Here is a 57,671-nt window from a genome sequence, read left to right on the forward strand (position 1 = left end):
AACAGGTGAAGAAAGGATAAGAGCCGCTGTACTTGCCTGTGAGCCGGATGGCATAATCGACAGTACTTTCGTTATTGGCACCGGAGGCGTTTCCGAGGATAAAAGTGCCGAGACAGGACCTAACGGCGATGGATTCCATGGTGCATCGGTGTCTAAAAAAGATGTTGATAAAAATTGTCTTGATCTTTTCGGAACCAAGGCCGACTTGGGAGAGCTTCCGTCAGGACCTATGTGCGATCTTCATGATGCAGTATTGTACAAAACGGGAAACGAGTCATGTGCGCTGATCATCGATAAGGAGGTAGAAACAGAGACAGATTTTAAGAACCAGGAATGCACGGTCACTGAAGAGAATGGCAAGTATATCGGAAAGGTCAATGTGTTCTGGGGATACTGGGGAGAACTGGAGCAAAAGCCCGATTATTCAAACTATGTGGTAACATATGAACTTGAGCCGAATAGTGAATCAAAGTATGGAATGGTCATAACATCTATAAGTATTAACAAAGTTACAGGTGATAAGTACTATGGTGTGTTCATTAAAGCTTTCAAGGACGAAAAAGACTGTGGTGAAACGTTAAGTGCGCTCAAGGAAGCAGGCTTCAATAATTGTTCGGTAGTATATACTCCCGATTTTGAGGAACTGAATCCCGAACCGTATTATGTTGTGACGGCAGGTCTTTTTACAACGGAAGAAGAGGCCAACGAGGCGCTTGATAAGGCTAAGGCAAGTGGATTTACAGATGCGTATGTAAAATATGCCGGATCACACAAATATTAGACTAGTTCTATTCTATATTTGCAACTTCTGCACATCGGCACGCAAAGAGTTGCAAAGCAACTCTTTGGTTTTTATGGTATACTATCTTGGTATGAAAAAGATGGAATTGATAGCCCCTTGCCACTTTGGCCTGGAGGCGGTACTTAAAAAAGAAATAATAGATCTCGGCTATGACATAACTGAGGTCTCGGACGGCAGAATTACTTTCGCGGGAGATGCGGATGCAGTATGCCGTGCCAATATTGGTCTTAGAACTGCGGAGAGAATCCTTATTAAAGTGGGAAGTTTTCACGCAGAGTCTTTTGAAGAGCTGTACCAGGGAGTGAAGGAACTTCCTTGGGAAGAGTTTATACCCGAGCGGGGAAAGTTCTGGGTAAAAAAAGCATCAAGTGTTAAGAGCAAACTCTTTAGCCCTTCAGATATTCAATCAATTACGAAAAAAGCTATAGTTGAAAAACTAAAACTCAGCTATCACACAGACTGGTTTAAGGAGGATGCGGAGAGCTATCCGATAAGAGTTTTTCTCATGAAGGACGAAGTCACGGTTGCGCTTGATACAACAGGTGATTCCCTTCACAAAAGAGGCTACAGAAAACTTGAATCCAAAGCGCCTATCGCCGAGAACCTTGCCGCTGCGCTTATTATGCTGACACCTTGGAACGGCAGCAGGATACTTGTGGATCCTTTTTGCGGAAGCGGAACAATCCCTATCGAAGCGGCAATGATGGCGGCGAATATAGCTCCCGGAATGAACAGAAGCTTTACAGCGGAGAGCTGGACACATCTTATCACGCCTCAGAACTGGAAGGATGTCAGGGAAGAAGCGCAGGAAGAGATAATCACCGATATAGATGTCGATATTCAGGGCTATGACCTTGATCCCGAGATGGTTGAGATTGCCAGGATCAATGCAAGGAAAGCCGGCGTTGAGAACATGATCCACTTCCAGGCTAGAGATATTGCTGATTTAAGCCACAGGAAGAAGTACGGATTTATTATCACGAATCCTCCATACGGAGAGAGAATCGGTGATAAAGATATTCTTCCGCAGCTTTACAAGACAATAGGAGAAAGATTTAAGAGCCTTGACGCATGGTCGATGTATCTTATCACGGGCTATGAACAGGCTGAGAAATTTATAGGCAAAAAAGCTGATAAGAACAGAAAAATATATAACGGAATGATAAAGACCTATTTTTATCAGTTTATGGGACCCAAGCCTCCAAGAAGAAGCGAGTGAGCCATTGTCATGAAAAAAGAGGGAATGAGAAAAGCAGCGGTTTTGGCAGCAGTATTCGGCGTTGTCTCTATTACGCTTATGCTTCACAGATCCGCGACTAAACATATACTTATAACAGATGCCGCAGAAATGCCTGTTAGTAGTGTTAATTCGGGAAAATCTTTTGATCTGCTGATCCAAAAGGGAGATCCGGAAGACGGAAAGATGAAACTTATCATTCCTCTTGCGAAAAGCGTAAGCTCTGAGGATATCAAGCTTGAAGACAGGTATTCCGATCATGAACTTCTGATCTATATAGACAGTAGAGAAGAGGGCTTCTACGGCGATAATGCGATTGTTTCGGATACAGGAATTTTGGAAAGTGCGGTTTGCCACACGGAAAACAACACGGGAAGCGTGTGCCTTGATTTTAAGCTTGGCGGTTTTTATGCAAATGAGAGCGCACTTACCGATCACAGCACAATTGAGGTCGAGTTTTTTAAACCCAAAGACAGGTATGACAAGATTGTTCTGATCGATCCGGAAATGAATAAGTCGTTTGGCGGCTTTTTGCCGGGGGTAGGACTTTCTGAAAAAGAGGTCACACTTGACGTTGCGCAGAGACTTAGAAGTATCGCGGAAAAAGATGTTGAGAACAAGATCAAGTTTTTTTTCACCCATATGTCGGATACTGATATTTCGGATGAGAGTAAAGAGCTTCTTATCAGGGAATCCTGCGCGGATATGGCTGTCAAGATAGCTACGTCCGATTCTCCGGACAAAGACAATAACGGGATAGAAACATTTTATAACGGAACTTTTTTTATAAGAGATCTTAGCAATGTGAAATTTGCCGATATCGTGGAGCGTTGCTGCGCGAACAATACGGGAAACACGGCGCTTGGAATATATGAATGTGACGAGAGCGACGCTCTTATCAAGAACTCCGTAGTACCTACAGCCAAGATTTCATTGGGATATCTGACGGGAAATGAGGATGCGGAGAAGCTTGCTACGGGCTCTTACAGGCAAAAAGCCGCTGAGGGCATCTATCAGGCGATTTTAGACGGATATAAGGAGTTGGAATGAGAATAGTATTTGCGACCGGAAATAACGACAAATTAAAGGAAATACGCGAGATTTTGGATACTCTGAATATAGAGATCATCTCAATGAAAGAAGCAGGCGTTTTTGAAGACGTTGAAGAGAATGGCGAGACATTTGCCGAGAACTCGATGATCAAGGCTTCGGCAATCGCACAGATCATTAAGGAAAAGTTCCCAAAAGAGGCGGAAGAGACGATAGTACTTGCCGATGATTCGGGACTTGAGATTGATTATCTGAATGGAGAGCCGGGCGTTTATTCTGCAAGATATATGGGAAAAGAAACATCGTATACAGAGAAGAATAACAATCTTATCGAGAGGCTGAACGGCGTTCCCGATAGTGAGCGTACGGCAAGGTTCGTATGTGCCATTTCGGCAGTACTTCCCGATGGAAAAAAGCTTTCTACAGTTGGGAAGATGGAAGGAATAATCGGCTACGAGATAGCGGGAGCAAACGGTTTTGGTTACGATCCGATCTTTTATCTTCCGGAATATAAGAAGACAAGTGCGGAGATTTCAGCTGAAGAAAAAAATGCGATAAGTCATAGAGGCAAAGCACTTAGAGAGATGGCTAAACTCCTTAAAGAAGAACTTGCATAGTTGTCGTTTTGCGGCAGACCTTGATATCTGCCTTTTGTTTCAGATAATGCGTGACAATGATGCGAAACGGGAGACTGATTGATGCACAGATATTTGGTGGTGAGTGATACTCACGGAAGAGATGACAACTTTTATAATGTTCTTGATGCGGAAGGGGCAATTGATGGGATAATCCATTGCGGAGACTTTGAGGGATCCGAAGGAAAATTTGCCCTCGCGGCCGATTGTCCGGTATATTTCGTTGCGGGCAACAATGACTTCTTCTCGACACTTGGAAGAGAGCTTACTTTTACATTGGATGGACACAGAGCTTTTCTGACGCATGGACATCAGTATCTTGTAAGTATGGATCTTGAAAATCTTAGGAGTGAGGGAATCGCGAGAGGGGCTGAGCTTATTTTCTTCGGTCATACGCATAAGCCTGTTGCCAAGACTATGGGCGGAGTCTACATCTTCAATCCCGGAAGCCTTTCATATCCCAGGCAGGAAGGGCGAAGACCAAGTTATCTTATTCTGACGATTGAAAAAGATGAAATTCAATATGAAATAAAATACCTGTAACTACGGTATTTTACAACATAAAAATATTTAAAAAATAAGAAAAAATAATGTTGACAACCCTTGAAAGACTATTATATAATAAATCTCGCGTTACGGCTTAGACCTTAATGCGAACAAGACGGGGTGTGGCTCAGCTTGGCTAGAGCACCTGCTTTGGGAGCAGGGGGTCGCAGGTTCGAATCCTGTCACCCCGATCAGGGGTTAAGCTAAACATTAACTAAATATTGTATACGCGGGTGTAGTTCAATGGTAGAACACTAGCCTTCCAAGCTAGATACGTGGGTTCGATTCCCATCACCCGCTTTGAGTAGAGCACTTGGGGGCTTTGAGAGCAGAAGTTCCTTTTTGAATCAAGTATTCTACTTAACATTGAAACATGTGTCCGTAGCTCAGCTGGATAGAGCAACGGCCTTCTAAGCCGTGGGTCGGGGGTTCGAATCCCTTCGGGCACATTTTTATATGGTGGCTATAGCGTAGTTGGTTAACGCGCCAGATTGTGGTTCTGGAGACCGAGGGTTCGAGTCCCTCTAGCCACCCTGAGTAATAGCTTGATTATCATCTTGCATTACTTGATTCAGGCAAACACATAGTGAGTCTGGAACAAATTTTTGTAATTGCTACAGCGGAGTATAGCGTTAAGCTCTTACAATCTTGGGCTATCGCCAAGCGGTAAGGCACAGCACTTTGACTGCTGCATACGACGGTTCGAATCCGGCTAGCCCAGTTAGCGGTGAGATGTTTCGTCGCAAAATTACATATTGAACATGGGATATTAGCTCAGGTGGTAGAGCACTTGACTTTTAATCAAGTTGTCGGGGGTTCGAATCCCCCATGTCTCATTCATTTAACTGTTCAGTCATAATGGCTGGACAGTTTTTTGTTGGAGAAGAAAGGAAAGAAATGAGAGAAGAACATAAAGAAGAATTGGTGACCGAGGCTGAGGGACCTAAAAATAAAATTATAAAAGTATTTCTTTTGGGATTTCTGGCGATAGTTGCAGGAGTTGGGTTTGAAACAATCTACTGGGCTGTAGGAGATGCCGGATTAGGTTTTTTGGATGATTGTTTGGATTATTTATGGAAGTATAACCATGTTGATTTTTATTCATGGTTCTTTTTTATCTATTATGTAGGTATAGTGATAGCAGGAATTATTTTGATATTAAGTCGCAGGAAGAAATCAGGAGGGATGATCAATTTAGTTACAATAACTATAGCAATATTTTCTGCTATATATGTTCATTTTCTTTTTATAGCGCATGATAGTGTAGTATATTATCAATTACACAGAGAGTTCTATCCGGAGGTGGATGATTTAGGATATTTCTATTTTGCTTTGTGTTTGGGAAGTGTTTATCCTATATGGATTTTGACAATAATCATCGCTGCATTTTTAAAGAAATGTAGTTTAAAAAGTACGAGTGTTTAAGAATTTTTGATAAAAGCAGTATAAAGTAATAAAGTTTATGAATAATGAATAACGCTCCGCAATGGATGCGCAGCTCGCGGAAAAGAATATATTGTTTACGCAATCCGCTCTCGCGCTAGCATTTCGCGAGTGAAATGCTTAAATGCTCTATTTTTAGTTTCTATTTCATTCTCAAACAATGTGTAAAAAGACTATGTCAAAGGGACAGTCGATACCAGGTGTGACAGCTGAACCGTCCCAATGTCATTTATTAAAGCAAGATTTTGAACATATAATCAGAACAGCAATGAACAGATTTCCTCAATTAGCGAGCTGTTTCATGATGCTGTCATAATCCTGAGTTCCAATCAGTTGTTCATACTGGTAGGAAGCATATTTGTCGATTACTTTTTTGATTTCATCTTCGGATATATCTTTGTCTATTTCACTATAATACTTTGTGGTGGTGACATATTCACTTGATGATGCAAGTTCTTCTTCTAAAGGTGATTTGTTTTCGTCGATAAAGTGAAGATCCTTTGTCCAATAGCTTATAACAAGTTTTCTTTCATCATCTATGGCCATATATGTGTTGTAATATGTGGCACCGGCATCATCGGCATTTCCGTTGTAAATAACATTATTCTTAGGGGAATATTCGTAACCTTTATTACCCATTGCACCGAATACCCATTGATACATCAGAGGACAGGCGTGACCATCTTTAAAGCTATAAAGAGATACACAGCATTTTGTACCGGCAACAAGTTCAGGAATATCATCGTCATCTACATATATAAGGTCGTAAGTCAGTGGGTAATCTGCATAGCAGAAGGTTTTTACAATCTGAGCATAGGCGTCTTTGTAATTATCATATTTTCCGTCTTTGTTATCACCAAGAAGAGCGGCTTTCATTCCTTTGATTGTCAGATCCCCACCAATTGCCTTTGCTTCTTCTTCTCCATAGTCTGCAAAAAATTCAAAGCATTCATTATCTGTTGTTGCAGCTTCCAAAAGTAGATGTTTATCATGGTCTGTATCACCGACAATTACTGCGTCATCCATTCCGTCTGCGTTAAAATCAAAGAAACCGACAGCATCAACGTTTTCTAGATAAATACTTGGTTCAATGGAGGAGATACATTTCCCGCCTTCTACGAGGATCATTTCTGTTTGTTGAGGGTTTTCCTTGTAGGTAACAAAATGTACCGGAGAGTCATACTGAGCGAGATTTACGTCAAAGGTCTGTTCGGGAACACAGTGATCGTCCCACTGAATCTTGTTTGACTCAAAGACAAGGTCATCACCTTCTTTGGAAAATTTCACAATCCTGTCGGCATATTCGCCGTAATATGCATTGGACAAATCTGAATTGAGCTTAACACTCTTTTCGGGACTGAACTTAAGCCGAAGAATATATTTATCGCCTATTTTTTCTCCTGATATGCAATCATATCCGTTATATCTAAAATCGCTATCATAAATTTTTTTATAAAAAGAGTCAGTATCTTTGTTGTATACCCAATTAATATCTTTATTATCAGGTATGTAATCATTACCTGTATGTCTTTTGATAAAATCAGCGAGGTCGTACTTGTTTATGGCATAAAGATTTGCGTATTCGGGGAAATCACTTTGATCAGTGGATTTTAGATAAGAGTTGATTTCTTCTGGGCTACAATCTTTGGAAGCAATTTGGGCACCCAATTTTAAAATCTCGTTCCAATCAATATTTTCCGGAGCATCAAAATCATATGAAAGAAAACCATTATATTCAATCGTATTAAAAAGATCTGTGAATTCTTTAAGCTCTTCCACTGAAAGTTCAGCAGTAGATGCGTTGCTTGCGGTATCTTTGTTATTGTTTTCGGTAATCATAGAAACAGATGAACCACATCCTGAAAGTATTATTGTTACTGCTATTATTGATAATAGATGATTAAATCTCACAACATTTCCCTCTTATTTTCAAAAAATCTTTCTCAGCCAAGACCACATGGACAATTATATGTCACCGAATTCCTACGCGCAATGTAAACAGGATTTGCATAGAATAAATAAACTCAAGACGATAAAACAGCATATGTTTTGATATGTATGACATCTTAAATGAAATTACAGAAATCCGCACCAGCTGCGGATTTCGTGAGAACATGATTCAGGAGTCAACCAAGCCCTATCGACGAAGTCGATTCAAATTGGCTTGGTTGATGCATTCTTGAACATCATGTTCAAGAATGCATAGATACCACTGATCTATTTTATTTTTCCCTGAAAAACGGTATGATTATTCATAAGTTGTAAGAAATGGTATGACATCTTAAATGAAATTACAGAAATCCGCACTGGTTGCGGATTTCGTGAGAACATGATTCAGGAGTCAACCAAGCCCTATCGACGAAGTCGATTCAAATTGGCTTGGTTGATGCATTCTTGAACTTCATGTTCAAGAATGTATAGGATGGAGGAGCCGATATGTTTTTTAAGAAAAAAAGAGAAATAAAAACATATGACAAGGAGAACCGGCGTCCTGTTATCAAAGCGAGCATATGTAACGGTGAGCAGATTGCGGGCTTTCAGGATATACATACAGGTGCGTTTGAGGAAGTCATGCTCATTAGGGGAAATGACGATCTTGCAGAGTTCATGCGCATGTATGGAATCGAAGGAAAGATAGAGAAAATATACTGATAATGGCGGTATTGCCAAAAAGGATGGAAGATACGGCAAATTAGGTTTCTGATTTTCCATAATTGCAGCAAGCAGCTAATAAAAAACAAAATATGAAAGGCTACCATTATAGTCCTATGGTTTTTGCAATACATTCTGCAAAAGTCCTATGACTTTTTGCGTACAACTTGCAAAAGTCATAGGACTTTTTGTATAATTATTGCAAAAGTCATAGGAGTTTTGCAAAATGCATAGAGAAATATTAAATGATCTGGAAAAATGGAAAGATAAGTCACGTAGAAAGCCATTGATTCTTACCGGAGTAAGGCAATGTGGAAAGACTTATATTGTAAATGAGTTTGCTCGTAAGAACTTTGAGAGCTATGTATATGTCAATTTTGAGTCGGATGAGACATTGGCGGCTATTTTTGATTATGACTTTGATGTTGACAGAATCATAAAGGAATTGGAACAACATTTTAAAATACAGATAACTCCGGGAAAAACTCTTATCTTTTTCGATGAGATTCAGGAATGCACGAGAGCGATCACATCGCTAAAATATTTTTGTGAGAAAAAGAGGGAACTGCATATAGTATGTGCAGGTTCATTGCTTGGAGTTGCCTTAAAGAAGAAACAGATCTCATTTCCGGTAGGAAAAGTAAATCGTATTCAGCTTTATCCTATGAGTTTTAAAGAATTTATTATTGCAAACGGCAGAGCGGATTTAATAGATATTTTTAAAGAATGGCCGATTGATCGAGAGATTCCCAAGTTGTACACAGTTCCAATGGAAGAATTGCTTAAGGCATATTATATCGTTGGAGGTATGCCTGAAGTAGTGAATACCTGGATTGAGACACACGACTATAACGAAGTAATAGAGGTACAGAATGAAATATTAGATGATTACTCGGATGATTTTTCTAAGCATGCACCACTTACGGATGTACCTAAAATTCGTTGGATCTGGGATTCGGTTCCCGTGCAGTTGGCAAAAGAGAATAATAAATTTATTTTTTCTCATGTGAAGGAAGGAAAGCGCTCAGCAGAATTGGAGGATGCGTTACAGTGGCTGGTAGATGCAGGTTTGCTTGTTAAAGCAGAATTGGTTGAGAAGCCGGAATTACCGTTGGAAGGTGCGGCTGATAAAACATATTTTAAGGTGTATATGTCTGATATCGGTTTGTTGCGAGCCAAATCCAAAGTATCTGTGAATACGATATTGGAAGAGACAGATCTTTACGTCAGATATAAAGGTGCCTTTGCAGAAAATTATGTTTTAAATGAGCTTAAGTCGCTTGGAAAAGAGCCATTTTTCTGGCGTTCAGGAAATACGGCAGAAGTGGATTTTATTTATGAAGAAGAAAGTGAGATTGTTCCGGTAGAAGTAAAGGCGGCAGATAATACGCAAGCAAAGAGCTATAGGCAGTTTTGCAAGAAATATCAACCAAAGAAAGGATTGAAATTATCCCGGAAGAATATAGCCGAGAATTTGTGCGAATCTACTACAACTTACAATATTCCCTTGTACTTGGAATGGAATATTGATAGTTATATCAAATATAATTGATGGCGATGGCGATGGCGATGGCGATGGCGATGGCGATGGCGATGGCGATGGCGATGGCGATGGCGTAGGTGCAGGTGTAACTATAGTGAACTGCCGCTATTTTGTGTTTTGCAATTGCTATGAAGTATGATATTATGATTTGGCTAATTAGTTAATGAAGTAGATAAAGGGAATTACTCCCTGAGAATGAGGTTGTGATGCTTAATCAGTTTTCAAGGACACAGTTGTTATATGGTGCAGATTCTATGGCTAAGCTGCAGGCTTCCCGCGTTGCCGTTTTTGGAATAGGCGGAGTAGGCGGTTATGTGGTGGAAGCTCTTGTAAGGAGCGGAGTGGGCGCCATTGATCTTATAGATGATGACAAGGTGTGCCTCACAAATATAAATCGTCAGATACTTGCAACAAGGAAAACAGTCGGAAAGTACAAGGTGGACGTTGCGGAAGAGCGTATACATGAGATAAATCCCGACTGCGAAGTCAGAGGATATAAGACCTTTTTCCTTCCCGATACTCAGGATCAGTTTGATTTTACGGAATATGATTACGTTGTTGATGCAATCGATACTGTTACGGGAAAGCTTGCAATAATAGAAAAATCAAGAGATGCAGGCGTGCCCGTTATATCATCAATGGGTGCCGGAAACAAAGTAAATGCGGCAATGTTCGAAGTGGCTGACATATATGAAACGTCAATTTGTCCGCTTGCCAAAGTTATGAGACGTGAATGCAGGAAAAGAGGTATCGAATCTCTTAAGGTAGTATATTCTAAAGAAAAGCCGATAAGACCGTATGAGGATATGTCGATAAGTTGCAGACAGCACTGCATCTGCCCTCCTGGAACAGCAAGAAAATGCACGGAGAGAAGAGATATCCCCGGATCGACTGCATTTGTTCCTTCAGTAGTGGGCTTGATCATCGCAGGTGAGATAATCAATGACATCACAGGCAAATGATGCCATTTCCGGATTATTTTTAAAACCACATAAAAAGCATGACATCTTAAATGAAATTATGAACTGTAGTAGAAGAAAAAAATCTACTACAGTTTTTTTGCGTAGAGCACTTAGCGAGGTATTTTACGAGCTTAGTGCGCTTATGAAAGGTGCGAAATATGACCAGGAAAATACATGTTGGAGAAAACTCAGAGATTAGTTTATAACCTTATTTGCTTTAAATTTCATGTAATACAAGTAATAGAAGAGGAACAGAACAGTAGTGGTTATCCATGTTATGGGATAGCTTGCCTCGATGGTCTCTATCTGTGGGAAGAAAGGAAATACTCCTTTTATCCATATAATCCTGAGGACGCATATTCCGCACAAAGTAATTATCATGGGGATTATGGCTGTTCCCATTCCTCTAAGTGTTCCTGAGAAAATCTCTACTCCTAGGAAAGTAAAATAGAACGGAGCAAGGTAATGCATCATCTGGACGCCGATCATAATGGTCTCGGGGCTGTCGGGGGTAAAGAGTGCAAGCAGTTCATATGCCCATATATAGAAGATAACGCTGATAGGAATAGTGAGAGACAGCGAGATTCCAAAGGCACATTTTGTGCTTTGCTTAACTCTGTCAAGTTTTCCTGCGCCGTAGTTCTGGCCTGAGAATGTTGTAACAGCGATTCCGAGCGAATTTACAGCCATCCAGAATATTGAATCGAGTTTACCGTATGCAGCCCATGCAGCTATGTAATTAAGGCCGAAACTGTTTATTGAAGTCTGTATGAGCAGGTTTGAAAAAGTGTACATTGTTGACTGTATGGCAGCCGGGAGACCTATGCTTATAATCTTAAGCAAAAGGCGCATATCGAAGCGTATTTTACTGAGCGTCAGTTTATATGAGTCGGTTGCTTTTGTGAGCAAATAGAGAACGATACATGCGCTTATGAGCTGGCATATTATTGTTGCGATAGCAGCACCTGCAACACCCATATCTAAATAATAAACAAAGAGTATATCCAGAAAGATATTTATTAAGCAGCTTGCCATCAGAACATACAGTGGCCTCTTTGAGTCACCTACGGCTCTGAGTATTCCGGCGCCTATATTATATACAAAGTTAAATACCATTCCCATAAAGAATATGCGCAGATAAGTTACGGAAGAGTCGATGATGTCAGGGGCAGTATCCATGAGGATAACAATACGCCTTGAAAAGGTATAGCCCAAATACGTAATAATAAGCCCACCGACGATCGCAAGGGCAATTGCGGTATGAACTGCCTTAGATACTTCTTCGTGGCGTCTGGCACCGTAGAATTGCGCTATGATGACCGTTGCACCCGATGATAGTCCCATAAAGATTCCTACAAAGATATTTACGATAATCGCAGAGGAACCACCAACTGATGCAAGACCTTCGGGACCGAGCACGTTTCCTACGATCAATGTGTCCGATATATTATAAAGTTGCTGGAAAAAAGAGCCTAAGAGCAGCGTAAGAAAGTATATAAGCATACTTTTAAGAATAGGCCCGTTTATTATTGTGTTATCAATTTTTTTGTTCATGGCAGGTGTGTCCTTTGCAGAAATGATATTTATGCTGTTATTATAACAGAATTACATTTTTTTATATTCTATATATCAGATACAAAAAAATAGAAAACAAAAACAGCAACCATGCGTCTAATGAAACAAATCGCATAATTGCTGGTTTTATTATTACTGCGGATAAAGGGACTTGAACCCTTACGTCAAAGACACTAGAACCTAAATCTAGCGCGTCTGCCAATTCCGCCATATCCGCACATATGTCAAAAAAGACAACAAGATGATTATACATATCTTGTATAAGCTTTGCAAGAGGAAATGGAAATCGCAGCCCGATATGAGCTGCGATTATCTATCTGATTACATTTTATTATTTTGGATTAACCGCCATTGTTTTCGCCTTCAGGTTGCGGTTGTGGCTGTGGTTCGGGCTGCGGTTGTGGCTGAGGTTGCTGATCCCCCTGCCCGTCAGGCTGAGGTTGACCATCTTGTTGCTGGGCTTCCTGTTGCTGAGCTTCAAGCTGTCGCTGGATAGCATCTTGTCGTTCCACTTCAGCCTGCTGGAATCCACCGTTATCCATAAATTCCTGCGTGTGATGACATTGTCCGATAGGAGCCGATCCGGCGTTATCAAAGCCTGATGCAATTGAATCAAGTCTCTGAGGTCTTGATTCAATGTAGCCTGTATGATGGTAAGGGCATGTCGGTGCGGCAGGTTTATTGTCAATGTCGCATATCTCACCTACATAGTGCACATCGCAGTGCTCCATAGGAACGTTATCTGCGTCGAAGATTTCAGTCGTACCGGGACATCCCTCATTTTGTAAAAGACCGGATGATGCGCAAACAGTCTGAGTAACTATTCCTGCAGGTTGCTTGAAATGTGATTCGGGAAGATCTTCGTGGATTTTTTCCATCGCTTTTTTCCACATGGTCTTAGCAAGGTTCTTTTCAGGAGATGTGGTCAAATTTACGTTGTTGTCGAAACCTGCCCATGCGGTAGCAGTGTAGTAGTTTGTATAACCTGCAAACCAAACGTCTACGTATTTAGTGGTCGTACCTGTTTTACCGGCGATATCAAATTTACCGCCGCCGAAGTTTGTAGCTTTACCGGTACCGGGACCCTGTACAACGCCCTGCATGGCGCTTGTAAGGAGGTACGCAGATGTCTCTTTAAGAACACGTTTTGATTCGGGTTCTGTGTTATCGATAAGTATATTATTATCGTGGTCAAGAACACGCTGGAAGAAATGAGGCTTATTATATATACCGCCGTTTGCTATTGCGGCATAAGCAGCATTAAGTTCGTAGTTATATACACCTTTTGTAAGACCACCGAGAGCAGTAGGCTGCTGAATATCGGTATTTCCTTTATCGTCATTTTCAACCAGTGTTGTAAATCCGGTATCGATAAGGTAATCGTAACCAACCTTAGGTGTAATGTATGTGAATGCCTCAACGGTTATAACGTTAGCGGATTGTTCTATGGCCCATCTTACTGATTTAAGACCTTTGTATTCGGCACCCCAGTGGTTTTTAACAAGTGTGCGTTTTGCATCTGAGTAGTGGAACGGTGCATCAAGGAAGGTGCTCGCAAGCGAAAAATAACCCTGATCGATTCCGGGAGCAAAAGTTGAAAGAATCTTAAATGTTGAACCGGGCTGTCTTGGTGAACTTGTAGCTCTATTGAGTGTTCGGTTTGCAACTTTTTCGCCACGTCCTCCGATGATAGCAACTACCTGACCGGTGCTTTGGTCTTCAACGGTAAATGAAATCTGAGGCTGAGGAATATACTGGATTCTCTCGTCGTTTTCGCCTACGTAATCGCCGGCTTCTTCATCTATAACCGATTCTTTAAATTTTGCAATGGCTTCATCAGCAGCTTCTTGAGATTTAAAAATCATTTTTTCTTTGCTACCCATGAAGTTACCAAGTGCAACACTACCGTAGTTGTTGACAGATCCGTCCTTGTGATGAACTGTCAGGGCGTAATCCGGATACAGCTTTGTTCCGTCAGGATAATTATCGGGATTGCTGAAAACCTCATCACAAATATCCTGAATATGTTTATCCTGAGATGAAATAATCTTAAGTCCTCCGGCATAAACTGCATCTTCAGCGTCCTCTCTGGACATTACCTTATCGCCCATGATGCTTTCGTCGGAAAGAGAAGCTATAACATCATCGATTAGTGCATCTACAAAGTATGAATTAGGCTTTTTATTACTATTTTCCTGGGTTACGGTTGTAATACGCTCATAAACATTGTCAGACATTGCATCATCGTAAGCGTTCTGATCGATATATCCTTGAGCAAGCATTTTGTTAAGGACAATATCTCTCTTTTCTTTATTGTTTTCAGGATGTCTACGAGGGTCATATTTGCTGGGATTCTGTGTGATTCCGGCAATTACCGCACATTCAGAAAGCGTAAGATCCTGCACGTTTTTACCAAAGTAGGTCTTTGCTGCAGCCTGAACACCATAGACACTTTGCCCTAAGGCAATGGTATTCATGTAGTTTAAAAGGATGTTTTCTTTGCTTTCTTTTTTTTCAAGTTCAACGGCAAGGAACTGTTCCTGGATCTTACGTTTAACCTTCTCAAGTTTGGATTCGTTTGTCCAGGTGTCCTTAAATACCGTGTTTTTGATAAGCTGCTGTGTTATGGTACTTGCACCCTGTGACATGTCACCGGATGAGAGAGCTTTAAAACCGGCACGGATGATACCGTGGATATCGACACCGTTGTGTTCGTAGAAACGTTCATCCTCTACTGCAACAAAGGCATTGGTCATATTTGTCGGTATTTTTTCTTTGGGTACGGATACTCTGTTAGAGTCAGCGGCATCAAGTTTTGCTATTTCAGTGCCCTCTTTATCAACGACAAATGTAGAAAAACCTTTGGGAATAGCACGTAGCTCCAGCTCATCTGCCATATCATTTGCCTGATCTTTTATTCCCATGAACACACCGAATCCGGCGCTCATGCCTATGATCACAACTGCCAATATTCCTGAGATAAGAGAGTAGAAGCCGAAAAGGCCGAATTTTTTTCCCCATCTGTCGGCACCTGAGCTAAGCGCTTTAGCTTGAGACACGATACCTCTTTTTCCGTAATTCATAAATAAACCTCGCTTTTTATTCAGTCATCATGATTGTCATTATTATCATCATTGTTATCCTGATGATCGTCCTGCTGTTGATCCCCTTGATTGTTTTGCCAATCATTTTGATGGTCGTCTTGATTTTGCCAATCATTTTGATGATCGTCCTGGTTCCAATCATCTGAATGGTCATCTTGATTATAGAAACCTTGCGGTTGTCCATTATTATTAAACCAATTTTGTAATAATCCGTCAAAGAGATTTGGATCTTGCCCTTCTTGATTTGCATTTCCGCTTTGTTCCCATTCCTGTCTGAGTATATCATGAATACCGGGTTGGAACATAAATTCCAGAGTGTGATGGCATTGTTCTTGATTATTAGGATCGCCACCTCCGAAATTCAGAGGATCTTTAAAGCCTGACTGGATCTTTTCAAGTCTTCTGGGATCTCTGAGACCCGGTTGCTTAAATGGACACAGAGCAGTAGCGGGCTTATGGTCGATAAGGCACATTGCTCCTACGTCTCCGCCATGTACATCACATACCTCACTTTCGCCGGGAAGATTATCTGATGCGAAGATCTCTGTTACCGGATTACAACCGTCTATCGGTCTAAGTCCCGAATCGGCGCAAACACTCATTTTTACAATTCCATCCGGAGCTTCGAAATGCGCTTCGGGAAGATCTTCGTGAATCTTTTCCATTGTTTTTCGCCACATGGTCTGCGCAAGGTCATGTTCAGGTCCTTTAGAGGCAAGGTAGACATTGTTGTCAAATCCTGCCCATGCGGTAGCTGTATAGTAATTTGTAAAGCCTGCGAACCACACATCAACGTTTTTGGAAGTTGTTCCGGTTTTTCCGGCGATATCAGTTTTACCAAAGTTTAACTTTGTACCCGTACCTTTTGTTACAACGTCTTTCATTGCACTTGTAAGGAGATAAGCAGAGGTTTCTTTGAGAATCTGCTCTCCTTTTGGTGCGGTATTGTCAAGGAGTGTATTTCCGTCGTGGTCAACAACTTTTTGATAGAAATGTGGCTTATTATATACGCCACCATTTGCTATTGCAGCATATGCCGCGTTGAGCTCGTAGTTATATACACCTTTTTGAATACCTCCGAGACAGGTAGCCTGATTTTGGCCATCGGTTTCGGTAAGTGTTGTAAGATGAAACTTATTGGTAAGATAATCAAATCCAAGCTGTGGTGTTATGTATGTATAAGCTTCAACTGTAAGAACATTTGCGGATTTAATTATCGCGTATCTTACAGATTGAAGACCTCTGTACTGAGATCCCCAGTGGTTTTTGACAGGGCTTCCGTCAGCATAATGGAACTCGGCGTCCTTGAAAGTTGTTGCAAGAGTAAGGTCGCCGTGGTCGATTCCGGGTGCAAAAGTTGAAAGAACCTTAAATGTAGAACCGGGCTGTCTTTTAGCCTGAGTGGCTCTGTTAAGTGTTCTATTACCTGTTTTTTCTCCGCGGCCTCCGATTATGGCAACAATCTGTCCGGTTTTTTGATCGGCAACAGTAAGTGAAACTTGAGGCTGAGGACTGTAGGTATATTTAATGTCATTTTCGCCCACTTCATCGCCGGCATCTTCATCTACCACAGAGGCTTTGAATTTCTCAATAGCTTCATCCAAGGCTTCCTGGGATTTAAAGATCATTTTATCCCTGCCGCCCATGAATTTATCAAGGTCGTTAGTGCCATAGTTATTTACGGTGCCGTCTTTGTGACGAACGGTGAGAGCGAAATCCTCGGGATATAACTTTGTTCCTTCGGGATAATTCTCAGGGTTTGCGAATATCTCGTCACAGATTCCCTGTATATGCTCGTCAAGTGATGAGTAGATCTTAAGACCGCCTGAATATACTTCGGTCTCAGCATCCTGCTTGGTCTTGCAGACACCTTCTTCTACAAGAGAATTGATAACATCATCGATAAGAGCATCAACAAAGTAGCTGTTGATCTTTTTTTCACCTGTTTCTTCGTTTACTGTCTTGATGCGATCGTATACATTATCTGCTTTGGCTTCGTCATAAGCTTCCTGATCTATATATTTTTGCGCGAGCATTTTATCGAGAACGATATCTCTTTTCTCTTTATTGAACTCGGGATGCCTTCTTGGATCGTATCTGCTGGGGTTCTGCGTGATTCCTGCAATTACGGCACATTCCGAGAGATTGAGATCTTTTACTTCTTTACCAAAATATGTTTTGGAAGCAGCCTGAACGCCATAGATACTGGGCCCCAGTGCGATTGTGTTCATATAGTTTACGAGAATGGTTTCTTTGTCCTGCTCCTTTTCAAGCTGGACAGCAAGAAACTGTTCCTGAATCTTACGCTTGATCTTCTCGAGCTTGGTCTCGTTTGTCCAGGTCTCCTTAAATACAGTATTTTTAATGAGCTGCTGTGTAATTGTACTTGCACCCTGAGACATGTCACCGGATGAAAGCATCTTATAACCTGCACGAATAATACCGTGCATATCTACGCCGTTGTGCTTATAGAATCTTTCATCCTCTACGGCAACAAAGGCATTTCCCAAATCTTCGGGAATTTTATCTTTGGACACAGCTATTCTGTTTGAATCTGCAGCATCAAGTTTTTGGATTTCATTTTGGTCTGTATCATATACAAATGTAGAAAAACCCTTTGGCATTGCAAGAGTCTGTAACTGATCTTTGTATTGATAGGCCTCTTTTTTAATTCCATTATATGCACCCAACACGCCGCAGCCCCCAATTATTGCGACAGTTGACAGTACAAAAATGAGAGAATAGAGTATCCATCTGCCTAGATTTTTCCCCCATCCATACTTAATGAAGCCACGTGGCCTGTAGCGCCGCTCGTCGCTCCTTCTCTGATATTTCATATATATTTCCTCTCTTTTGTTCCTTTTATAATGTAAGTTAGTATACCACTAATTGAAGATATTATAAAGAAAGTGTGTTATCATGGCTTTATGAGTGAAATTAGAACATTTAAGGTAGTAACTAAAGAGGGAACAGGCGAGATTGTCGAGAAAAAGTCCAGATTTATCGGTAGTACTTTTGCTGTTGAATCTGTGGAAGAAGCAGAGAAGAGGATAGCGGAGGTTTCCAAGAAGTACTGGGATGCGCGGCACAACTGCTACGCCTACGTGATAGGCAAGAATAGCGAGAATACCAGATGCAGTGATAACGGGGAACCGTCAGGAACCGCTGGAAAGCCTATACTTGAGGTGATAACGGGAGCAGGACTGACCAACACACTTGTGATAGTAACAAGGTATTTCGGAGGAGTTCTCCTTGGTACGGGAGGCCTTGTAAGAGCGTACACACAGGCTGCTCAGGCCGCTATTGCAGCGTCTGAAAACGGCGAGATGGTATATGCGAGACAGCTCACATTAGAAGTCGCATATAATATGATAAATAACGTAAAATATTTTCTTGAACAAAATAATATTTCTATAAGCGATCCAAGGTATACAGAAAATGTTCAATATGACATCTGTGTAAGAGAAGGAGACAAGGATCGAATTACAGAAGGACTTATCCAAAAGTGCGAAGGAAAAATCACCATCACCGAAGGCGACGCCGGATATTACCTCATGTAATGTAAATTAAGAAATTTCAGAGAAATTTAGAGAAATCTAGGGGAATTCCGGAAAACTCAAGAAAAAATCAGGAAAAAAGAAACTTGCAATACAAAAAAACAAGACATATATAATGGATTGCGATTTTGTGCCACGGAAATGAGACCAAGTAATCGTGAATGCCATTGCATTCATGATTACTGCCCTGGTCTCATTGAAGTGTTTGGCACAATCAGAGCAATACAGTATATATGTCTTGTTTTTTTGTAACGTAACCTTCCTTATTTCTTGAAGTTTGCTCTCTTGCGGAGTGTAGGATCGAGAATTCTCTTGCGGACACGAAGGCTTGTAGGTGTAACCTCGAGGAGTTCATCGTTGTCGATGAATTCGATAGCCTGCTCAAGAGACATGATTCTCGGAGGAACAAGTCTTAATGCTTCGTCTGAAGATGAAGTTCTTGTATTTGTAAGATGCTTTGTCTTACATACATTAACTTCAACATCTTCGCTCTTTCCGCTGGTTCCGATTACCATTCCTGAGTAAACTTTGTCACCTGTCTTGATAAAGAGCTGACCTCTGTCCTGAGCATTGAAGAGACCGTAAGCTGTAGCTTCACCTGTCTCGAATGCGATTACGGAGCCGGTCTTTCTATAGTTCATATCTCCCTTATAAGGAGCATATCCGTCAAAGATAGTATTGATGATTCCGTTACCCTTTGTATCAGTCATGAACTCACCTCTGTAACCGATAAGTCCACGTGAAGGGATATTGAATTCAATACGTGTATATCCGCCGTTTCCGGCACCCATGTTTACAAGCTCACCTTTTCTTTCGCCGAGCTTCTGGATAACGCTTCCTGAGAACTCGTCGGGAACGTCGATGTAGCATTTTTCCATAGGCTCAAGTTTCTGGCCGTTTTCATCTGTATGATAGATAACCTCAGCCTTACTTACAGCAAACTCGAATCCTTCACGGCGCATTGTCTCGATAAGAACTGAGAGGTGAAGCTCGCCTCGGCCTGAAACCTTGAATGTCTCTGTTGTATCTGTATCTTCTACACGAAGAGAAACGTCTGTGTTGAGCTCTTTGTAAAGTCTGTCTCTGAGGTGACGTGAAGTAACATACTTACCTTCCTGACCTGCGAGAGGAGAGTCGTTTACAATGAAGTTCATTGAGATAGTAGGCTCTGAGATCTTCTGGAAAGGAATTGCAACCTGCTCGTCAACTGAACAGATTGTATCACCGATCTTGAGGTCTTCAATACCGGAGATGGCAACGATAGAACCGATCTTTGCCTCCTGAACTTCAACTCTTCCAAGACCGTCGTACTCATAGAGCTTGCTGATCTTGGTCTTAACGCGTCTTTCAGGCTCGTGGTGGTTTACTACGATAACTTCCTGGTTTACTTTAACAACACCGTTATCAACCTTACCTACACCGATACGTCCTACATACTCGTTGTAGTCAATAGTGCTGATAAGGACCTGTGTGCTCGAATCGGGATCGCCGACGGGAGCGGGTATATAATTAATGATCGTATCAAGAAGAGGCTTCATATCTTTGCCTGCTTCATCAAGTGAAAGAGATGATGTTCCTGCTTTTGCGGAAGCGAATACGAATGGACAGTCAAGCTGGTTGTCATCTGCGCCGAGGTCGATGAGAAGCTCAAGAACTTCATCGATAACTTCGTTAGGTCTTGCTTCCGGTCTGTCAATCTTGTTGACACATACGATAACGGGAAGACCGAGAGACATAGCCTTTCCAAGAACGAACTTGGTCTGGGGCATGGGGCCTTCGAAAGCGTCAACAACAAGGATAACGCCGTTAACCATCTTAAGAACACGCTCAACCTCACCGCCGAAATCAGCGTGACCGGGAGTGTCGATGATATTGATCTTGATATCTTTATAAGTAATAGCTGTATTCTTAGACATGATTGTGATTCCACGCTCTTTTTCAATGTCGCCGGAATCCATTACGCGCTCTACAACTTCCTGACCTTCACGGAAAACACCGCTCTGTCTCAAAAGTCCGTCAACCAGAGTTGTCTTACCGTGGTCAACGTGTGCAATTATCGCAACGTTTCTAACATCATTTCTTGTCTGCTTCATAAATCTTTTGTCTCCTTAAAAAACACATCCATTTCAAACTAAGGCATTATAGCACGCGCATTTTTATTGTTCAACCATAAAATTTCACAGAAGAATCATCCTTTTGTGTTAAAATAGAGCGTGCTTGCACAGATATGACCAAAATAAACTTATGAAAGAGGGAAAAATGAAAGCTAAATTTTCGATATATTTAAGTGATATAGCGTCGAGGCTGAAAGAGATGATAGCAGAGCTTGCAAAAAGTTATGACTATGTCAGCGTTCTTTCAACAGACTCTGTAGGTTTCAATGTCAGAGTATCTCAGCGCGTTAAGACTATTGACGGATCAACCCTTACAACAGAGAGAGGAAACGTTATAAGGGTTTACAAAGACGGCCTGTACAGCGAGTACTCTTTTAACAGATTTGAGGGCGATGCTGTAGCTATGGCAGCCAAGGCTAAGGGAGTTCTTGATCGTCAGCTTGTGGTGTTAAAAGAGACAAATTCGGAAATCTACAACACTCCAAAGCTTGAGGATGAGAAGCAGGAGCTCTTTGTGGAGATGGAGACAGGCTTACTTCCCGAGGAAACAGATCTTTCAGCTATTGTTGACAAGCTTCAGAAATTCAGCGACGAGGGTGTGGAGCTTTCTGATGAGGTAATTGACTGTATTTGTGCCGGTCAGTCAACCCATGTCTGCAAGATGTTCCTTACGCCAAATAAGGACCTTCGTCAGAGCTATGTTTATTCAGAAGGTTTCGTATACATGGTCGGTTCCCGTGATGGTAGGAGCAACCAGGCATTGAACGGACTTTCTGACAGAGAGGGGCCGGAGATCTTTGACGGACTTGGGAACATGATAAAGAAGACTTTTGAGGATCTTCAGGACAGCCTTGGTTCCGAGCACGTTATCCCCGGAGAATATGAAATCATCACAACTCCCGAGGTTTCGGGACTTATCGCTCATGAGGCATTCGGTCACGGCGTTGAGATGGATATGTTCGTTAAGAAAAGAGCTCTCGGAGCAGATTACATTGACAAGAGAGTTGGATCCGATCTTGTTACCATGCATGAAGGTGCAACTTGTGTAAGAGATGTATCCAGTTTTGCATTTGATGATGAAGGAATTTTGGCCGGAGATGTTATAGAAATCGACAAGGGTATTCTTAAGACCGGAATATGCGATGCTCTGGCAGCTCTGAGGCTTGGAATAAAGCCAACAGGTAACGGCAAGAGAGAGAATTTCGAGCACAAGGCTTATACAAGAATGACAAATACAATGTTTGATAAAGGAACATCCACCAAAGAAGAGATGATCGCTTCAGTTAAGAAGGGATATCTTTTGTCCGGAATTGATTCCGGTATGGAGGATCCAAAGCACTGGGGAATTCAGTGCATCATAGCAAGGGGATACGAGATCATCGACGGAAAGCTCACCGGAAAGGTAGTCTCACCTGTGGTTCTCACCGGCTATGTGCCCGATCTTCTTGGCTCCATTTCCATGGCCAGCAACGATTACATGTCCTTTGGAAACGGAGCATGCGGAAAAGGTCACAAGGAATGGGTTGTTGTCTCGGACGGTGGCCCATATCTGAAGGCAGTGGCAAGACTTGGATAAAGGGGATGAGAAGATGACAGATAAGATAATTGAACTTTTGAAAAGCTCGGGCGCAGATGCCTGGGAAGTTACAGATACATGTACAGAGGGCTGGGAGTTTTATTTCATTAAACACAGGCTTGATCAGAACAGAGTCCGCGACGTTGAGCACATACAGGTAATTGTTCACAGAAAGCTGGATGACGGCAAGTTTCTTGGAAGCGCATCGCAGGAGATCGCACCGACAGCAACAGAAGCCGAGGCAAAAAAGATTATCGACGATCTTTATCAAAGAGCTTCCTATGTTAAGAACCCATACTACGAGCTCAACAAGAAGCCTGTTGAGGGTGTAAATGAGAACTTTGATCCGCAGCAGATGGCAAGGGATTTCATCGAAGTTATGCAGCAGATTCCCGAGACTTCATGCGAGGACATCAACTCATATGAGATTTTTGCTGAGAACTGCAAGAGAAGATACGTTAATTCCGAGGGCATCGATGTCACGGTTTCTTATCCAAGTTCAACCATAGAAGTTGTAGTCAACGCAAGAAACGATGAACATGAGATCGAGCTTTACCGCATGTACACCGCAGGAACTTGCGACAGAGAGAATCTGGTAAAAGAGATCTCAGATACTCTTAAGTATGGCAGGGACAGACTTGTTGCAAAACCGACACCTTCTGCCTACAAGGCGGCAGTTCTTTTTTCTACACAGGACAGCGTCCAGATTTACCGATGGATCACTGACAAGATGATGGCATCCATAAAGTACCGCGGAATGTCTGACTGGGAAATCGGCAAGGCAATCTGCAACGATGTTAAGGGCGATACCTTTACGATAAGTGCGGTAAAAGAGCTTAACAATTCCTCCAAGAACTTCCCTGTTGATGCCGAAGGTGCAGAGGTCAGGGATATGGATATCATTAAGGACAATGTTCCCGTAAGCTATTGGGGCGGCGTTCAGTTTCGTCATTATCTCGGAGTTGAGGATTCCTTCATTGCAACAAACTTTAAGGCTGAGGGCGGCAGGCTTTCAGAGAGCGAGATCAGGACAGGTACATATCTTGAGCCTGTTGAGCTTTCAGACTTTAGTGTAGATATCATCACCGGAGAAATTGCCGGAGAGATCAGACTTGCATACTGGCATGAGGGAGATAAGGTTACACCTGTGTGCGGAGGATCCGTGACGGGAACTCTTACCGAGCTCATCAGCGATGTTAAGCTTTCAAAGGAACTGCGCCAGTATGACACATGTCTTGTACCAAGCGTCATAAAGATTGAGAACGTCACAATAACAGGGGCGTAAAGCATTTTTAGATAATGCTTAGTTTATGGTAAAAAATGCTTGTGTGTTGACAGTCCATTGACGCTGGTGTAGTATCTGTATAAGAAACAGTTGGATAGAGGTTGCGTATTTAATAAGTAACGCCGCTGATGTGACAGGCACAGATGAAGCGGCATGAAAGGGAAATACGCCGAAAGGGTTGACTCCCTGAAGGTCAATTGCTTGGGCATACGGTTAAGAACCGTATGACTGTCATCTAAGGATGGGGCGCTATCAACATTATTCTTTTTATAGTGAAAAGATTATGTTACCGGCTCCCAGTATGATTACGGAGCCGGTTTTTTTGCGCTATTTATTAAGGAGGAAGAAATGGCAATATTTAAAGGAGCAGGCGTTGCGATTGCAACACCATTTAAGGAAAACGGAGAGGTTAATTACGAGGAGTTCGGACGTCTTATCGAGTTCCAGATCGAGAACGGAACAGACGCGATCATCGTATGCGGAACAACAGGTGAAGCAGCTACCATGACAGAAGAAGAGCACATGGATGTTGTTAAGTACTGTATAGATAAAGTTGCAAAAAGAGTTCCCGTTATTGCAGGAACAGGATCAAATTGCACAGAGACAGCCATCAAGCTCTCTAAGCTTGCTGAAAGCTATGGCGCAGATGCACTTTTGTGCGTAACTCCATATTACAATAAGGCAACACAGGGTGGTCTTGTTGCACACTTTTCTGCAATCGCTGATGCAGTAAATATTCCTATAATTCTTTACAATGTACCCAGCAGAACAGGATGCAACATTCTTCCTGAGACAGCTGTTAAGCTCTGCAAGGAGAAAAAGAATATCGTAGCTATCAAGGATGCTACAGGAAATATCGCACAGACTATCAAGATGATGCAGCTTGCAGAGGGATGCATCGATCTGTATTCGGGAGAAGACGATCAGATCGTGCCTCTTATGTCAATCGGAGGACTCGGTGTAATTTCAGTTCTTTCTAACGTTGCACCTGCTCAGACACATGAGATTTGCCAGAAGTGTCTTGAGGGAGATTACGAGACTGCAAGACAGCTCCAGTTCAAGGCAGTTCCTCTTGTAAAAGCTCTTTTCTCAGAGGTTAATCCTATCCCTGTTAAGAGCGCGCTTAAGATGATAGGCTTTGCAGCAGGTCCGCTTCGTCTTCCTCTTACAGAGATGGAGCCCGAGAACTGTGCTAAGCTCAAGGAAGAGATGAAGAAGTTTGGTCTTATCTGATGAAATATTGAAACGGATGGCGTTTCTTATATTAAACAGCTTGGATTATGCAGATTTGGAAAGGAAACAAAAATGACAAAAATGATCATGCACGGCTGCAACGGCCGTATGGGCAAGGTTATCATCGACCTTGTCAAGGAAGATAATGATATAGAAGTAGTTGCGGGTGTTGATGCTTATGGCGACAACAATTACGATTTTCCCGTATACAGAAGTCTTGATGAATGTACCACAGATGCTGATGTTATTGTTGATTTCTCAAATGCTTCGGCAGCAGAGGGGCTTCTTAACTACTGCGCAGCCAAGAATGTTCCCGTTGTTCTTTGTTCAACAGGACTTTCCGAGGAACAGCTCAAGATGGTAAAAGAGGCTTCATCAAAGGTAGCTGTTCTTAAGTCGGCAAATATGTCAGTCGGTGTAAATGCACTTATCAAGGTGCTAAAGGAAGTTTCTCCCATGTTTGCTGCTGCGGGATTTGATATCGAGATAGTAGAAAAACACCACAATCAGAAACTTGATTCACCCAGTGGAACAGCAATCGCGCTTGCTGACAGCATTAACGAGTCTCTTAATAATGAGATGGATTATGTATATGACAGAAGTACAAGAAGAGAGAAGAGACCTCAGAAGGAAATCGGTATCTCTGCTGTACGCGGCGGAACAATTGTGGGTGACCATGATGTTATCTTTGCAGGCCACGATGAGGTTGTGACTCTTTCTCACAGAGCTTATTCAAGAGCAATTTTTGGAAAAGGTGCGATCGAAGCAGCTAAGTTCCTTGCCGGTAAGTCTGCGGGACTGTATGATATGTCAGATGTACTTGCCTGATTGACCGGACATAGCACCTGAGGAGAAGCGTATGAGATTCAGACCTTGTATTGATATTCATAACGGCAAAGTGAAGCAGATAGTGGGGAGCAGCCTTCGTGATAAGAACGATGAGGCAAAAGAAAACTATGTTGCTTCCAACGATGCTGTATTCTACGCCAGAATGTACAGAGAGATGGGACTTTCGGGCGGCCATATAATATTGCTTAATCCTGTAACCAGTCCTTTATACGAGGCGACAAAGAAACAGGCAACAGAAGCTCTGAATGCTTGTCCGGGACTTATGCAGGTGGGAGGCGGAATAACTGCCGATAATGCGAAAGAATTCATCGATGCGGGAGCTTCTCATGTCATAGTTACTTCTTACGTATTTAAGGACGGTAAGATCAATTACGCCAATCTAGAGAAGCTTACAGCGGCTGTTGGAAAAGAAAAGGTGGTTCTCGACCTTTCATGTAAGAATGTGGACGGAAAGTATTATATAGTAACAGACAGGTGGCAGAAGCTTACAGATGTAGAGCTCACTGAGGCAACGCTTGATCTGCTTTCAGAGTATTGCGATGAATTTCTGGTACATGCAGCTGATGTTGAAGGAAAGCAAAAGGGAATCGAAGAGAATGTGGCCGGAATTCTTGGTAAATGGGGCAAGATACCCGTTACATACGCAGGAGGAGCCGGAACGCTTGATGATGTAAAAGAACTAAAGGAAATCGGAAAGGGCAGGGTGGATGTCACTATAGGAAGCGCTCTTGAGATTTTCGGAGGAAGTCTCAAACTTAAAGATGTAATTGAAATATGTGATTGAAATATTGAATTTTCATTGGTGCTGTTGCTTTATGAGCCAAAAGAGCCATCCAACAAATGTTGGATGGCTCTTATCGATTAATCATATATACAATATTGCAAATTCAAAATATATATTAAGAATAAGACGATTTGTAGTCTGATTAATTAGCTTTAACTTAGATTAAATTAAAGCTTGTTTACGTTTACGGCCTGAGGTCCTTTTTCGCCCTGGATTACATCGTACTCAACAGAAGCGCCTTCGTCGAGAGACTTGAAACCTTCCATGTTAAGTCCTGAATAATGTACAAATACATCATTTCCAGCCTCATCAGAGATAAAGCCATAACCTTTCTGGTTGTTGAACCACTTAACAGTACCTTTGTTCATTGTAATACCTCCACTAAAAAATAAAAAAATAATCGTTCTGTTGTCCATGACAACAAACTAACAATAGCATAAATAGGTAAAAAAGTAAAGTAAATTATGCAAATCTTCCTATTTACTTTAAGATTTTAAAGTGATAAAATATGTAAACACAAGGAGTTATATTAACGAAATATAGTTTACTTTTGTGATATAAAAATCGGAGGGATGGCGAAATGAACAAAAAGATTAGAACAGATGCCGTAGATCACCTGTTTGACGCAATTCTATGCCTTCAGAATAAAGATGAATGTTATAGTTTTTTCGATGATCTTTGTACAGTAAATGAGCTTTTGTCCCTTTCTCAGAGGTTTGAGGTTGCTTCTATGCTCAAAGAACATAAGACATATCTTGAAATAGCTGAGAAAACGGGAGCTTCAACTGCTACCATCAGCAGAGTGAACCGTTCACTCAATTACGGTGATGACGGCTATGAGCTGGTGTTTGACAGATTACAAGAGTGATTTCGAAATAAAAATTGAGTCAAAAAAATAAGCGCTGTGGCATGTACCACAGCGCTTATTTAATTATGTTGCGAGATTATTTATGTAAACTATTTGAGTTAAAATTATTTAGAAAACCAATTAATTTAATTGTTATCAGAATCTTTATTCTCGTTATTGTTTTCTTCTGAATTGTTCTCGGCATCATTTGCTTCCTTGTTGGCAGCAGCTCTTTCTTTTGCAATTTCGGCCGAATTCTTGTCAAGACCTGTCATTTCACATCTTCCCTGGAATACAGCGTTTTCATCGATAATGATTCCCTTGCAGATAATATCTCCGACAACTTTTCCTGTATCACTGATCTCAACCTTGCCCTGAGGAGCGGTGACATTTCCGTTTACTTCGCCGGCTACATAGACGTTTACACCTGAAGCGGTTCCGAAAATCTTGCCTTCCTGACCAACAATGAGAGCGCCGCTGATATTGACATTGCCTTTAATGGTACCATCAACTCTTGTTGAGTCTTTTGTGGTGAGTGGTCCGTCAATAACGGCACCGGGTCCGATGATGGTTCCTACCTGCTCGATTATTTCATTCTCTGCGGCGGTAGAATCTTTTTTAGTATTTCCAAACATTTTGAGTCCTCCATTTATCCTTTGATATCCATTACTTCTTCGGGATCGACATATTTTTCATCCTTCTGAATCTGATATCCAAGAGATTTATTTTGCTTACCTACGATGAATAGAACATCACCTTTATCAACCGTTGAACCTTCTGTGACAACGGCACTACCGGAGTTGCGGTAGATTGAAATATATCCGTTTCCGTGATCTATTGAAACGACATTGCCGAATTTGGCATCAGAAGTTACTGCCATAACTGTTCCGCTTCCGGTGGCAACAATATTGCTTCCCTGAGATGCGGTGAATAGCACAAGGGGATTGCCCTTTGCTGTATTTTTGTTTTTATCCGTGAGCTTGGTTATTTCGGTAGAATTCGGATCGTCCACAGCCTTTGCGGGGAGTGGAGTGGTTCCGGTTAAAGGAAAACCGGATGGAATTGCTAACTTTTCAGCTTCTTCAGCGGACTGATGCTCGGTCTCAAGTTTTTCGTTGAGAGCGGCTGTCATATGTTCCGTATTGGCACTCAAAACTTCGTTTGATGCTGATAAATTACTGTTTTCTTCGGTAAGTTCTGCGATTTCTTTTTGTTGCTTGGCTTCTATGGACCTTAAATTAGATATGGTCATCATAGAGTAGATAATGTAGCACCCCAAAAATAATGCGAGAGCAAAAAGTGAGTATGCTAACCATTGTGTTTGAGAATGATTTAGATGAAGACGCTTGGTTACACCGTCAGAGTCTCCGGAAATAATCATAAATGTATAACTTCGTTTGTGCCTATGTTTTCTGTGATAACTGTGCTGTCTGGGCTTTTTATCAGTACTCATATTCACCTCCGACTTGACACTGTATTTTACCACATATATGGTCGGTTGCGCAACTTTAGGTATGATAAACCCCCGTAAACGCCGAATTTAGCGCTTGCGGGGGCCTAGAAGAATAGGAGTATAATTAGTGCTCACATGGAATGTAAGCAATATAACATAGATGAAACGGAGTGTTTATCATCCCATAACAGCTTCAACTGTGTATTCTTTTACGCCTTCTTCGTAAGGAATGATGTTTCCACTGATTTCTTTTCCGTTTACAGTGAGCTTCTTGATACCTTTCTGAACACCGTTCTGCTTAACGCTGATGTTGTAAGTAGCACCGCGGTATTTTCTGGTGAGAGTGAAATCACCGAAATCTGCAGGTACACAAGGATCGATTGAAAGACCGTTGTGAGTCGGATAAACACCGAGGATGTACTGTGAAATATTTACAAATGTCCATGCAGCGGTTCCTGTAAGCCAGCTGTTCTTGCCCTGGCCGAAGAACTTAGCGTCTCTTCCTGCAACCATCTGTGAATATACATAAGGCTCAGTGCAGTGTACTTCACTGATTTCCTCAATGTAAGCAGGACATGTCTTTTTGTATATCTCGAAAGCTCTCTCGCCATGTCCGAGAACTGTCTCGGCGATAGATACCCAAGGGTTGTTGTGGCAGAAGATACCGCCGTTCTCCTTGTATCCCGGTGGATATGAACTAACTTCACCGAGTTCGAGGTGATATTTTGTATAAGCAGGCTGTAAGATCATTACGCCGTACTTTGTATCAAGTCTTTCTTCAACACTCTTAAGAGCCTTCTCTGCAAGACCTTCTTTTACACCGATTCCTGCAAGAACGCAGAAGCCCTGAGGCTCGATGAAAATCTGGCCTTCTTCACATTCTTTTGAACCAACTTTGTTGGAGTTTGCGTCATAAGCTCTTACGAACCATTCTCCGTCCCAACCTGCTGTGCAAGCTGCATCGTAAACTTTCTTGATTTCTTCTCTTGCTCTCTTTGCTTCTGCATCATCGCCGAGGAGTTCAGCAAGCTGTGCATATTCTTCGCCGTATTTTACGAACATACCTGCGATGAACACAGACTCGGCAACAGGACCTTCTGAAGGACCGAATGTCTGGAATGACTCACCCGGATGCTCTGAGAAGCAGTTGAGGTTGAGACAGTCGTTCCAGTCTGCACGTCCGATAAGAGGAAGACCGTGAGGCCCCTTGTGAGTAGCAGTGAAGTTGAATGAGCACTTAAGGTGATCCATAAGTGTCTTAGCAACGCTCATATCATTATCGAAAGGAACCATTTCTTTCAAAATAGAAAGGTCGCCTGTTTCTCTTACATATGCGCTTGTACCTGCGATGAGCCAGAGCGGATCGTCATTGAAGCCTGATCCGATATCTGAGTTACCCTTCTTTGTAAGAGGCTGGTACTGGTGATAAGCGCTTCCGTCCTGGAACTGAGTAGAAGCGATATCAATGATACGCTGTCTTGCTCTGTCGGGGATAAGGTGTACGAAACCAAGAAGATCCTGACAAGAATCTCTGAATCCCATTCCGCGGCCGATACCTGACTCATAGTAAGAAGCTGATCTTGACATGTTGAATGTAACCATGCACTGATACTGGTTCCAGATATTTACCATGCGGTCAACTTTCTCATTTGAAGAAGATACATGATAGATTCCGAGAAGATTTTTCCAGTAATCGTTAAGCTCAGCGAGAGCCTTGTCGAAAGCTTCCTCTGTCTTGTATGCGTCAAGCATTGCATATGCAGCTTTTTTGTTGATAACGCCGTATGATTCCCACTTGTCATCTTCGGGATTCTCAATATATCCGAGTGTGAAGATGAGTGTCTTGGACTCACCGGGCTTAAGGTCGATGTTGATCTGGTGTGCAGCAATAGGAGACCATCCGCTTGCAACAGAACCTGTGCACTTGCCGGCAGCAACAGCATCAGGGCTGTCGGGACCGTTGTATGCTCCAAGGAAAGCATCTCTGCTTGTGTCGAATCCGTCAACTTTTGTATTTACGCCGTATACTGCGTAGTGATTTCTACGCTCTCTGTACTCTGTCTTGTGGAAAAGAGTAGCTCCGTCATTTGTTACTTCAACTTCACCTGTGCTGAGGTTACGCTGGAAGTTCTTCATATCGTCGTCAGCATTCCACAGACACCATTCTACATATGAAAAAAGAACAAGCTTAGCATTTTCTTTCTTGTTATTAGTGATCGTGATCTTGGAAACTTCACAATTATCATTCATAGGAACGAAAGTTAACACATCGGCTTTGATATCTGATTTTGATGATGAAAACTTGCTATAACCTAATCCGTGACGGCACTCGTAGCTGTCAAGAGTTGTCTTTACAGGCTGCCATCCGGGATTCCAGATAACTTCATTTGCCTTATCTGTTTCATCCTTAATATAGAAGTATTTACCGTTGTTATCATAAGGCACATTATTATAACGATATCTCGTAAGTCTTAAGAGCTTAGCATCCTTATAAAAAGTATATCCGCCGCAAGTATTTGATATTAATGAGAAGAATTCCTTATTTCCAAGGTAGTTGATCCAAGGAAGAGGAGTCTTTGGTGTAGTGATGACGTATTCACATGCATTGTCATCAAAATAGCCGAATTTCATAGAATATAACCTCCGTTCACTTAAACGTTTAAGATAATTACTAGAGACATTATATATGGGAAAGGGGTATATTGCAACACAAAATATCACAAATAATATTGCGCGCAAACCGTTGTTCCATGCGCGTTTCAGAGATAACACGCATGAAAAGCCCCGATGCGCAAGGGGATAAATGATATTTCGAAAACGTTTTACTAACTTATTAACAAGATATAACTAAAATCAGAATAATATATGAAAAGTGAGGCCGGATTTTGTAAAAAACAAACAAAGATATATAATATGCACAAAAAACACAAAATTTTTATTGCTTATAAAGTCATTATGATGTATATTTATCGTGCGAAAACGATTAAGTTCAAAGGTATTTATTGATATGGCAAAGCGTAATGTTTCATTAAAGGATATATCCATTGCCTGCGGCGTGTCCATTGCTACAGTGTCTAAGGCACTAAATGACCACAGCGATATAGGGCAGGAGACCAAGGAACATGTACGGGCAGTTGCAGCTAAGCTTGGTTATCGTCCAAACGCTGCTGCACAGGCTTTAAAGACAAACAGAACCAACAATATCGGAGTTTTGTTTGTTGATGAGGCAAACAGCGGTCTTACTCATGATTATTTCAATCATGTACTGAACAGTTTCAAGAAAACTGCGGAGGAAAATGGGTTTGATATAACCTTCATCAATGGAGGTAAGGCAAGAATCAATAATATGTCTTATTTATCGCATGCGATATACAGAGGCTTCGACGGAGTGGTTATTGCATGTATGGACTTTTCGGATCCGGAAGTTGAGGAACTTATTAAAAGTAATATACCGGTCGTTACGATCGATCATATCTTTTATAACAGGACGTCAGTCGTATCCGATAATGTCAACGGAATGAGAGAGCTTGTGACTTATGTTTACAAGCAGGGACACAGAAAAGTGGCGTATGTACACGGTGCCAGTTCATCCGTTACACAGAACAGACTGACAAGTTTTTACAAAACACTTCAGGAATTGGGAGTGGAGATTCCGGATGAATATGTGGTTGTTTCTCCTTACAGAGATACAGATGCCGCATATGAGGCAACAAAAAAGTTACTGGATTTGAAAGAACCGCCTACATGTATTCTTTATCCTGATGATTTTGCAGCTCTTGGCGGAATAAATGCCATAAGGCAGAGAAATCTCAGAATACCGGAAGATATTTCGATAGCCGGATATGACGGACTGGAGTTGGCCAAGCGTCTTTCTCCTAGACTTACAACTGTAACACAGAATTCTGAGAAGATTGGTGAGATAGCTGCTTCTAAACTTATAGACCTTATCAATAATCCAAAGGGGACATTGGTAGAGCAGATTGTGGTTGAAGGAACTCTTGAACCCGGGGAGTCTGTGAGAAAGATACAGTAAGATTTGAGATGGTATATCCATTTTAAATACACACAACAATTATCTAACGCAAAAGAATGGGAGGTACGGTTATGAAGAAAAAAGTACTTGGGTTACTTCTTTCTACAACAATGTTAGCAGGAATGCTTACAGCTTGCGGCGGAAACAACAATTCCGGAGCAGCTACAACAGATACAAGCTCTGCTGACGGAGCTGCAGCAACAACTGCAGCAGCAGGAGATGAGGGTAAAGTCCTCAACATTTATTGCTGGAATGATGAGTTCCAGAGAAGAGTAAAGGATCACTATCCCGGATATACTGAGACTGATGCTACATCAGGAACAATCGGTGATGTTACTGTAAAGTGGAATATCACACCTAACCAGGATAACGCTTATCAGAACAACCTTGATGAAGCTCTTCTTAAGCAGGGCGATGCATCAGCAGATGATAAGATCGATATTTTCCTTGTAGAAGCTGACTACGCACTTAAGTATGTAGATGCAGATGTTACAGTACCTGTTGCCGATCTTGGTATCACAGATGCTGACATTGCAAATCAGTACAAGTATACACAGGATGTTATGACAGATTCTAACGGAGCACTTAAGGGACTTTCATGGCAGGGATGCCCCGGTGTACTTATTTACAACCGTGAGGCTGCTAAAGAAGTTCTTGGATCAGATGATCCTGCAGAAGTTCAGAAGTCTGTAGCAGATTGGGATACATTCCTTAAGACTGCTGAGCAGATGAAGGCTAAGGGATACAGCATGACAGCAACAACTAACGATGCTTATCGTGTATTCTCAAACAACGTATCCGGTAAGTGGGTACAGAACGGTAAGGTTGTAGTTGATCCCAGCATCATGAAATGGGTTGAGATGTCAAAGGCTATGGTTGATGCCGGCGAAGTTGGATCAACATCAGATCTTTGGAGCGATGACTGGAGCAAGGGATTCTATCCTGACGGAAAAGTATTCTGCTACTTTGGACCCGCTTGGATGATCAACTTCTCAATGGCAGCTGACAAAGAAGGTTCAATCGCTAATGCAGGCGGTTGGGGAGCAACAGAGGGACCTCAGGGATTCTTCTGGGGCGGAACATGGATCTGCGCTGCAGCAGGTACAGACAATGCTTCACTTGTAGCTGACATCATGAAGCAGCTCACAACAAACAAGGATATCATGCTTGATATCGTTTCAGCTGACAGTGACTTCGTAAACAACAAGCCTGCTATGGAAGAAGCAGCAACTAAGGACGAGTTTGCATTTGCTCCCCTTGGTGGACAGAACCCTCTTGCAATGTTCTGCAACGGTGCTGAGAAGTGCGATCTTTCTAACCAGTGCGAATATGATCAGGGATGTAACGAAGAGTTCCAGAAAGCTATGAAGAACTACTTTGACGGAAACGCTTCACTTGACGATGCACTTGCAATGTTCAATTCTGCAATCGTTGAGAAGTATCCTGATGTTACAGCAGAGTAATCTGTGAATAGTTTTTAGTTTTTGATTTAGATTTAGTTTTAAAATTGTGGAGCGCATTGTTATCAATGCGCTCCGCAAATAGAGAAAAGAAGGGTAACGGGTATGAAAAAGAATAGTAAAGTAGTCAGCTATAATAAGTGGGGCTACATTTTCCTTATTCCGTTCGTGTTAGTTTATCTGGTATTCCAGATGATTCCACTTGTATCCACGATTTATAATTCGTTTTTTGAGAATTACCGCTCTGGTTTAAAACAGATTGGTCCGAATTTTAATGGATTACAGAATTACGTTACAATAATTACAAACGGAGATCTTCCTACATATTTAAAGAATACATTGATAATGTGGATCTTAGGCTTTGTTCCTCAGATTATTCTCTCACTTTTATTGGGAGCATGGTTTACTGATCCGTCACTGAGATTAAAGGCACAGGGCTTTTTTAAAACAGTAATTTATCTTCCTAATCTGATAATGGCCTCAGCATTTGCAATGTTGTTTTTCACATTGTTCTCAAATTCAGGCCCTATCAATTCGATTTTGGTACAAATCGGAGTATTGGAAACACCTTATCAGTTCATGGCACACATTTGGTCAGTACGTGGCTTGGTTGCTTTTATGAACTGCCTTATGTGGTTTGGAAATACGACAATTCTTTTGATGGCCGGAATGATGGGTATTGACCCTTCACTTTTCGAAGCAGCACAGGTTGACGGTGCTACAGCCACTCAAATTTTTTATAAAGTTACATTGCCTTTGTTAAAACCGATCCTTATTTATGTTATGATTACATCATTGATCGGTGGACTCCAGATGTTTGATGTACCTCAGATCCTGACAAATGGTACCGGTGATCCGATGAGATCTTCAATGACCTTGATCATGTATCTTAACAAGCATCTTTTCAGCAAGAACTATGGTCTTGGTGGTGCACTTTCGGTATTTATGTTTATTATTACCGGTATACTCAGCATGGTTGTATTTAAGTTTACAACAGGCGAGGACAAGGATTGATTTGGAGGCAGAACAATGGATGAAAAAAGAATTGCGATGGCCGGGCAGAGTGATGCCGGCGCATCAGTTCACGTAAGACGCGTGATTGCATATATAGTGTTGGTATTGATAACATTTATCTGCCTTTTCTGGTTCTATGTTTTATTTATAAATTCAACCAGATCTAACGCAGATCTTACAAGAGGTTTCAGACCTTATCCGGGAAATTTCCTTTGGACAAACTGGACAAATCTCTTGCATGGAACATTACCTATATTTAATGGCTTGATTAATTCTCTGATTATTGCTACACTAACAGCGGCGTTTGCTACATATTTTTCTACAATGACCGCTTATGCGATTCATGCATATGATTTTAAGTTAAAGAAATTTATTTTTACATTTATATTGATGGTTATGATGATTCCTACACAGGTAACTGCACTTGGTTTCTTGCAGCTTATCGGTAAGATGGGATTGGATGATAAGTTTACACCACTTATCGTTCCGGCTATTGCTTCACCTGCAGTATTTTTCTTTATGAAGCAGTACATGGATTCAACACTTCCGCTTTCTCTTGTGGAAGCTGCACGAATCGACGGATCTACAGAGTGGGGCACATTTAATAAGATTGTAGTACCGCTTATGAAACCTGCTATTGCGGTTCAGACAATTTTCAGTTTTGTAACCAGCTGGAATAACTACTTTACTCCGGCACTTGTGCTTCACACAGACAAGAAGAAAACACTTCCTATTCTTATAGCTCAGCTCAGAAGTGCTGACTGGCTTAAGTTTGATATGGGACAGGTATATGTAATGATTGCATTTTCAATCTTCCCTGTCATAGTTGTTTATCTTATATTATCCAGACACATCGTTGGCGGTGTTACACTCGGCGGTGTAAAGGGATAATCTGACTTAGTTATTTACTACTCTTCATCTTGCTTGTCCGCGAGGTGAAGATACTCTTTCCTTTTATAAGCGTTATGGAAGGCCATGGTATTCCCCATACCATGGCCTTTCGCATGCCTAAAATACTGATAGAATGGGAATAGTACCATATTGGCAACACATTTTTTCAGACCGTAGCATTGTGGATAAAGAGAAAAAAAGTGAAAGCTGTTACCAACTCAGAGAGTGAAATAAAAGAAGCGGCTACTGTATAGAAAAATGTGATTATTATATAAAAGCCATATCAATCTCATTAGAAAAGGATTGATATGGCTTTTTATAAATCATCGTTATATTTATGCTTCACTTGCTTGTGGCAAAAGTCACTATTCCAATAATGCCAGTTATCTTAGGGGAAAGAGTCCCTTTTGCTACGTGAATGAATCCATAAATTAAGACTAATGTCAGGGCGCAGAATATAATCTTAGGCATCATTATCCATGCGGTGTTCTCATTGAAAAAAGAATCAGCGTGAAAATATGCATAAGTTGTAGTTCCTTTTATAAATCTGCATGTAAAAAAATCCATGGAAATCATACTCAAACAACGAAATAAAAAAACAGCATAGACAGTAAAAATCACTTTTTCTGCAAGGCTATTAGAATGTAGACAGTATGGCGTGTTCCCCATTTTATCGGCCTTATGGCGCTTTTAAAGAAAAAGTGACTAAAGAGCATGAAGTGATACTCAGCTTAGTCACTTTTTTATTATTACTCTCTTATTGTAAGTGAATTCCTACGAGAGAGCTCGATGTGAGGCTGTGAAGGAAATCAAGGTCTATGCCGGTGAGCGCTATAAAGGCGATAGTTATAACGAATACCAAGAGCATGAGCTTTTTTTCCTTAAAGAGCTTTTCAGGTCTTTGTACTGCCGAATCGGGATTAAATGCCATTGCCATGTAGTAGGAAAATAACATGAATATAAGCGGCATACAAAGCAGATATTCAATGCGATACTTTATCAGGAATATTCCCAGGCAGAATGTTGATATAAGTGAATAGAACTGCGCTGATGCAAGTAGCGTTTTTTCTGTGTACTGTTTGAATGATTGTCTGTAAAGCCCTGCAGTTTCGGGATTGTTTATCATTCTGTATTCTGCAAATCGCTTTGTTGCCATTAGGAATGCACCACCCATCCAATAGCCGATAAGAATGCTTGAAGGCGGGAGAGACGAATTGGTTACAACAAACCATCCCATCATAAGTCTGAGCATGTTGTTTATTGATTCGGAAAGAACATCGAGATAAGGGATGTCTTTTGTTCTAAAGGGTTTTACGTTGTATAAAAAGCCCATCAACAGCAGAATCAGCGATGTTAAAAGAAACAGAGTATCTACAAACAAAGAAAGTATTACGCCTGCAATTATGAGAGCAATATATTCGATGATGACATAAGAAAATTTCATGTTCTCGGTTACTACAGGTCTGTTCTTTTTGGTTGGATGGAACTTGTCATAAGGGGCATCGAGCCATTCGTTTATGACGTAGTTTGCGCTTGCGATCATGCAGGTTGCAAAGAAGCCACATAGCAACTTAAAGATATTGATATCTTTAAACGAGTTATCCGTAAGAAGAAAGGCAATTGCAACTCCCGGCATGATAAAGAAGTTTTTGATCCAGTGATCTGGGCGGGCGATTTTAACGTATTTTTTCATTTTGCATTACATCTCCAAGCTTATTATATTGTATAGACCCATATGGTATATGGGGAGTTTGCATCTGAGTATTTGCCGATGAGTTTAAAGCCTGACTCATCGCTGTTAGAAAATTCTACTCGTGAGAATATGTATTTTCCCTTTAGATTTTCAAATGCCTGTTTATTGATAAGAAGACGCTTGTCTTCAACATCAATCGTTCTTACGGGATTCCAGATGCCGTAATCTGTGCCTGAGAAAATGTAGGCGCGTGCGCCCCAGTCATCGTAGTAGGTACGAGCTTCCTCGGACTCTGCGAGAGAAGGCGCAATCACATTTCTGAATGAATCCTTGTATGACTGATAATAGTAGCTAAGGCACCCGTCCAATGTGGCAATCTCGTTGTAAGACAGGACTGCGGGATGGAAACCGTAAGCTACGCTGTATTCTCCGTTATAACCAATGTCTTTTTTTATCATTTGGAAAAGATCTTTTGAAAAGAAATCGCCGTATGACAGGGTTTCTGATTTCTGTCCTTTCAGAGTTTCCCAAGCATTTACATAGTATGTGTTGAAAAAGTCGTTATATAAGGACTGAGTGCCCATTACGGAGAATAGGACAATTATAGTGACTGCTTTTGGAATAAGCGGTAAAACAGCTTTTAAACGGCTTTTTTCGAGCTCTTTGGTTGCAATATAATCTGAAAGACGTACTACTGCAATAAGAGCCTCTGTGTACCATAAAACAGGATTGAAAAAGATAGTTCTGTTAAACTGCCATCCTTTTAACGGTGGCACCAGTGTCTCAAATAAAGTCCTTACTGCGTGATTGTTGTAAAGACCGTAAACAAAGCAGTTAAAGACTATAAACAGGAAGATAAGGTTAAAAGGGTCTGTAAAAGCGCGCCTTAGCTCTTTTCTCCTGATATGTGTAAGATTGATCGCAATAAATGAAATGACAAATAAAGGAAGTACAACAACCCTGTGCAGATCATCGCAGTGGAAAATGTTATTTACAAAAACATTTAAGATGCTGCGTAAGATCTCGGATGCTGAGAAATCGTCGATTACCATGGTGTCTCTGATCGTTGCCTGTCCCGATGCGAATATCAGCGCAAAGAGCCTGTATTCGATAAGAATGTAGCTTGCGGACAATAGGAGCATCGCAAGCAATATTCTTAAATTTATCTTCTTTTCTTTTACCCAAAGATAGATAAAATAGATAAATATATAGCCTAAGATAAAAGGTCCGAAGAACGTAAAATACGAAAGCGTCGGATATAGGAATGCGAGCAGGTAATATTTCTTTTTTCCGCCGGTCTTAAGTCTTCTTATTATGAATACAAGAAGAGGAAGCGAAGCAAAAGAAAATGAGAATGCCGGATAGAGCGGTAGCAGGCCGTATATGAAGCTGAAAAGTACCACGGCCCATTTGTATCTATTATATCTGTCGCCTAATATATCTTTGGCCAAAAGAACTCCCGAAAAGAGCGCGATGAATATTTTGAGGAAATATCCCGTGATATATGCCGCAAAATTCGGAAGGATCATATAAAGCCAGGAATAAGCATAAAATTCGGAAAGCAGGAAATTTCTGTCGATTCCGCCAAGTAGAGGAATTGTTTTTTCCTGTGCAAAAAAAGCATTATTATCTTTTAGTAATTTGTAATCAGTTATGTGAATGTCCAGATTGTCATGGACTCCGATGTAGGAGTGGCTTTCGCCTGCGATTAGAAAAATGGCGAGTTGGATGAGCAATATGCCGAACACAACCATGAAGTACCAATTCTTTAAAAGAGCTTTTTTCATTTTTTACTCCGAAAATCAATATTTATGCGAACAATGAGAAAGTATAGCATAATTTCCCTACTCATAGGCTGTCTGCGGGCACCTTTCACAGTTTTTTCGAAATTTCCGATTGACCGTCGCTTTTTTTAGCTAATATCGAAGGTTTGGCATGATTACCAAAGAGAGCTTAGGTGGTGGGAGTTTTTTTGGCAAAAATAAGCCTTGCCTTCAGAACTTTAGCATGCTAAACTCTTTACGTCGCACACAAATGTCCGTAGCAGAAAAACAGGGTGTTATAAATGCGGAGGTTAGGGATGCAGCAGGACACAGGATACTACGTTATTAGGAAACAGGCGGTTCCGGAAGTGCTGCTTAAGGTTGTGGAAGCCAAGAAACTCTTGGAATCAGGCAAGGTTAAGACAGTAAATGAAGCGTCTGCAATGCTCGGTATTAGCCGCAGCTCTTTTTATAAATATAAGGAAGATATATACGAGTTTCACGATTCTTTACAGGGAACAACATTTACGTTGACTTTCCAGATGAATGATGAGGTTGGTCTTTTATCATATGTTTTGAATCTTATTGCGGATTTCGGAGCAAATATTTTGACAATACACCAGTCTATCCCGCTTAACGGTGTGGCGTCGATCTCCATTACGATTCAGGTGCTTGAGGCAACCAAGGATATAATGGAGATGATTTCCATTATGGAAGGCAAGGAAGGAATACATAAGGTGCACATAACGGGTAGAAGTGCAACTTATTAAAAATTTTTTTTGGAGGATGAAATGGCAAAAGTAGCGGTTTTAGGGTACGGAACAGTAGGAAGCGGAGTTGTTGATGTTCTTGATACAAATGCGGCAGAAGTTGCGAATAGCGCAGGAGAAGCTGTAGAAGTAAAGTATATCTTGGACCTCAGAGATTTTCCCGGTGATAAGCACGAGAAACAGGTTGTGCATGATTTTGATATAATACTTAACGATCCCGAAGTGGATGTTATTTGCGAGACAATGGGCGGACTTGAGCCGGCGTTCACATTTGAGAAAAAAGCTCTCGAGAGCGGAAAGAGTGTATGCACATCAAATAAAGAGCTTGTAGCTGCACACGGACCTGAACTTGTAGAGATAGCAAAGAAGAACGGCGTAAGTTATCTTTTTGAAGCAAGTGTAGGCGGTGGTATTCCTGTTCTCAGAAGCATTAACGATTCACTTAAGCATGAGAAGATTGATGCGATCACAGGTATCCTGAACGGAACTACAAACTATATTCTCACCAAGATGGATAAAGAAGGAATTGGTTTTGCAACAGTTCTTAAGCAGGCACAGGACAAGGGATATGCCGAGAGAAATCCGGAAGCCGATATCGAAGGATATGACGCATGCCGCAAGATAGCAATTCTTTCAAGCCTCATGAGCGGCGAGCATGTAAACTATGAGGATATTTATACTGAAGGAATCACCAAGATAAGCATTGAAGATTTTGCTTATGCAAAGAGCCTCAACATGGCGATAAAGCTTCTTGGAATGTGCAAAAAGAATGAAAGCGGATTCTTTACTATAGTTGCTCCTTTCATGATTCCTCTTGAGAATCCTCTTGCGAACGTAAACGGAGTGTTCAACGCAATCGATGTTCACGGAAACATGCTCGGAGATGTTATGTTCTACGGAAAAGGTGCAGGAAAGAGCGCTACAGCTAGTGCTGTTGTTGCAGATGTTGTTGATATACTCAAGCACAAAGATAAGCACATCGAAGTAAACATGAATTCCAAGAAGGCTGTTCTTACATCCAAGGACAATGCGGTTCGCAAGTTCTTTGTAAGAGTTACAGACAATCTCGAGGATCAGGCAAAAGAGCTTTTTGGAAATAAGATCGAAGTTATAAGGTGTGATGAAGTGAGCGGTGAGTTTGCATTCGTTACAGATCTCATTTCTGAGAAAGACTTTGAAGAGAAGCTTTGGAAGTTTGACAGCGTAAAGGGATATATCAGACTTTATTAAGAAGAATACAGATAAGTTTTTATAAAAATACAAATAAAGAGGGTTTGATTGTTATGAAGAAGGTAGTTAAATTTGGCGGAAGTTCTCTTGCAAGTGCAGAGCAGTTTATGAAAGTCGGTGACATTATCAAAGCAGATCCCGACCGCGTATATGTTGTTCCTTCCGCTCCCGGAAAGAGAGATTCCAAGGATACAAAGGTAACCGATATGCTCTACAAGACATATGCTCTTGCTGAAGCAAAGAAGGATTTCTCTGAGCAGCTTGCTGCGATCAAGGCAAGATATGACGAGATCATCGACGGCCTTAAGCTTAAACTTGATCTTTCCGATGAGTTTAAGACAATCGAGAAGAATTTCAAGGCTCTTGCGGGCAATGATTATGCTGCAAGCCGCGGTGAGTATCTTAACGGAATAATCATGGCAAACTATCTTGGCTATGAGTTCATCGATTCCGCAACTGTAGTTGTATTTGATAAGAACGGTGAATTTGACGGAGAGAAGACAAACAAGCTTATGTCAAAGAAACTTGAGAAAACTCCCAAGGCTGTTATTCCCGGTTTCTACGGCGCATATCCTGACGGAAGCATCAAGACATTCTCAAGAGGCGGTTCCGATATAACAGGCTCAATCGTTTCAAGAGCTATCAAGGCTGATGTATATGAGAACTGGACTGACGTTTCAGGATTCCTTGTTGCAGATCCCAGAATCATTGACAAGCCGCCGCACATTGAGACTATCACATACACAGAGCTTCGAGAGCTTGCATACATGGGTGCTTCTGTTCTTCACGAAGATGCGATCTTCCCTGTAAGAAAAGAAGGTATTCCGATCAATATCAGAAATACAAATAAACCTGAAGATCCCGGAACATGGATCGTTGAGTCTACAGCAAAGAAGTCTAAGTATGTTATTACCGGTATTGCCGGAAAGAAGGGATTCTGCTGTGTAAACATTCTGAAGGATCAGATGAATTCAGAGATTGGATTTGTAAGAAAGGTACTTCAGGCATTTGAAGATCAGCAGATCTCAATTGAGCATGTACCTTCGGGAATTGATACTATGACAGTGTTTGTTCAGGAAGATGAGTTTATCGAGAAAGAGCAGGCTGTTGTATCTGAGATCCACAGACTTGCACATCCCGATATGCTTGAGATTGAATCAGATCTTGCCCTCATCGCAGTCGTTGGACGCGGAATGAAGTCTACAAGAGGAACAGCGGGAAGAATATTCTCAGCACTTGCTCATGCCAGTGTTAACGTAAGAATGATCGACCAGGGTTCTTCCGAGCTTAACATCATCATCGGTGTAGACGCTCGTGACTTTGAGAAGGCAATCCGTTCAATATATGATATCTTTGTAACTACTCAGTTCTGACATAATCTATAAATTTTACGGCAGCATCGGTTCTTTGGGAATTGCCTATAATTCCTATAACCGATGTCTTGCCCGGATATAATCCGGTCTTTTCGTAGGCTTTGGAATTAGTAATGATAATGCCTACGGGGATCGGATTTTTCATTTCTTCTTTAGGAAGATTGGTATAGTTACCGGTCTTGTCGGCAGCTGCGCTGATAACCGCATATTTGTTATTCTTATCATATTCTCCGCTCGAGAGATAATCCTGATATTCGTCGGAAGCGATATATTCCATATATCCCCTATCCATATAGAGGACTTTATCGCCCATGTCTTCAAGCTCTTTTTCCGAATATACTGTGGAAAGATCGAGAAAAACATCCTGGCCCGCATACTGGAAGAAGTAGTTGAAGTCTGCGCTGAAAATGTCGAGTTCTTTTGCTGCAATATGTGCCATAATCTTCTGTGATGATGCAACGGTCATTTCATCTATATTGTCTTTGTCGATGCCGGCTGTGGTGTCCACTACGCAAGCGTATTCATTGGGATCGACGCCGATGCTTTCCATAAAGTCATCACCTATCGTATCTTCAAAAGAAGTGGGAGTTGAGTTTACAAGTATCGCATTGAGATAAGTGTTTTTCTCGGTAATTATGTTTTTTACTCCCGAAATAATAAAAATAAGAGCAACGACTACGGTTAAAACGTGGAATTTGTGATACTCCCAAAAATAATCCCATTTTTCTTTAAAATCTTTATCTTTCATCTTGTCTTGCTGCTGCTTGACTTCGTCGCGGATTGACATATACATACCTCTCTATTTTTAATAAAATAATGTCTTTTTGTTATTAAAACATATATAATGTAATAAAGCTTGTACATTTATTATGATATAAACGTTATTTAACTATAAGTCAACTGATTAGGCAAAAAAAACTTGAAAGAGAAACGGAAATAATATAAGATAGTCGATAAAATGGCAGATTGCCAAGTCAGAGGAGGATGGATTTTCACATGATCGGTAATGACAATAGTTATGTTGAATGTCTGGTAGTCAGTAAAGCGTCTCCTATTGTTGTTTTTCTTAAGTATTTGTGCTTTGCATTGGCTATATTTTTCTTACTTTCGTCCATTTTGCTGGGCGCGGGTGTCTTTGGTGCATTACTCTTTATTGCGTCAGTTGCAGGTTTTTATTTCGCTAAGCTCAATTCAAACATTGAATTCGAATATCAGTATTGTGACAAAGAGATTTCTATAGATAAGATCCTCGATAAGAGTTCACGTAAACATATCGGTAATTATGAAGTGGAGAAGATGGCTATTATGGCGCCTTCTGAGTCATATCATCTTTCGGATTACAAGAACCAGACTTTCAAGGTGCTTGATTTTTCCGCAAGAAATAAGGATGCCAAGCCAAATCCCACATATACTTTTTATTATGACGGCAAGGAAAAGATAATTTTCGAGCCAAGCAGTGAGCTGGTTGCTGCCGTTAAGGCTGTTGCGCCAAGGAAAGTCTTTACCGACTGATCTTGGGAGCAATGTGTTTTTATAGAGATATTACGGGGCATATCACCGCCTCATAATCATTATTTTTTATAGATTGGAGTTAAGAAAGATGGGACAGATTATAGGTGAAGGAATAACATTTGATGACGTGCTTTTGGTACCTGCGTATTCACAGGTTATACCCGGACAGGTTGACGTGAGTACATGGCTTACCAAGAAGATTAGACTTAACATTCCTATGATGAGTGCGGGAATGGATACAGTTACAGAGCACAGAATGGCGATTGCAATGGCAAGACAGGGTGGTATCGGTATCATCCACAAGAACATGTCTATCGAAGCTCAGGCTGAGGAAGTAGATAAGGTAAAAAGATCTGAGAACGGTGTCATTACAGATCCTTTTTCACTTTCACCCGATCATACACTTGCGGATGCGGATTCTCTTATGGCTAAATTCCGTATTTCAGGTGTTCCCATTACAGAAGGCAGAAAGCTTGTCGGAATCATTACAAACCGTGACCTTAAATTTGAAAAAGATTTCTCACAGAAGATCAAAGATGTAATGACAAGCGAAAATCTCGTTACTGCAAAAGCAGGAATTACACTTGAGGAAGCAAAGAGTATTCTTGCAAAATCCAAGAAAGAAAAACTTCCCATCGTAGATGATGATTATAATCTTGTAGGTCTTATCACAATCAAAGATATTGAGAAGACCATTAAATATCCTCTTGCTGCAAAGGATGATCAGGGCAGACTTCTTTGCGGTGCAGGCGTTGGTATTTCGGCTAACTGCCTCGACCGTGTTGCTGCTCTTGTAGATGCTAAAGTTGACGTTATCGTACTTGATTCCGCACACGGACATTCTGAGAATGTTCTTAAGTGCCTCAGAATGATAAAAGAGAAATTCCCCGATCTTCAGGTTATTGCAGGAAACTGTGCAACAGGAGAGGCTACAAAGGCTCTTATTGAAGCAGGAGCAGATGCTGTAAAGGTAGGTATCGGTCCCGGATCTATCTGTACAACACGTGTAGTTGCAGGTATCGGTGTTCCTCAGGTTACAGCAGTTATGAACTGTTATGCAGTAGCTAAGGAATATGGTGTGCCGATCATTGCAGACGGTGGTATCAAGTATTCAGGAGATATCACAAAGGCTATCGCTGCAGGCGGAAACCTTGTTATGATGGGATCAATCTTCGCAGGATGCGATGAGGCACCCGGTGACTTCGAGCTCTTCCAGGGAAGAAAATATAAGGTATACCGTGGAATGGGTTCAATCTCGGCTATGGAGAACGGTTCAAAGGATCGTTATTTCCAGGAGAATGCAAAGAAGCTTGTTCCTGAAGGCGTTGAAGGTCGTGTAGCATACAAGGGAACAGTAGAAGATACTGTATTCCAGCTTATGGGCGGACTTCGTTCGGGTATGGGATATTGCGGATGTGGAACTATTGAAGAACTCAAAGAGAACGGTAAGTTCATCAAGATGACTTCCGCAGCGCTTCGTGAGTCACATCCTCATGATATTCAGATCACAAAAGAGGCACCTAACTATAGTGTAGATGACCACTAATTTCCTTTTCTTTATTTGATGGGATCTGTTTCTGTCAGATAAAATATAAAAAAGGGATGAGGGGGGATAGCTTGCAAGAGACACTAAATGATATGGACACAAAAATTACTACAAATAAGGGCTCTTCTTCGTCAGTAAGCGGAGCTCTTGGTAGTCTTACGCTTAAATACGCCGGCGAAATGCAATCTTGGCAGGATAAATTTTGTGAGATGGCAGGAGTCTATGCATTTTGTCTTGATGCGGCGGGAATTCCTCTCAGTAATTTTTCCGGAAATCCTCATGAGATAGAAATCATAAGAAAATATGTAACGGAGTCTAGGATAAAGAGCATCTATAAGCGCGTGTCTGAGGGAGATCTCGAAGATCAGGCTGTTGAGATCACAGAGGTTCCCAATCTCAGACTTGCCGCTGTAGCTGTGAAAAATGGCAATACGACTACTGCTGTGTGGATCGTATGTGGTGTATTCACCGATTTTGAATATGACTCCGAGTATTTTCATCTGGAGCCGATAGATTCTTTTGGCTACAAAACTTCAGAGAGCAAATTTTATAAGACTCTGGATATACTGCGGACGACGCTGGATATCCTTATCAACCTGGAAGCATCCAGGTCTAAAGCTGTTGCGGTAAGTGAGGAAAGCAGGCAGCAGGAGCTTGAAATGACCAATTCTTTCAGGCGTGCTGAGACCATGACAGAGATAGTATCTCTTCTCGACAGTGACGATACGATTGAAGAGATAATGGCGGATATACTTAATAAACTCTGTACATATCTCCAGATCAGTAATGGCTTTACATGCAAAGTTCATCACAACAGTCTTATGGATATCGTTGTTCAGTGGACGGTGACCGGCGTTGAAAAGATTTTCCCTGAGACTACGGACAGGGAACTTTGCTGGTTCCTTGGTGGCGAAAAGGCTGTTGTTATATCGAGCGATTCGGCAATGAATGCCGGTGAGCGTGAACAGATAGACAATCTGGGCATTAAGGCGCTTGTTGCAATGCCGGTAATTATCAACGGTTCGGCACTTTTCTATGCGTGCCTTACGGAAAACAGAGAGAACAGGATATGGTCGATCGATGATGTAAAGTTCATCAATGATGCGATACGTGTCCTTCAGACCATAATCACAAAGAGATTACAAAAGAATTCCCTGGCAAGCTCTTTTGCTTCGCTTGAAGCGGTGCTTGATAACGTGGGAAGTGCAATATATGTAAGGGATATCGGAACGGGAGTACTTCTTTTTGCAAACAGAAGCTTTAAGAAGAACTTCAGCAAGGAACTTACGGAGAATGCACTTGTAGATCTTTTTGAGTCGAATATCCCCGCAAAGAGCAGAAGCGGCAATTATGAAGTACATCACAAAGACAGGGAGAAGTGGTACGATGTCTACTACACGAGGATTAAGTGGGTGGACGGACGTCCTGTTTCTTTGTGTGCAATATATGACATAACCGAGAAGAAACTTTATCAAAAGAGAATCGAGCAGCAGGCTTACACGGATTTCCTGACGGGATTGTACAACAGAATGTGCTGTGAGAAAGATCTGGCCAGATATATTGATGAAGCCAGGACAAAGCGTACTCACGGTGCGCTTATGTACCTCGATCTCGATGACTTTAAGCATATCAATGACAGCTTGGGACATCAGTACGGAGATGTACTGCTGCGAGATATATCCAAAGCTATAAGCAGGATTGAGGGAATAACCAATTCCTGTTACAGAATGGGAGGAGATGAGTTTGTCATAATCGTTCCTCCTGAAAGTTTTGAGAGACTTCCCAAGATCATAGAGGAGATCAAGAATACTTTTGCTACACCGTGGTATCTGAAAGACAGCGATTATTACTGCACTATGAGTATGGGTGTTGTAAGATATCCCGATCACGGAGACAATGTATCGGAGCTTATAAGAAAGTCCGACGTTGCCATGTATGAAGCAAAGAAATCCGGTAAAAACAGGATTGCCGAGTATTCCGACAATATAGATTCTTCATCGATACACAGACTCGATCTTGAGAAGAATATGTATGATGCTATTACCAAGAGCTGCAGCGAGTTTGAAGTTTATTTCCAGCCTGTTATAAGTGAACCTATAGACAATAAGAGCGGAAGTAAGCAGTATAAACACGTGGGAGCGGAGGCTCTTGTAAGATGGAACAGCTCAAAGCTTGGCTTCTTGAGCCCTGATGAATTTGTTCCTCTTGCTGAATACTTGGGACTTATTACTCCTATCGGTAATCATGTACTCAGGAAAGCCTGTGAGTGCTGCAGACAGTGGAATGAATCCGGTACGGGCGAATATGCGGTATCGGTAAATCTTTCCGTTGTGCAGATAATGCAGAATGATATTGTTGATGTTATCAGGAAGAACATAGAAGAGAATCATATCAATCCTCATAATCTGGTACTTGAGCTTACAGAGAGGCTTGCTATAAACGATCTTGCCAGGACCAAGCAGACACTCCTAGATATCAAAGCGCTTGGAGTAAGGCTGGCTCTTGATGATTTCGGAACGGGATATTCTGCGCTCAGCAGTATCAGGGCGCTTCCTTTCGACATAATCAAGGTTGATCAGAACTTTGCAAAAGATCTTGCGGAGGATGATTATTCGCAGGCATTTATCCGCATGATGGCAGAGCTTGGAAAAGCGATAAATGCGGAGATCTGCGTAGAAGGTATAGAGACTCAGGCACAGCTTGATGCGCTTAAAGGAATGGGAGTTAAGTACGTTCAGGGCTACTATTACGACAAACCCATGCGCAGAGTGGCCTTCGAGGAAAAGTACGTTTATAATTGAAAATATGTTATTATGGTATAGGCGTCGAAAAAACGGAGCAATTCGTATATCATAATATTATAGTGCAATAAAAAATAAAGGTTAGGATTAAAAAATGGCAGAAGTAATTACAAATACAAGCGAAAATGCTGAGGTGGAAAATACACCTTCCAGACATTTTATAGAGCAGGCTATTGATAAGGATCTTGCAGAGGGTGTTTACGATCACGTATGCACAAGATTTCCTCCCGAGCCTAACGGATTCCTGCATATAGGACATGCCAAGAGTATTCTTCTTAATTACGGAATGGCAAAAGAGTACAACGGCAAGTTCAACATGAGATTTGACGATACCAATCCCACCAAGGAAAGGTCTGAATTTATGGACTCTATCATTGAGGATGTAAAGTGGCTTGGCGCGGATTATGAAGACCGTCTTTTTCATGCTTCCGATTACTTTGATGAGATGTATGAGAATGCCGTAAAGCTTATTAAGAAGGGCAAGGCATATGTTTCTGAGCTTACCGCTGAGGAAATGCGTGAGTACAGAGGAACTCTCACAGAACCCGGTAAGGACGATCCTAACAGAAACAGAAGTGTAGAAGATAACTTAAGACTTTTCGAAGACATGAAGAATGGTAAGGTAGCGGATGGAGCCATGACTCTCAGAGCTAAGATTGACATGTCTTCACCTAATATAAATATGAGAGATCCCATTATCTACAGGGTTGCTCATATGACACATGCACGTACTCAGGATAAATGGTGCATTTATCCTATGTATGACTATGCTCATCCCATTGAGGATGCTATCGAGGGAATAACACATTCTCTTTGCACATTGGAATTTGAGGACCACAGACCTCTTTATGATTGGGTAAAAGAAGAGTGTGGCTACAAGAATCCTCCGCGTCAGATTGAGTTTGCCAAGCTCTATCTCAACAACGTGGTTACAGGAAAAAGATATATCAAGAGACTTGTTGAAGATGGAATAGTAGACGGATGGGACGATCCCAGACTTGTTACTATCGCTGCCTTAAGAAGAAGAGGATTTACTCCCGAGTCTATCAAGATGTTTGTTGATATGTGCGGAATCAGTAAGGCACAGTCAACAGCCGAGTATGCAATGCTTGAGTATTGCATAAGAGAAGATCTTAAGCTCAAGGCTAAGAGAATGCTCGCAGTTCTTAATCCGGTTAAGCTTATAATCGACAACTATCCGGAGAATGAGACAGAGTATCTTGAGATTGAGAATAACAAGGAAGTTCCTGAGATGGGAACAAGAAAGATTCCTTTTGGAAAAGAGCTCTACATTGAGAGAGAAGACTTCATGGAGGAACCTCCTAAGAAGTATTTCCGTCTTTTCCCCGGAAACGAAGTAAGACTTATGAATGCTTACTTTGTAACATGCACGGGCTGTGATAAAGATGAGAACGGTAATGTTATTGCCGTACACTGCACATACGATCCCGAGACTAAGTCAGGAAGCGGATTTAACGCAAGAAAAGTTAAGGGAACAATCCACTGGGTTGCTGCAAAAGAAGCGGTAAATGCAGAAGTTCGTCTTTATGAGAATATAATCGATGAGGAGAAGGGCGTTTATAACGAAGATGGTTCACTCAACCTCAATCCCAACTCCATTACAGTTATAAAAGACGCAAAGCTGGAGCCTGAACTTGCAAATGCCGTAAGCTATGATAAATTCCAGTTTGTCAGAAACGGATTCTTTTGTGTTGACAGCAAGGATTCGAAGCCGGGAGCACCTGTATTTAACAGGATAGTTTCACTTAAGAGTTCTTTCGTTTTGCCTAAGAATAACTAAAAAAATACTGAAGCGTTCAGTGTTTTCAGAAAAGAGGTATTAGAAATGGCTGGTATTTTTTCAGGACTGGAGAAGCTTGGACTCGGAAATATTGACGGAGGAAATCTTTTTGAGGATCCCAATAAGAAGGAAGCCGCTGTCAAGAAAGCAGAGCCTCAGAAAAAGCTTACGCTTGTCAATGAAGAAGATTATCTATTTGACAAGAAATATAAATGTCCAATCTGCGATTCAGACTTTGAGTCAAAGACAGTCCGCACGGGTAAGGTAAGAATGAAATCCGTGGATGTTGATTTAAGACCTGATTATTCGGAAGTGGATCTTACGAAGTATGACATAATAGCTTGTCCCGAATGCGGATATGCGGCATTGGGAAGATATTATACATCGCTTAATAAATATCAGATTGATGATATCAGAAACAAAATCTGCATGAATTACAAGAAGCAGAAATACAATGAGCCTACATACACCTATGAGCATGCGAGAAGTCTCTATCAGCTTGCACTTGCCAATGCGGTTGTAAAGAAAGCAAAGAACAGCGAGAAAGCTTATATCTGTCTTAAGACAGCCTGGGTTATCAGAGGTGAGACCCAGAGGCTCGATCAGAGCGAAGCTGATTATGATAAGAAGAAAAAAGAGAACGACGAGCAGGAACAGGAGCTCCTCAAAAATGCACTGAACGGCTTTGTTATGGCCAGACAGTCCGAAGATTTCCCCATCGCCGGAATGGACTCCACAACTCTTGATTATCTTATCGCAGCACTCGCATACGAGACCGACCAGTTCGATATTGCAACTAAGATGATCTCAGAGCTTCTCACCTCAAGAACTGCAAATAGCCGCATTAAGGACAAGGCAAGAGCACTCAAAGATCTTGTTGCTGCTAAAAAGCAGGGCTAAGAAATGCCTTCGCAGAAGCTTCCATAGACCGGTTGGTGCATATAGCCTATAGGACTGATTTTGGCAGCGATTTCATATTTTGACAATCATGGTATAAAAAAGAGGGATATTTATTCCTCGCTCCATAAACTCGCCCGTGAACGGGCTCAAACAGATGGAGCGAAAGCGGAATAAATAACCCTCTTTTTTTGTGCAAAAACATATTAAAAGTTGCTTTGTTCAATAGATGTAGAAAATAATAGTTGCAAAATGCAATGATTATGTGTAGAATTGGTTTAACAATTTAAAGGAGGAAAGTAAAACTGGAAGAAATATCAAGATGTTAGCAAAGAAGGAGAGTTGCTGTTCTTCAGAAAGGTGCTGTTAAGCAATGGAACTACACTTGTCTTTATTCCTAAGGAGAAGAGGTATGAGTTATACAAAAAAATTTAGAGAAAATATTAGGCAGTTTGAATTTCTTTTAGACAGTGTCAATGAAGAGGATTGTTGTTGCTGTAGCGTAAATAGGCAGCAATGCTTTGCTTTGGTTGAAATAGGAAGGGCTCCAGGAATATCTTTAAAAGAGCTGGCGGATAAAATTCGCACTGATAAAAGTGCGGTTAGTCGAACTGTTGATGATTTGGTAAGAAAAGGTTATGTGGTTCGTAAGCCATCAGAGATCGATAGAAGATATGTGGAATTAAGTCTTACTGAGATGGGTAGTGCCCAATTTGAAAAAATTGAAAAGTCTATGGATGAAAAGTTTTCAAATATCTGCAGTAATATACCGAAAGATAAGCAAAAGCAAGTATTAGAATCGTTGGAGCTAATCAATTTAGCTTTCGAAGCCGCTAATGACTTCTAAGTAACAGAGCAGAAATTTAAAAGGTAAAAAGGGGATTTCTTATGATTAGAGAGATGAGATGTGAAGACTGGAACAGAGTTAAGGACATATACCGGCAGGCATTAGAAAGAGGGATTTCTACATTTAATACTCAGTGTCCATCCTTTGAAGAATGGGATGCATCACATTGTAAAGAATGCAGATATGTGTATGAGGAAAATGGCGTAGTATGTGGTTGGATTACTATTGCGCCTACATCAGGTAGATGTGTTTACAGAGGAGCTGTGGAAGTCAGTGTTTATGTAGATGAAGCTTGGCAGAATAAAGGAATAGGAACAGCTCTTTTATCTCATTTATGTTCTGAAAGCGAAAAGAATGGTTATTGGAGTCTATATTCCGCTATTTTCTCTATAAATGAGAGCAGCATTAAATTACATGAAAAATGTGGCTTTAGAGTTATTGGCACTAGAGAAAAAATAGCAAAAGATAAATATGGAATTTGGCAAGATACAACATTAATGGAAAAAAGAAGCCGAAAGATAGTTTAATGATTTTTCTTGTAATAAAAGTATTGTGATGTAAGGAGCAATATAGGCTAGAGTTGAGAGAAGATAATCAATGCTTCTGGGTATATTATCTTTAAATTAGGGAGACATAATGGGAAAGATACTGAAATTTTTGCAAGATGAATTGTTAGGAATGGAATGGTTAGCTACAAGCACCGGCAGATTTCTTACAATGATTGGAGTTGATATTGAAAGCAAGCTGGGAGGAAGCATACATTTTTTTGTCTATGACACAATTAAGATTATGCTTTTGCTTTTTAGCTTGATTTCAATCTTTGGATATATTGATACGTATATTCCTCCTGAAAAGACGAGAGCTGTTTTAAACAAACTTAGCGGTTTATGGGCAAATGTTGTAGCTGCATTATTTGGTACTGTTACATCCTTTTGTTCCTGTTCATCTATTCCTATATTTATAGGTTTTACTAATGCAGGATTACCGGTGGGAGTAACATTCTCCTTTTTGATTTCTTCACCAATGGTTGATATTGCCTCATTTGTATTGTTAGCAAGCGTTTTTGGGTGGAAGGTTGCTGCCGTCTACATTGTTACAGGATTGATAATTGCAATCGTAGGTGGATGGATTATTGGAGCCCTTCATATGGAGAATGAGGTAGAAGAGTTCGTTAGAAAAAAGGCGAAATCTACTGAAGTTCAAACTATGAATCAAACCCAGATGGATAGAATAAAAATCGGGCTTGGAGAGGCTTTTAATACTATTAAGAACATTTGGATTTTCATAATTATTGGAGTAGGTGTAGGAGCATTTATCCATAATTGGATTCCTCAAGAGTTGGTTGTAAGAATTCTTGGTAAGGGAAATCCATTTGCTGTATTAATAGCGACTATATTAGGTGCACCTGTATATGCGGATATATTTCAGACCATTGCAATTGCAGAAGCTTTATTGGAAAAGGGAGCATATCTTGGAGTGATTTTGGCATTTATGATGTCCATCACTACACTTTCTTTGCCATCATTGATAATGCTGAGAAAAATAGTAAAAGGAAAGTTATTTTTTGCCTTCCTAGCAATATGCTTGGTGGGAATTATGATAGTGGGATACACGTTTAATATAATACAAAATATATTACTAATTTGAGGATGGGGAAATGAATTTATTTAATCTATGGAACAAGCAAACAGAGAATGGTAGTAATGATAATGAATTTATAAATATTGTAGAGGGCTGCGAATTAAAGAATGTCACTGTTGTGGGAAGCAGCTGTTGCAAGAGCGGTTACAATTTATATGAGCAATTAAAAGAAATTATTAAAGAATCAAATGTTGCTGTAAAACTTACATACACGGACAGCATTGAATATGCAAGTGAATATGGAATAATTAGTAAACCTGCTATTGTTATAGATGATACTGTCATTGCCTGCAATAATGGTGTTGATGAGAATAGATTAAAAGAATTGTTGGTTTGTTAAGGGTCTAAACACTCTAATTCTTTCCAAAATGTTGATGGAAGATACATAATTTCTCTCCAAAATGTTGATTTGAGTATATAATATACTTATCAAAATGTTGATGGAGAAAAGATTATGTTAAAAAGAAAGCTTACAAACCAGCTTGAAAACTGGGTTTCAACCAAAAATAAAAAGTGTTTGATTGTCCAAGGCGCAAGACAAACAGGAAAAACTTTTGCTATTGAGAGATTTGCAGAGGCGAAATACGAGGAATTAGTGGAAATAAATTTTAAGCAGACTCCTTCTGCTGTTGAAATTTTTTCAGGAGATCTTACTGTTGAAACTATGGTGCTAGCATTACGCTTCCGGTTTCCAGACAAGAAAATTATACCAGGGAAGACATTGATTTTCTTAGATGAGATTCAGGAATGTGAAGAGGCGATTACATCGTTGAAGTTTTGGGCACTAGATAATCAATATGATGTAATGGCGTCAGGTTCTTTACTTGGAATAGATTATAAAAGAGCCTCATCCTATCCCGTTGGGTATGTAGATTATCTAAGGATGTATGGGTTGGATTTTGAAGAGTTTCTGTGGAGTATAGGTTTATCAGAAACTGTAATTGGATCATTGCATTCATATTTGAAGACAATGAAACCAATACCTGATTCTGTTCACAAGCAGATGATGCAATATTACAGATTATATATCGCAACTGGAGGTATGCCTGAGGCAGTTCAAAAGTATATTGATACAAAAGATTTTAGAGATGTGGATTCTGTTCAAAAAAATCTGCTGCAGGGGTATCAATATGATATAGCTCACTATGCAACAGCGGAGGAAAAGGTTAAAGCTGAAAAGTGCTACTTAACTCTTGCAAAACAATTACTTGATAAAGAGAATCATAAATTTCAATATAAAGAAATAGAGCATGGTGCAAGGGCACAAAAGTATTATTCGAGTATTGAGTGGTTGCTTAGGGCTGACATGGTACAATTATGCAAATTGGTTACTGATGTTAAATATGATCTAGAAGATTATGCTAGAAATGACTTCTTTAGAGCGTATACAACAGATTTGTCGCTTTTAGTATCTATGAAAGACTTTTCATTGAAGCAGCATATTGTAGAAAACACACTATCTGGTAATACAAAGGGTGGATTATATGAATGCGCGGTAGCAGATGCACTTCATAAAAAAGGATATAATCTGTATTTCTACAAAAATGAAACAACAAAGAAAGAATTGGATTTTATTATTCAAGTTGATGGTAAGGTTGTTCCTATAGAAGTTAAAAGTGGTAAGACTAAAGCCAATTCACTAAGTTCAATTATCAAGAAGGAAAAGAACATACCTTATGCATATAAGTTCATGGATGGAAATATAGGCGTAAGCGAAGACGGTATCATTACAATGCCTTTATATATGGCAACATTTATATAATAGTATTATGCAAATGGACATATTGGAAAAAATGAAATTGGATGATCAAAGCTAAATAGGGTTATATTGATTGTATCCTTGACAGCATGTGAATCCAAATTCTTTATGAATAGCATTAATTTTCCATAGCCAGATTGATTGCATAGAGCCTACAGGACCAATCTTCGCAGTATTTGCGTATTTTGCAACAATCATGAGTATAAAAAAAGAGGATTATTTATTCCGCTTTCGCTCCATCTGTTTGAGCCCGTCCACGGGCGAGTTTATGGAGCGAGGAATAAATAATCCTCTTTTTTTATGCCATGATTGTCAAAATACGCAACCCCTGCGAAGATTGGTCCTGTAGGCTCTATGCAACCAATCGTCCTTATGGATTTATATGGTCGCATAATAAAACCCCATGGATATCAGATATCCGTGGGGCTAATTATCATTTATCGTCTTCTTCACCAAAGAACTCATCCGCTGTATCGGAATCAGTCTTTTCGGTAGTTCCGGTAGCATCAGTCGCAGTAGAGGCAGTGGGCTCTGCATCATCTTCGGCGGTCTTGATGTCTACATATTTTCTGGAACCGAATCTGGATTCGGTTGTATCATCCAAATCCTCGTCGAAATCCTCGAACTCTTCAAAATCTTCGTCATCAAAACTGTCGGCAAGTTCAGCGTCTCTCTTACTTAAGTAATAATATACACCGGCAGCGGCTGCACCAACAGCAGCGCAGAATAAAATAAACTTTCCGAATCCATTTCCCTTGGACATAATCATACATCCTCCTATCCAAACGTTGAATTAATTTTATAACAATTTTGAGATAAATAAAAGTCCGTTGTATTAAAAATTAATAAATAACGGTAAATCGTTTGAATTCATTTTTTTAAAATGATATATTTGAATCAGACTAAGGTGGTCAATCAGTGTCGGAGAATAACTATGAATGAGCGATTTTTTGGACTGAAAAAAGAGAAGCAGGAAAGGGTGATAAACGCTGCACTCAAGGTATTTGCTGAGCATGGCTACTATCATTCGAGTACCGATGAGATCGTGAAGACTGCAAATATCAGTAAAGGCCTCTTGTTTCATTATTTCTCGAACAAGATAGGACTTTACGGTTTTTTGTATGATTATGCCACTAAAGTGGTGACGCTGGAGTTATCGACACATATTGATAAGAACGAGAACGGCTATTTTGAGATGTACAAGCAGATTCTAGCCGCTAAGGGAGCATCTGTAGTGCGTTTTCCGTATCTTTTTGCTTTTTTGAAAAAAGCTGATGAGGAAAAGGATGAATCGGCCGTGGAAGAGATACATGAACGCAGAGATAAGTATGCAAGAATAATGCAGGCTCTGAAGGAAAAGACGGACATTACGATTTTTTCCGGAGGAACGGAT

General features: G+C 40.9%; 48 protein-coding genes, 7 tRNA genes and 1 riboswitch (2 of these 56 only partly in view). Of the genes, 41 read left to right on the forward strand and 14 right to left on the reverse strand.

The annotated features are described in order from the left end of the window. From T356_RS0111490 to T356_RS0111545, 12 genes are all read left to right on the forward strand, one after another. On the forward strand, positions 1 to 781 hold the 3' portion of the coding sequence (locus T356_RS0111490) for an SPOR domain-containing protein (RefSeq protein WP_026514606.1). Its footprint begins 278 nt before the window's first position; only the last 781 of its 1,059 coding nucleotides appear in the window; the start codon falls outside the window, past its left edge; it ends in the stop codon at positions 779 to 781. A gap of 91 nt (positions 782 to 872) precedes the next feature. After that, complete coding sequence (locus T356_RS0111495) at positions 873 to 2,021, forward strand: THUMP domain-containing class I SAM-dependent RNA methyltransferase (RefSeq protein ID WP_026514607.1); 1,149 nt, start codon at positions 873 to 875, stop codon at positions 2,019 to 2,021. A 9-nt stretch (positions 2,022 to 2,030) separates the two neighbouring features. Then, positions 2,031 to 3,089: an N-acetylmuramoyl-L-alanine amidase family protein gene (locus T356_RS0111500; RefSeq protein WP_026514608.1), complete on the forward strand. Its 1,059-nt coding sequence runs from the start codon at positions 2,031 to 2,033 to the stop codon at positions 3,087 to 3,089. Continuing rightward, complete coding sequence (gene rdgB, locus T356_RS0111505) at positions 3,086 to 3,706, forward strand: RdgB/HAM1 family non-canonical purine NTP pyrophosphatase (RefSeq protein WP_026514609.1); 621 nt, start codon at positions 3,086 to 3,088, stop codon at positions 3,704 to 3,706. Before T356_RS0111500 ends, rdgB begins: the two co-directional genes overlap by 4 nt. Before the next feature lie 81 nt (positions 3,707 to 3,787). After that, positions 3,788 to 4,267 carry a metallophosphoesterase family protein gene (locus tag T356_RS0111510; RefSeq protein ID WP_026514610.1) on the forward strand — a complete coding sequence of 160 codons (480 nt, stop codon included), beginning with the start codon at positions 3,788 to 3,790 and terminating at the stop codon, positions 4,265 to 4,267. A 119-nt stretch (positions 4,268 to 4,386) separates the two neighbouring features. Next, a tRNA-Pro gene (locus tag T356_RS0111515) sits at positions 4,387 to 4,461 on the forward strand. 38 nt (positions 4,462 to 4,499) lie between these two features. Further along, positions 4,500 to 4,570, forward strand: a tRNA-Gly gene (locus T356_RS0111520). Positions 4,571 to 4,645: 75 nt separating this feature from the next. Further along, positions 4,646 to 4,719: transfer RNA gene (locus T356_RS0111525), tRNA-Arg, on the forward strand. A gap of 10 nt (positions 4,720 to 4,729) precedes the next feature. Further along, positions 4,730 to 4,803 (forward strand) — tRNA-His (locus T356_RS0111530). A 116-nt stretch (positions 4,804 to 4,919) separates the two neighbouring features. After that, positions 4,920 to 4,991 (forward strand) — tRNA-Gln (locus T356_RS0111535). A 42-nt stretch (positions 4,992 to 5,033) separates the two neighbouring features. Then, a tRNA-Lys gene (locus tag T356_RS0111540) sits at positions 5,034 to 5,106 on the forward strand. After that, the gene (locus T356_RS0111545; RefSeq protein ID WP_026514611.1) at positions 5,099 to 5,695 is read left to right on the forward strand and encodes a hypothetical protein; all 597 of its coding nucleotides are present in this window, start codon (positions 5,099 to 5,101) and stop codon (positions 5,693 to 5,695) included. The genes T356_RS0111540 and T356_RS0111545 overlap by 8 nt, the downstream gene beginning before the upstream one ends. A 300-nt stretch (positions 5,696 to 5,995) precedes the next feature. On the opposite strand, the gene T356_RS0111550 is transcribed toward T356_RS0111545, so the two are convergent. Continuing rightward, positions 5,996 to 7,624, reverse strand: coding sequence for a hypothetical protein (locus T356_RS0111550; RefSeq protein ID WP_026514612.1), 1,629 nt, complete (start codon positions 7,622 to 7,624; stop codon positions 5,996 to 5,998). A gap of 525 nt (positions 7,625 to 8,149) precedes the next feature. On the opposite strand from T356_RS0111550, the gene T356_RS0111555 reads away from it, so the two are divergent. From T356_RS0111555 to T356_RS0111570, 4 genes are all read left to right on the forward strand, one after another. Then, complete coding sequence (locus tag T356_RS0111555) at positions 8,150 to 8,365, forward strand: hypothetical protein (protein ID WP_026514613.1); 216 nt, start codon at positions 8,150 to 8,152, stop codon at positions 8,363 to 8,365. 226 nt (positions 8,366 to 8,591) lie between these two features. Continuing rightward, entirely contained in the window at positions 8,592 to 9,917 is a 1,326-nt protein-coding gene (locus T356_RS0111560; protein ID WP_026514614.1) for an ATP-binding protein, read from the forward strand. After that, positions 9,892 to 10,047 (forward strand): hypothetical protein, encoded by a 156-nt coding sequence (locus T356_RS21130; RefSeq protein ID WP_155839028.1) that lies wholly within the window; start codon positions 9,892 to 9,894, stop codon positions 10,045 to 10,047. The genes T356_RS0111560 and T356_RS21130 overlap by 26 nt, the downstream gene beginning before the upstream one ends. A 67-nt stretch (positions 10,048 to 10,114) precedes the next feature. Next, positions 10,115 to 10,870: a tRNA threonylcarbamoyladenosine dehydratase gene (locus tag T356_RS0111570; RefSeq protein WP_026514615.1), complete on the forward strand. Its 756-nt coding sequence runs from the start codon at positions 10,115 to 10,117 to the stop codon at positions 10,868 to 10,870. 195 nt (positions 10,871 to 11,065) lie between these two features. Here the strand turns inward: T356_RS0111570 and T356_RS0111580 are convergent, their stop codons facing one another. From T356_RS0111580 to T356_RS19295, 4 genes are all read right to left on the reverse strand, one after another. Then, positions 11,066 to 12,424 (reverse strand): MATE family efflux transporter, encoded by a 1,359-nt coding sequence (locus T356_RS0111580; RefSeq protein ID WP_026514617.1) that lies wholly within the window; start codon positions 12,422 to 12,424, stop codon positions 11,066 to 11,068. A gap of 157 nt (positions 12,425 to 12,581) precedes the next feature. After that, positions 12,582 to 12,662, reverse strand: a tRNA-Leu gene (locus T356_RS0111585). A gap of 124 nt (positions 12,663 to 12,786) precedes the next feature. Then, entirely contained in the window at positions 12,787 to 15,528 is a 2,742-nt protein-coding gene (locus tag T356_RS19290; protein WP_051563396.1) for a transglycosylase domain-containing protein, read from the reverse strand. A 20-nt stretch (positions 15,529 to 15,548) separates the two neighbouring features. Next, positions 15,549 to 18,386: a transglycosylase domain-containing protein gene (locus T356_RS19295; RefSeq protein ID WP_081777824.1), complete on the reverse strand. Its 2,838-nt coding sequence runs from the start codon at positions 18,384 to 18,386 to the stop codon at positions 15,549 to 15,551. Between the two features lie 90 nt (positions 18,387 to 18,476). Here T356_RS19295 and T356_RS0111600 point away from each other — a divergent pair, with 90 nt between their 5' ends. After that, a complete protein-coding gene (locus T356_RS0111600) occupies positions 18,477 to 19,109 on the forward strand; it encodes a YigZ family protein (protein WP_035781005.1) in 633 nt (210 codons plus the stop codon). Positions 19,110 to 19,369: 260 nt separating this feature from the next. On the opposite strand, the gene typA is transcribed toward T356_RS0111600, so the two are convergent. Beyond that, a complete protein-coding gene (gene typA / locus T356_RS0111605; protein ID WP_026514619.1) occupies positions 19,370 to 21,199 on the reverse strand; it encodes a translational GTPase TypA in 1,830 nt (609 codons plus the stop codon). A gap of 166 nt (positions 21,200 to 21,365) precedes the next feature. Between typA and T356_RS0111610 the strand changes: the two genes are divergently transcribed. The 5 genes from T356_RS0111610 to hisA all read left to right on the forward strand — a co-directional run bounded on the left by T356_RS0111610 (position 21,366) and on the right by hisA (position 26,947). Further along, on the forward strand, positions 21,366 to 22,796 hold the full coding sequence (locus T356_RS0111610; RefSeq protein WP_026514620.1) for a TldD/PmbA family protein: 1,431 nt from the start codon (positions 21,366 to 21,368) through the stop codon (positions 22,794 to 22,796). Between the two features lie 13 nt (positions 22,797 to 22,809). After that, a complete protein-coding gene (locus T356_RS0111615) occupies positions 22,810 to 24,081 on the forward strand; it encodes a metallopeptidase TldD-related protein (RefSeq protein WP_026514621.1) in 1,272 nt (423 codons plus the stop codon). 87 nt (positions 24,082 to 24,168) lie between these two features. Further along, a riboswitch (Lysine riboswitch) is annotated at positions 24,169 to 24,341 on the forward strand. 88 nt (positions 24,342 to 24,429) lie between these two features. Continuing rightward, the gene (gene dapA / locus T356_RS0111620; RefSeq protein ID WP_026514622.1) at positions 24,430 to 25,314 is read left to right on the forward strand and encodes a 4-hydroxy-tetrahydrodipicolinate synthase; all 885 of its coding nucleotides are present in this window, start codon (positions 24,430 to 24,432) and stop codon (positions 25,312 to 25,314) included. A 72-nt stretch (positions 25,315 to 25,386) separates the two neighbouring features. Next, a complete protein-coding gene (gene dapB / locus T356_RS0111625) occupies positions 25,387 to 26,142 on the forward strand; it encodes a 4-hydroxy-tetrahydrodipicolinate reductase (protein WP_026514623.1) in 756 nt (251 codons plus the stop codon). A 31-nt stretch (positions 26,143 to 26,173) separates the two neighbouring features. After that, positions 26,174 to 26,947 carry a phosphoribosylformimino-5-aminoimidazole carboxamide ribotide isomerase gene (gene hisA, locus T356_RS0111630; RefSeq protein ID WP_026514624.1) on the forward strand — a complete coding sequence of 258 codons (774 nt, stop codon included), beginning with the start codon at positions 26,174 to 26,176 and terminating at the stop codon, positions 26,945 to 26,947. Positions 26,948 to 27,114: 167 nt separating this feature from the next. Here hisA and T356_RS0111635 read toward each other — a convergent pair whose 3' ends face one another. Continuing rightward, the gene (locus tag T356_RS0111635) at positions 27,115 to 27,315 is read right to left on the reverse strand and encodes a cold-shock protein (RefSeq protein WP_022755461.1); all 201 of its coding nucleotides are present in this window, start codon (positions 27,313 to 27,315) and stop codon (positions 27,115 to 27,117) included. A 212-nt stretch (positions 27,316 to 27,527) separates the two neighbouring features. Here T356_RS0111635 and T356_RS0111640 point away from each other — a divergent pair, with 212 nt between their 5' ends. Further along, on the forward strand, positions 27,528 to 27,815 hold the full coding sequence (locus T356_RS0111640) for a YerC/YecD family TrpR-related protein (RefSeq protein WP_026514625.1): 288 nt from the start codon (positions 27,528 to 27,530) through the stop codon (positions 27,813 to 27,815). Positions 27,816 to 27,940: 125 nt separating this feature from the next. On the opposite strand, the gene T356_RS19300 is transcribed toward T356_RS0111640, so the two are convergent. From T356_RS19300 to T356_RS0111655, 3 genes are all read right to left on the reverse strand, one after another. Further along, positions 27,941 to 28,429: a bactofilin family protein gene (locus T356_RS19300; protein WP_051563398.1), complete on the reverse strand. Its 489-nt coding sequence runs from the start codon at positions 28,427 to 28,429 to the stop codon at positions 27,941 to 27,943. Between the two features lie 14 nt (positions 28,430 to 28,443). Further along, on the reverse strand, positions 28,444 to 29,247 hold the full coding sequence (locus T356_RS0111650; RefSeq protein WP_026514626.1) for a murein hydrolase activator EnvC family protein: 804 nt from the start codon (positions 29,245 to 29,247) through the stop codon (positions 28,444 to 28,446). A gap of 177 nt (positions 29,248 to 29,424) precedes the next feature. Then, positions 29,425 to 31,878: a GH36-type glycosyl hydrolase domain-containing protein gene (locus T356_RS0111655; RefSeq protein ID WP_026514627.1), complete on the reverse strand. Its 2,454-nt coding sequence runs from the start codon at positions 31,876 to 31,878 to the stop codon at positions 29,425 to 29,427. Between the two features lie 376 nt (positions 31,879 to 32,254). Between T356_RS0111655 and T356_RS0111660 the strand changes: the two genes are divergently transcribed. The 4 genes from T356_RS0111660 (at position 32,255) to T356_RS0111675 (ending at position 36,645) form a co-directional block, all read left to right on the forward strand. Continuing rightward, positions 32,255 to 33,280 (forward strand): LacI family DNA-binding transcriptional regulator, encoded by a 1,026-nt coding sequence (locus T356_RS0111660; protein ID WP_035781007.1) that lies wholly within the window; start codon positions 32,255 to 32,257, stop codon positions 33,278 to 33,280. A gap of 71 nt (positions 33,281 to 33,351) precedes the next feature. Next, positions 33,352 to 34,743: an ABC transporter substrate-binding protein gene (locus T356_RS0111665; RefSeq protein WP_026514629.1), complete on the forward strand. Its 1,392-nt coding sequence runs from the start codon at positions 33,352 to 33,354 to the stop codon at positions 34,741 to 34,743. Positions 34,744 to 34,845: 102 nt separating this feature from the next. Next, a complete protein-coding gene (locus T356_RS0111670; RefSeq protein WP_026514630.1) occupies positions 34,846 to 35,754 on the forward strand; it encodes a carbohydrate ABC transporter permease in 909 nt (302 codons plus the stop codon). A gap of 36 nt (positions 35,755 to 35,790) precedes the next feature. Continuing rightward, entirely contained in the window at positions 35,791 to 36,645 is an 855-nt protein-coding gene (locus tag T356_RS0111675) for an ABC transporter permease subunit (RefSeq protein WP_026514631.1), read from the forward strand. 757 nt (positions 36,646 to 37,402) lie between these two features. Here the strand turns inward: T356_RS0111675 and T356_RS19305 are convergent. Beyond that, complete coding sequence (locus tag T356_RS19305) at positions 37,403 to 38,338, reverse strand: UbiA prenyltransferase family protein (RefSeq protein WP_051563400.1); 936 nt, start codon at positions 38,336 to 38,338, stop codon at positions 37,403 to 37,405. 23 nt (positions 38,339 to 38,361) lie between these two features. After that, the gene (locus T356_RS0111690) at positions 38,362 to 40,125 is read right to left on the reverse strand and encodes a DUF6044 family protein (protein ID WP_026514633.1); all 1,764 of its coding nucleotides are present in this window, start codon (positions 40,123 to 40,125) and stop codon (positions 38,362 to 38,364) included. A 293-nt stretch (positions 40,126 to 40,418) separates the two neighbouring features. Between T356_RS0111690 and T356_RS0111695 the strand changes: the two genes are divergently transcribed. Genes T356_RS0111695 through T356_RS0111705 form a run of 3 tightly spaced genes read left to right on the forward strand, consistent with a single transcriptional unit; the run spans position 40,419 to position 43,474 of the window. Further along, a complete protein-coding gene (locus T356_RS0111695; RefSeq protein ID WP_026514634.1) occupies positions 40,419 to 40,871 on the forward strand; it encodes an ACT domain-containing protein in 453 nt (150 codons plus the stop codon). 21 nt (positions 40,872 to 40,892) lie between these two features. Then, entirely contained in the window at positions 40,893 to 42,101 is a 1,209-nt protein-coding gene (locus T356_RS0111700; RefSeq protein ID WP_035781009.1) for a homoserine dehydrogenase, read from the forward strand. A gap of 53 nt (positions 42,102 to 42,154) precedes the next feature. Continuing rightward, positions 42,155 to 43,474 (forward strand): aspartate kinase, encoded by a 1,320-nt coding sequence (locus T356_RS0111705; RefSeq protein WP_026514636.1) that lies wholly within the window; start codon positions 42,155 to 42,157, stop codon positions 43,472 to 43,474. Here T356_RS0111705 and T356_RS0111710 read toward each other — a convergent pair. After that, the gene (locus T356_RS0111710) at positions 43,461 to 44,261 is read right to left on the reverse strand and encodes a hypothetical protein (RefSeq protein WP_026514637.1); all 801 of its coding nucleotides are present in this window, start codon (positions 44,259 to 44,261) and stop codon (positions 43,461 to 43,463) included. The genes T356_RS0111705 and T356_RS0111710 overlap by 14 nt on opposite strands. Positions 44,262 to 44,470: 209 nt before the next feature. Between T356_RS0111710 and T356_RS0111715 the strand changes: the two genes are divergently transcribed. The 10 genes from T356_RS0111715 to T356_RS0111760 all read left to right on the forward strand — a co-directional run bounded on the left by T356_RS0111715 (position 44,471) and on the right by T356_RS0111760 (position 56,281). Then, a complete protein-coding gene (locus T356_RS0111715; protein ID WP_051563401.1) occupies positions 44,471 to 44,986 on the forward strand; it encodes a DUF6106 family protein in 516 nt (171 codons plus the stop codon). Between the two features lie 88 nt (positions 44,987 to 45,074). After that, complete coding sequence (guaB, locus tag T356_RS0111720; protein ID WP_026514639.1) at positions 45,075 to 46,532, forward strand: IMP dehydrogenase; 1,458 nt, start codon at positions 45,075 to 45,077, stop codon at positions 46,530 to 46,532. A gap of 92 nt (positions 46,533 to 46,624) precedes the next feature. Further along, positions 46,625 to 49,333: a putative bifunctional diguanylate cyclase/phosphodiesterase gene (locus tag T356_RS0111725; RefSeq protein ID WP_197020906.1), complete on the forward strand. Its 2,709-nt coding sequence runs from the start codon at positions 46,625 to 46,627 to the stop codon at positions 49,331 to 49,333. A 94-nt stretch (positions 49,334 to 49,427) separates the two neighbouring features. Further along, positions 49,428 to 51,134 carry a glutamine--tRNA ligase/YqeY domain fusion protein gene (locus tag T356_RS0111730; protein WP_197020907.1) on the forward strand — a complete coding sequence of 569 codons (1,707 nt, stop codon included), beginning with the start codon at positions 49,428 to 49,430 and terminating at the stop codon, positions 51,132 to 51,134. Positions 51,135 to 51,179: 45 nt separating this feature from the next. Next, entirely contained in the window at positions 51,180 to 52,034 is an 855-nt protein-coding gene (locus tag T356_RS0111735) for a DUF2225 domain-containing protein (RefSeq protein WP_026514642.1), read from the forward strand. 409 nt (positions 52,035 to 52,443) lie between these two features. Next, positions 52,444 to 52,878 (forward strand): MarR family winged helix-turn-helix transcriptional regulator, encoded by a 435-nt coding sequence (locus T356_RS0111740; protein WP_026514643.1) that lies wholly within the window; start codon positions 52,444 to 52,446, stop codon positions 52,876 to 52,878. 41 nt (positions 52,879 to 52,919) lie between these two features. Further along, complete coding sequence (locus tag T356_RS0111745) at positions 52,920 to 53,405, forward strand: GNAT family N-acetyltransferase (RefSeq protein ID WP_026514644.1); 486 nt, start codon at positions 52,920 to 52,922, stop codon at positions 53,403 to 53,405. A gap of 109 nt (positions 53,406 to 53,514) precedes the next feature. After that, entirely contained in the window at positions 53,515 to 54,525 is a 1,011-nt protein-coding gene (locus T356_RS0111750) for a permease (protein WP_026514645.1), read from the forward strand. A gap of 10 nt (positions 54,526 to 54,535) precedes the next feature. Continuing rightward, positions 54,536 to 54,859 (forward strand): thioredoxin family protein, encoded by a 324-nt coding sequence (locus tag T356_RS0111755; protein ID WP_026514646.1) that lies wholly within the window; start codon positions 54,536 to 54,538, stop codon positions 54,857 to 54,859. A 114-nt stretch (positions 54,860 to 54,973) separates the two neighbouring features. Beyond that, entirely contained in the window at positions 54,974 to 56,281 is a 1,308-nt protein-coding gene (locus T356_RS0111760; protein ID WP_026514647.1) for an ATP-binding protein, read from the forward strand. Between the two features lie 430 nt (positions 56,282 to 56,711). On the opposite strand, the gene T356_RS19310 is transcribed toward T356_RS0111760, so the two are convergent. Then, positions 56,712 to 57,047 carry a hypothetical protein gene (locus T356_RS19310; RefSeq protein ID WP_051563402.1) on the reverse strand — a complete coding sequence of 112 codons (336 nt, stop codon included), beginning with the start codon at positions 57,045 to 57,047 and terminating at the stop codon, positions 56,712 to 56,714. A gap of 165 nt (positions 57,048 to 57,212) precedes the next feature. Here T356_RS19310 and T356_RS20470 point away from each other — a divergent pair, with 165 nt between their 5' ends. Further along, positions 57,213 to 57,671: the 5' portion of a TetR/AcrR family transcriptional regulator gene (locus T356_RS20470; RefSeq protein ID WP_051563403.1), read on the forward strand. The gene runs 144 nt beyond the window's last position; the window shows 459 of its 603 coding nt (coding positions 1-459); the start codon lies at positions 57,213 to 57,215; its stop codon lies beyond the right edge, outside the window.

The sequence above is a fragment of the Butyrivibrio sp. LB2008 genome, from assembly GCF_000621565.1.
In the GTDB taxonomy this organism is placed as follows: Bacteria; Bacillota; Clostridia; order Lachnospirales; family Lachnospiraceae; genus Butyrivibrio.

Excerpts from the sequence above, each read along its gene's own strand:
- T356_RS0111760 (WP_026514647.1), top strand. The coding sequence starts at position 54,974 with ATGTTAAAAAGAAAGCTTACAAACCAGCTTGAAAACTGGGTTTCAACC.
- T356_RS0111710 (WP_026514637.1), bottom strand. The coding sequence starts at position 44,261 with ATGTCAATCCGCGACGAAGTCAAGCAGCAGCAAGACAAGATGAAAGAT.
- T356_RS0111650 (WP_026514626.1), bottom strand. The coding sequence starts at position 29,247 with ATGAGTACTGATAAAAAGCCCAGACAGCACAGTTATCACAGAAAACAT.
- T356_RS19305 (WP_051563400.1), bottom strand. The coding sequence starts at position 38,338 with ATGAAAAAATACGTTAAAATCGCCCGCCCAGATCACTGGATCAAAAAC.
- T356_RS0111635 (WP_022755461.1), bottom strand. The coding sequence starts at position 27,315 with ATGAACAAAGGTACTGTTAAGTGGTTCAACAACCAGAAAGGTTATGGC.
- T356_RS0111580 (WP_026514617.1), bottom strand. The coding sequence starts at position 12,424 with ATGAACAAAAAAATTGATAACACAATAATAAACGGGCCTATTCTTAAA.
- T356_RS0111495 (WP_026514607.1), top strand. The coding sequence starts at position 873 with ATGAAAAAGATGGAATTGATAGCCCCTTGCCACTTTGGCCTGGAGGCG.
- T356_RS0111735 (WP_026514642.1), top strand. The coding sequence starts at position 51,180 with ATGGCTGGTATTTTTTCAGGACTGGAGAAGCTTGGACTCGGAAATATT.
- dapB (WP_026514623.1), top strand. The coding sequence starts at position 25,387 with ATGACAAAAATGATCATGCACGGCTGCAACGGCCGTATGGGCAAGGTT.
- T356_RS0111750 (WP_026514645.1), top strand. The coding sequence starts at position 53,515 with ATGGGAAAGATACTGAAATTTTTGCAAGATGAATTGTTAGGAATGGAA.
- T356_RS0111610 (WP_026514620.1), top strand. The coding sequence starts at position 21,366 with ATGAAAGCTAAATTTTCGATATATTTAAGTGATATAGCGTCGAGGCTG.
- T356_RS0111670 (WP_026514630.1), top strand. The coding sequence starts at position 34,846 with ATGAAAAAGAATAGTAAAGTAGTCAGCTATAATAAGTGGGGCTACATT.
- rdgB (WP_026514609.1), top strand. The coding sequence starts at position 3,086 with ATGAGAATAGTATTTGCGACCGGAAATAACGACAAATTAAAGGAAATA.
- T356_RS0111615 (WP_026514621.1), top strand. The coding sequence starts at position 22,810 with ATGACAGATAAGATAATTGAACTTTTGAAAAGCTCGGGCGCAGATGCC.
- T356_RS0111570 (WP_026514615.1), top strand. The coding sequence starts at position 10,115 with ATGCTTAATCAGTTTTCAAGGACACAGTTGTTATATGGTGCAGATTCT.
- T356_RS0111560 (WP_026514614.1), top strand. The coding sequence starts at position 8,592 with ATGCATAGAGAAATATTAAATGATCTGGAAAAATGGAAAGATAAGTCA.
- T356_RS0111655 (WP_026514627.1), bottom strand. The coding sequence starts at position 31,878 with ATGAAATTCGGCTATTTTGATGACAATGCATGTGAATACGTCATCACT.
- T356_RS0111690 (WP_026514633.1), bottom strand. The coding sequence starts at position 40,125 with ATGAAAAAAGCTCTTTTAAAGAATTGGTACTTCATGGTTGTGTTCGGC.
- T356_RS19310 (WP_051563402.1), bottom strand. The coding sequence starts at position 57,047 with ATGATTATGTCCAAGGGAAATGGATTCGGAAAGTTTATTTTATTCTGC.
- T356_RS0111600 (WP_035781005.1), top strand. The coding sequence starts at position 18,477 with ATGAGTGAAATTAGAACATTTAAGGTAGTAACTAAAGAGGGAACAGGC.
- T356_RS0111500 (WP_026514608.1), top strand. The coding sequence starts at position 2,031 with ATGAAAAAAGAGGGAATGAGAAAAGCAGCGGTTTTGGCAGCAGTATTC.
- T356_RS19295 (WP_081777824.1), bottom strand. The coding sequence starts at position 18,386 with ATGAAATATCAGAGAAGGAGCGACGAGCGGCGCTACAGGCCACGTGGC.
- T356_RS0111715 (WP_051563401.1), top strand. The coding sequence starts at position 44,471 with ATGATCGGTAATGACAATAGTTATGTTGAATGTCTGGTAGTCAGTAAA.
- T356_RS0111745 (WP_026514644.1), top strand. The coding sequence starts at position 52,920 with ATGATTAGAGAGATGAGATGTGAAGACTGGAACAGAGTTAAGGACATA.
- T356_RS0111705 (WP_026514636.1), top strand. The coding sequence starts at position 42,155 with ATGAAGAAGGTAGTTAAATTTGGCGGAAGTTCTCTTGCAAGTGCAGAG.
- T356_RS0111730 (WP_197020907.1), top strand. The coding sequence starts at position 49,428 with ATGGCAGAAGTAATTACAAATACAAGCGAAAATGCTGAGGTGGAAAAT.
- T356_RS0111665 (WP_026514629.1), top strand. The coding sequence starts at position 33,352 with ATGAAGAAAAAAGTACTTGGGTTACTTCTTTCTACAACAATGTTAGCA.
- guaB (WP_026514639.1), top strand. The coding sequence starts at position 45,075 with ATGGGACAGATTATAGGTGAAGGAATAACATTTGATGACGTGCTTTTG.
- T356_RS0111755 (WP_026514646.1), top strand. The coding sequence starts at position 54,536 with ATGAATTTATTTAATCTATGGAACAAGCAAACAGAGAATGGTAGTAAT.
- typA (WP_026514619.1), bottom strand. The coding sequence starts at position 21,199 with ATGAAGCAGACAAGAAATGATGTTAGAAACGTTGCGATAATTGCACAC.
- T356_RS0111695 (WP_026514634.1), top strand. The coding sequence starts at position 40,419 with ATGCAGCAGGACACAGGATACTACGTTATTAGGAAACAGGCGGTTCCG.
- dapA (WP_026514622.1), top strand. The coding sequence starts at position 24,430 with ATGGCAATATTTAAAGGAGCAGGCGTTGCGATTGCAACACCATTTAAG.
- T356_RS0111725 (WP_197020906.1), top strand. The coding sequence starts at position 46,625 with ATGGACACAAAAATTACTACAAATAAGGGCTCTTCTTCGTCAGTAAGC.
- T356_RS0111700 (WP_035781009.1), top strand. The coding sequence starts at position 40,893 with ATGGCAAAAGTAGCGGTTTTAGGGTACGGAACAGTAGGAAGCGGAGTT.
- T356_RS0111545 (WP_026514611.1), top strand. The coding sequence starts at position 5,099 with ATGTCTCATTCATTTAACTGTTCAGTCATAATGGCTGGACAGTTTTTT.
- T356_RS0111510 (WP_026514610.1), top strand. The coding sequence starts at position 3,788 with ATGCACAGATATTTGGTGGTGAGTGATACTCACGGAAGAGATGACAAC.
- T356_RS0111675 (WP_026514631.1), top strand. The coding sequence starts at position 35,791 with ATGGCCGGGCAGAGTGATGCCGGCGCATCAGTTCACGTAAGACGCGTG.
- T356_RS19290 (WP_051563396.1), bottom strand. The coding sequence starts at position 15,528 with ATGAATTACGGAAAAAGAGGTATCGTGTCTCAAGCTAAAGCGCTTAGC.
- T356_RS0111555 (WP_026514613.1), top strand. The coding sequence starts at position 8,150 with ATGTTTTTTAAGAAAAAAAGAGAAATAAAAACATATGACAAGGAGAAC.
- T356_RS19300 (WP_051563398.1), bottom strand. The coding sequence starts at position 28,429 with ATGTTTGGAAATACTAAAAAAGATTCTACCGCCGCAGAGAATGAAATA.
- T356_RS0111740 (WP_026514643.1), top strand. The coding sequence starts at position 52,444 with ATGAGTTATACAAAAAAATTTAGAGAAAATATTAGGCAGTTTGAATTT.
- T356_RS0111660 (WP_035781007.1), top strand. The coding sequence starts at position 32,255 with ATGGCAAAGCGTAATGTTTCATTAAAGGATATATCCATTGCCTGCGGC.
- T356_RS0111640 (WP_026514625.1), top strand. The coding sequence starts at position 27,528 with ATGAACAAAAAGATTAGAACAGATGCCGTAGATCACCTGTTTGACGCA.
- hisA (WP_026514624.1), top strand. The coding sequence starts at position 26,174 with ATGAGATTCAGACCTTGTATTGATATTCATAACGGCAAAGTGAAGCAG.